This window comes from Cupriavidus sp. YAF13 (assembly GCF_052113425.1).
GTDB lineage: Bacteria > Pseudomonadota > Gammaproteobacteria > Burkholderiales > Burkholderiaceae > Cupriavidus.
The window spans coordinates 1-57012 of the sequence record NZ_JBFRDD010000052.1 but is presented as its reverse complement, the minus strand read 5'-3'; the positions used below and the strand labels follow the sequence as shown (position 1 = coordinate 57012).

Genomic DNA, 57012 nt, shown 5'->3' with positions numbered 1-57012 from the left:
GTCATGGGACCCTTAACGAAATGGGCGATCAGGTCTTCGGGAATGGCCGGCAGTTCACGGTCTGCGGCTTGGCTGGTCTTCGTCTTGCGTGGCATACATGCTCCTTGGCGACATGTTATGCCCTAAACACAAAATTTCTGACAGGCCCCTATCTGGGCCTCGGTGGTTGCGTCGTACGGCCCCGAGTGTTGGCTGGCGTGTCCAACCGGCCCGAAGGGCATCGCTACTACATGACCCAATGGTCACGTGGTGGTGCCCCTCATCGCTTTGCTCGGTGAGCGTTCGGGCATCTGCCGTTCGCGGTGCGCGGCGCCGCGATCCTGCCTGCCTTGGTGGTTTCGTGGTTTTGTCTCTGACGGTGGCCGCCCMGCCATTTGATGCCCTGCCGTACCGGCGCGAGCGGCASCTTGCTACCAACTCCCCTGGYTTCGTGGTGGGCACCGTGGCCCGGTTCGCGGGGCCGYGCTCGCACCWCACMGCGCTYGYCCTCCGAGACAAAACCACGAAACCAGCCACACCCGAAACGGCGCAGCCCCTCGCGCCGCGAACGGCAGATGTGGGAACGGTCACCGCATGCGAGGCCAGGGGCTGCACCACGTAACCATTGGGTCATGCAGWWGCRATGTCCTYTGGGTCGGTAGGATTCGCCAGCCAACACTCCGGGCCGTACGACGCAACCACCGAGGCCCAGATAGCCTTATTGCTCTGCCCCCGGCAGGGCGGCTTTCTTTTCGTTAGTTTTCTTTGCCGGTCAAAGAAAAGTGACCGGCAGCCCCCGCAGGGGGATGTCGTATGGCCCTTGGGTCCAAAAACCAACACCGAAAAAATCAAAGCCCAACCACAAAACAAGAGCCAACGGTTCTGCCCTTGGGTCCAAAAACCATCATCGATCCCAAAAGCCAAAAGCGCCCAACGCCTAAAAAGCCCCAGCCCGCCCCCCAAAAATCACCGAAAAAACCCACTCGGCGGCACCCCAAACTGCCTCCTAAACATAGTAGAAAACGCACTAGGACTCTCATATCCCAGATCCAACGCCACATCCACCACCTTAGCCCCGGCGGCCAGCCCCTCCAACGCCGACAGCAACCGAGCCTGCTGCCGCCACTGCCCAAACGTCATCCCGGTCTCCCGAGCAAAGCGCCGCTGAATGGTCTTGGGATCCACTCCCAGCCGCTCCCCCCATTGCGCCAAAGTCAGCGCTGTATCGGGCGCCCCCACAATCGCATCGCAGATCTCCCGCAATCCGGCATCGGCAGGACGCGGCAAGTGCAACGGCAAGGTCGGCACCAGCATGACTTCATCCAGCAATAACCGCATCAGCCGCCCGTCCCGGGACTCCTCCGCGTAGGGCGAAGGGATATCGATCGCGGCGAGGATCAGTTCGCGCAGCAGTGGCGTGATGCCCAGCACGGTGCAGCGGGTGGGCAGGTTGTCGGCGGCGTCCGGCCGGATGTAGGCGGTGCGCATGCGCACGTGCCCGACCATGCGGATCCAGTGCACCATGCCCCCAGGCATCCACATGCCGCGCGTCGGGGGCACGATCCATTGCCCTTCGGCGGTGGCGACCACCATCACGCCATGCACCGCGTGCACCAGTTGCGCATTGGGATGCTGGTGCGGCTTGGTAACGTGGCCGGGCACATAGTCGGCGGCCATGGCCGTGACCGGCATGGCGCTGCGGTCGTACTGCAGGTAGGCGGGCGACTTGGAGTAGCTGTCGGCGCGGTGGATGGCGGGCGGGGAGGAGCGTGTTGTGGGCGCGGTGTTTTCGGCGCTTCGCTGTGCGATCGGGCTGGGGAGGCGGGGCATGTCCTTTTCTCCAAGGTTCTGGCCCTATTCTCGCAGGACAGGCGGGATCGTGCCATTTAGGATGAGCGCCAGGATTCCCCCATTGCCTTTTCAGCCCCCGTTTCCATCATGAGCAGCCGTATCGAAACCGCGCCCGGCGGCGCGAATGCCTCGCCACAAGGCTTGGCCCAGACTCCCACGACCGCGCAGGCCACCGAGCGGACCGGCTTCCGGGTGCTGGGGGCGATCAGTTTTTCGCACTTCCTCAACGACATGATCCAGTCGCTGATCCTGGCCATCTATCCGATGCTCAAGGGCGGCTTCAACCTCAGCTTTACCCAGATCGGGCTGCTGACCCTGACGTACCAGATCACCGCTTCGCTGCTGCAGCCGGTGGTGGGCCTGTACACCGACAAGCATCCCAAGCCGCAGTCGCTGTCGATCGGCATGGGGTTCACGTTGTGCGGCTTGCTCATGCTGTCGGTGGCGCCTACCTATGGCGTGCTGCTGGTGGCCGCCGCGCTGGTGGGCACCGGATCGTCGATCTTCCATCCGGAGTCGTCGCGCGTGGCGCGCATGGCGTCGGGCGGGCAGCACGGGCTGGCGCAGTCGATCTTCCAGGTTGGCGGCAACGCGGGCAGCGCGACCGGGCCGTTGCTGGCGGCGTGGATCGTGCATCAGCAGAGCAGCGTGGCGTGGTTCTCGCTGGCGGCGCTGCTGGCGATTGCCGTGCTGTGGCAGATCGGCGGCTGGTATGGCCGTGAACTGGCGCACACCACGCGCAAGCGCAAGGCTGTCGCTGCCGCCGCGCCGCTGCCGCGCAGCACCGTGGTGCGGGCCATGGTGGTGCTGATGGCGCTGGTGTTCTCCAAGTATTTCTACATGGCGAGCTTGAACACGTATTACACCTTCTACCTGATGGAGCGCTTTGGCCTGTCGCGGGAGAGCTCACAGCTCTACCTGTTCGTGTTCCTGTTCGCGGTGGCGGCCGGCACCATCCTGGGTGGCCCGATCGGCGACCGCATCGGCCGCAAGCGCGTGATCTGGGCGTCGATCCTGGGCGTGGCGCCGTTCACGCTGATGCTGCCGCATGCCAACCTGTTCTGGACTGGCGTGCTGTCGTTCATCATCGGCTTTATCCTGGCCTCGGCGTTCTCGGCCATCCTGGTGTTCGCGCAGGAGCTGATTCCGGGCAAGGTGGGCATGGTGTCGGGCTTGTTCTTCGGCTTTGCGTTCGGCATGGGCGGCATCGGCGCCGCGGTGCTGGGCAAGCTGGCCGATGCGCACGGCATCCAATCGGTCTACCAGCTGTGCGCGTTCTTGCCGTTGCTGGGGCTGCTGGCTATTTTCCTGCCGGACCTGGGCGGGCGAAAAAAGCTGCCCTGAGCCTGCGCGCAGCGGCTCGCGACGATATCGGTGTTCAATGCCATGCACCGTCGCGGTGCTCACGCGCACATTGCAGCAACCCCACGCGGTGCCTGGCGTACCTGCGGGGCTGCCCTATCAGCGCCCGGTCTTGTCCTGCGACACGTCCATGATCATGCGTGTGAGCAGGTACAGGCGCGGCGTGACCGAGTTGAGGTCGACGTATTCCGCGTCGTTGGAGTGCGCGCCAAAGCCGCGCAGGCCGAAGCGCTCGATCACGGGCGCCTTGGTGGCGGCCGCGGCGAAGGCCGCATCGGTGCCGCCGCCTTCGGCTGTGTCGTACACGGCCAGCTTCTCGCCGATCTCCGCATACACGCCTTGCGCATGCGCGGCCAGCTTGCGCGCGGCGTCGGTGACTTCCAGCGGCGGCCGGCGACGTTCGAATTTGACCTCGACTTTGGTATCGGGAATCAGTTGCTTCTTCACGCGCTCTTGCAGCGTGCGCTCCAGGTTGTCGTAGTCGGCGGTGCGCAGCACGCGCACGTCGGCCTGGGCCGTGGCGGTGGCCGGGATCACGTTGCGGTTGGTGCCGGCCGAGGAGATCGTCCAGTTCACCTTGAGTCCGGTCTCGTGGTTGGACAGGTCGCGCATCTGCAGGATCTGGTGCGATAGTTCATACAGCGCGTTGCGGCCGTTCTCGGGCGAGCTGCCGGCGTGCGAGGCCTTGCCATGCACGGTCAGCGAGATGGCGCCGATGCCGCTGGTGGCTAGCGACAGGCGGTCGCCGGTCACGCGCGTGGCTTCGCAGGAGAACACCGCGTCTTGCTGGCTGCCCATCTTGGTCAGCATGGCGCGCGCGCCCGGCGAGCTGATTTCCTCATCGCCGTTGATCAGCACGGTCAGCGTGCCGTAGTCCTTGAAGCCCATCTTCTGCAGGATGGCCACCGTATGCAGGATCACCGCCACGCCGTTCTTGTCGTCGGCGATGCCCAGGCCGTAGGCGCGCTCGCCGTCGATGCGGAACGGCTGCTGCGCCAGCATGCCGCGCAGGTAGACCGTATCCATATGGCCGATCAGCATGATGTTGCGCTTGCCCGTGCCCTTGAACTGCGCCATCACCATCTTGCCCACTTGCTTGGGCGTGTCTTCCATGCGGTAGACCTCGGTGGGCTCGATCAGCTGCGCGTCGCCGCCCATCGCGGCCAGGCGGTCGCGGATCAGCGTGGCGATGCGGTCCAGCCCTTCGATGTCCTTGCTGCCGGACTCGATCGAGACCAGGTCCTTGAGGGTGGCGATCAGCGCCGGCTTTTCTTGCTGAGACAGCTGGTAGGCGGGCTCCACCGGCGCCGCTTGCGCGGCAGCGGCGCAGAGCAGGGCGACGAGCGCGGCCGCCGCCTTCAAGGACGCACGGCGGCGGTGGGCAAGCGCGCTGGCGCGCGGGCTAAGGTTCAAGCGCATGTGGGGGGCTCCGTGATGCAGTGAGGAAAAAGGCAGTGGGGGGGAAACAGATAAAAGGCAGGACGGATCGCAGGGTTCGTGCCAGGCGTGGCGCGTGCGTTGCTGCGATGCGCCTGTCTGCCGCGTCATTCGCCGGCGGCCTCGAAGCCCTGCAGCCAGCGCCGCAACAGGCTTGCCAGCTGCTTGCGCTCGGCGGCCGAGAGCCGCTCCAGCAAGCGATGCTCATTGGCCACGTGCACTTCCAGCGCGTGGTCGATGCGCACGCGGCCCGGCTGGGTCAGCTCGATCAGCAGCCCGCGCCGGTCATCCGGGTTGGGGCTGCGGCGCACCAGCCCGGCGCGCTCCAGATGGTCGATCCGGTTGGTCATGGTGCCCGAGGTGATCATCAGCGAATCGATCAGCGCGCCCGGCGACAGCGCATAAGGCGGGCCGGAGCGGCGCAGCGTGGCCAGCACGTCGAACTCCCAGGTATTCAGGCCGGTCGGCGCCAGCGCGGACTCCACCGCGCGATCGGTGTGGCGCGCCAGGCGCCAGACCCGGCCGATGATGCCCATCGGCGCGGCGTCCAGGTCCGGGCGTTCGCGCGCCCACTGGGCCAGGATATGGTCGACGCGATCGCCCCCGTCCCCGCCTTCGTGTGCCTCGTCGTTGCCGGCTTTCGGGGAGGGCGCCGTCGCGCTGCTTGCCTTGGGTTTGCCGCGGGTGGCCATGGTGGGCTGCTGTTGATCCTGGTTGACGAGAATCTTGACATCAAGGCTTTCAGTTCGTAAAGTGGATTTTTATATCTTGATATCAAGAATATTGGCTTGAAGAAAATGGAGCCATGACGACATGAAGCCCGATCCCCAGCCCGCCTCGCCAACGCTGCTCGCAGCGCGCCCATCCTCGCCGTCTTCCACGCCTGCCCCGCAGGTTCAGGTACGCACGGCGGATGTCCTGCTGACCGCTTCGGCACCCCTGATCTGGGGCAGCACCTACCTGGTCACCAGCCAGTGGCTGCCGCCGGGACAGCCGCTGCTGTCCGGCGTGATCCGCGCGCTGCCGGCCGGCCTGGCGATGCTGGCGTGGGGCCGGCAACTGCCGCGTGGCGGTTGGTGGTGGAAGGCGGCGGTGCTGGGCGTGCTCAATATTGGCCTGTTCCAGGCCATGCTGTTTATCGCCGCCTACCGGCTGCCAGGCGGCGTCGCGGCCACCGTGGGCGCAATCCAGCCGTTGCTGGTGGTGCTGCTGGCGTGGCTGCTGCTGGGCGCGCGGCCGCATCTGGCTACGTGGCTGGCCGGGCTGGGCGGCATCGGTGGCGTGGCCTTGCTGGTGCTGGGGCCCGCCGCGCGGCTGGACGCCGTGGGCGTGGCGGCCGCGGCGGCCGGCGCGGTGTCCATGGCGCTGGGCACGGTGCTCGCCAAACGCTGGCGAGCGCCAGTCTCGCCGCTGGTGCTCACCGCGTGGCAGCTCACCGCGGGCGCCTTGTTCCTGCTGCCCTTCGCGCTGGCCTTCGAGACGCTGCCGGCGCGGCTGACGCTGCCCAACGTGCTTGGCTACCTGTGGCTGTGCGTGGCCGGTGCCGGCGTGAGCTATGCGTTCTGGTTCCGTGGCATCGGCCGCTTGCCGACCGCGGCGGTGTCCGCGCTGGGCTTGCTCAGCCCCGTTAGCGCAACCGTGCTGGGCTTCCTGGTGCTCGGCCAGATCCTGAGCCCGGCGCAGATGGCCGGCGCACTGCTGGTGCTGGCCAGCGTGTGGCTCGGGCAGCGCGCGCCGAAGGCGGCGCAGGCCGCTGCCGGAGGCTCTGGGGCATCAGGTAAGGCGCATCCGCCGTTGGCGCCGCGGCAAGGGTGAACGCAAGGGTGAACGACCAGGGTGAATGGCGCGCCGTTTTTGCGGCATCATGGCGGGCATGACGTCCGCCGTACCTTCCCCCACCCCCACCCGGCCCGCTTGCGATCACTGTCTGGCGCTAGCGGCGGATTCCCGCCGGCGCGAGCCACATGAGCGGCTTGTGCTCAAGCACACCGCGCCGCTGGTCAGCCAGAGCGCTGCTGGCGTGCCGTTCAGCATGCTCACGTTCACGTGCCGCGAGTGCGGCACCGTATGGCGGCTCTATGACCGCGCCAACGAGCTCTTTGTCTCGTGGGTGCCGGACCGTGCGCTGGGCCGCGGCGCCGATCGGATAAAATAGCGCCTGTTTCCTGCCTGCGTGCTGTCGGTCCAGCGCCCGGTTCCGGGCCGCCCGGCGGCGCCAGCACGGCCAGTTTCGTTGTTCCGTTGTTCCGTCTTCCAACCGTTGTCCTCGTCGTCCCCCGCCATGTCCGCTTCCCACCGAATTCCCCTGCTGGCTGCTGCTTCCGTGTTTGCGGCCCTGACGTGCCCGCTCGCCAGCGCTGCTGACGCCGCTGGCACGGCTGGTGCGTATCCCGCGCGCCCGATCCGGCTGATCGTGGCCTATCCCACCGGCGGCATCAGCGATACCGTGGCGCGCGCGCTCGGCGAGCGCCTGTCGGCCCAGATGGGCGCCTCGGTGGTGGTGGAAAACAAGGCGGGCGCGGGTGGCAGCATCGGCATCGACGCCGTGGCCAAGGCCGCGCCGGACGGCTACACGCTGGGCTTTGCCTCGACCAGCCCGCTCACGCTCAACCCGCACGTAGGCCGCGTCAACTACGATCCGCAGCGCGACATCGCGCCGGTCATGAGCGTGATGTACTCGCCGGTGCTGGTGATCGCCACGTCGAGCTTCGGCGGCAAGTCGTTCCAGGATCTGCTGGCGCAAGCCAAGGCCAAGCCCGGTTCGGTACGCTGGGCCACGTCGGGCCTGGGCACGGTGGGCCATGTCATGCTGGAACAGGTCAAGTCGAAGGCCAAGGCCGACCTGACCCTGATCCCTTACAAGGGCGCGGGCCAGCAGATGAACGACGCCCTCGGCGGCCAGTTCGAGGTGATGAGCACCAACGCCAGCCCCATGCTGACCCAGCACATGCAAGCCGGCCGGCTGCGCGCGCTGGCGGTGGGCGCACCCAAGCGCATCGAGTCGCTGCCCAATGTGCCGACCTTTGCCGAGCTGGGCTACCCTAAGGCCAACCTCACTTCCACCTTCGGCATCTTCGCGCCCGCGCACACGCCCGTGGCCATCATCACCAGGCTGAATGCCGAACTGAACAAGGCCCTGCAAGAGCCCGAGGTGCGCGAGCGCCTGCTCAAGGGCGGCGAAGTCCCCACCGGCGGTACCGCCGCGCAATTCGCCAAGGCCATCCATGCGGAATACGACGACAACGCCCGCATCGTGAAGGAAGCGGGCATCAAGGCGGACTGACGGGGCAGGGCGGGCGACAGCACGGGTGATCGAGCAGCCGCATCACGGCTGCTCGATCAGGTCCAGCCGGCAGCCGGTGGCATACACCGACGACAGGCGCACGCCGTTGCGCGGCTCCAGCGCCAGCTTGGTGCGCACGCGCGACAGGTGGCTGTCCACCGTGCGCGATGCCGGCGGCATGCTGCGGCGCCAGACCGATTCCTCGATGGTCTGGCGCAGCAACAACTGGCCGGCATGGCGAAACAGCAAGACCGCCAGCTCGTACTCCTTGGGCGCTAGCTTGACCAGGCGGCCGTTGACGAAAGCGCGCCGCTCGGCCAGCACAAAGCGGTACGCACCCAGCTCGAGGTCGCCGCAGGCCTGCGCTACCGGCGCCATGCGCCGCAGCAGCGCGTCGACGCGCGCGGCCAGCTCGGCGTGGCGCACCGGCGGCGGCAGGAAGGCATCCGCGCCATGGGCGAAGCACCGGGCGATATGGTCGTCGTCGTTGTGCTGGCTCAGCAGCATCACCGGCAGCGCATCGCCTAGGGTACGGCGTATCCACAGCAAGACGTCGCGCGCCGGGATGCCGGGAACCTCCCAGGCCATCAGCAGCAGCGCGTATGGCTCGTTGCGCAGCGCCTGCATCAGCGCGCCCCCTTCGCGAAAGCGCACCGCCTCATGGCCGCTGAGCCTGAGCGTCTGCTCCAGCAGGACGGCTCGCGCCGGGTTGTCCTCCAGTACTGCGACTCGCATGAACTCTCTCCTCGTGCGCGGCATTGCCAGGGCATCTTAGCGTCGCGGCCTGCGTGGCGGATCGTTAATCGAGGCTGCCGCCGCAGATTGCGAAATTTCTCATACGAAAGATTTCTCTCGCGGCTTCTAATGACGGATAGCCCCGCATCGTCGGGTCACTCCCTGGCGCCGGCGGCGCCAATTACCGCGAGACCGGCAGGCGTCCAAGCCTTTCCGGCCAAATTGCATGGGTATGAAGATCGCATCACTGGAAGATGAACCCGCAGAGGCGGCCCTGATCCGGCAGATTCTCGGCGAGGCCGGGCATGCCTGCACCACCTTCACGCGCAGCCGCGACCTGCTGCGGCAACTGCGCGAGGAAAACTTCGACCTGCTGCTGCTCGACTGGCAGATGCCGGATCTTTCCGGCAAGGAGGTGCTGACCTGGGTGCGCGCCAACCTGGACCGGCGCGTGCCCGCGATGTTCCTGACCTGCCGCGTGGAAGAAGAAGACATCGTCGATGGCTTCGCCACCGGCGCCGACGACTACATGCTCAAGCCGGTGCGCCGCGGCGAACTGCTGGCGCGCATCCATTCGCTGCTGCGCCGCGCCTATCCGGACCCGGGCAGCGGCGGCGCGCAGGTGGCGCTGGCCGACTATGTCATCGACTGCGCCGCGCGCACGGTGGCGCATCGCGCCCAGCCGCTCAGGCTGACGCCCAAGGAGTTCGACCTGGCCGTGCTGCTGTTTCGCAACGAAGGCCGCATCGTGTCGCGCGACCATATCGTGGCGGCGGTCTGGGGGCGCGAGATCTCGCCGCTGTCGCGCACCATCGATACGCATATGTCGCGTGTGCGCAGCAAGCTTGCCCTGCACCCGGAACACGGGCTGCGCCTGCTGCCGGTCTACACGCATGGCTACCGTCTCGAACTCACCAGCACGGCGCCATGACGGCGTGGCTGCGTTGTGAAATCCTGCGCTGGGTGGCCGGCCTGCGCGCGGCCGCGCGGCACCTGGAGCGTCTCGCTCACAGGATGGGGGCAGGCACGGAGGAGGGCGCGCGCGACAAGCCCGTTGGCATGGCCGCCATCCGCGCCATGCTGCCTGCCGGCGGCGCCATCGATGCGGCGGCCTGCGACAGCGCGGCGCTGGCATCCTGGCAAACCGCCATGCGGGCGTTGTCGCACGATTTGCGCTCGCCGCAGAGTGCCATCCTGGCGCTGGTGCAATTGCACCAGGACGTGCCGTCCGCACGCGCGCACGCGGCATTTGTGGCGCAGACGGCGGGCTATGCGCAGGTGTCGCTGCGGCTCACCGACGACATCGCGCGGCTGTTGCGCGAGCTCGCCCACGGTTACCGCATGGAGATACTGGACCTGACAGCGCTGCTGCGCGAGTCCGCCGACACGCTCTGCCTGCATGCCGCGCCCGCGCCCGAACTCGAGCTGGCTGGCCACAAGGCCTGGATACGGGGCGATACCGCCATGCTGCCCGAAGCCCTGCGCGTGCTGATGGCGCTGGCCATGATGTCCGCCGCCGGGGGCAAGCCGCCGCGGGTGTGCCAGCGGCTCGACGGCCGCCTCTGCCGGATTTCGATCGCCTTCGTGCCTGATGCCGATGCCGATGCCGATGTTGATGCGTGGCAGGACGCGCGTGCCGGGACGCCGGCGATGCAGTTTTGCCGCCGCGTGCTGTTGCGCCATGGCGGCGCGCTCGATGCGGATCGCGCCGCGGATGCCAAAGCCAGGACTGAAGACGGAACTGAAGACGGAACTGAAGACGGAACTGAAGCCGATGGCAGGGTCACCTGGCATCTGCACCTGCCCATGTCGCTCTGAAAAATGCTCTGAACAACAAAAAAGCACCCGAAGGTGCTTTCTTGCAATCAGGCGTTACCCCGCGCGAGCGCGGGGCATGCCGACAAGGGCAATCAGAAAATGTGGCGAATACCGAGTGCCGCACCAGTCTGGTTGTTCTTGCCCGGCAGTTCGGTCTTCGTGCCACCGGTCACCTTGTTGTAGTCCACGGTGCCGTAGACCTGGGTACGCTTGGACAGCGAGTACTCAGCCAGCAGCACGCCGGTGTAACGGTTGCCTTGGTTGTTAGAAACGCCGTTCGCGTTCTTGACGTGATCGCCGTAGAACACGCCAGTCAGAGCCAGTGCCGGGGTTGCCTGGTAGGTCACGCCCAGGTAACCGATGGTGTCCTTGCGCGGGTTCGACGTGAAGTTGCCCGCCGGTACTGCGTTGGCGGTGCCAGCGGCCAGCGCGTCACCATTCAGGCTGGCATCAACGTTACCGGTGCGGTCCTTGCCACCCACGTAACCCAGGAAGATCTTGGCCGGGCCGATGCTGTACTTACCGGCCGCGCCCCACATTTGCTGCTTGTTGCCGTTGGCGTCGCGGACCTCTTGGTACACGCCACCAAAGCCGAACGGGCCAACGGTGTACGCAGCGCGGGTGCCCCAGTATTGCGACGAGGTGATGGAACCAGCCTTCTCGCCAAAGCCGTAGCTGGCGCCTACGTCCAGGCCGCCGAACTTGCCGCCGTAGCTGACTACGTTGTCATTACGGAAGTTCGTCAGGAAGAACGGCCAGGCGTTCGCGGTGTAGTTGCCGATGGTCAGCGGATCGTAGTCGCCGAAGAAGTTAAAGCCTTCGGTGTACTGGCGGCCCAGCTTGATGGTGCCGAAGTCGCCGGCCAGGCCCACATAAGCCTGACGGCCGAAGAGACGGCCGCCCGGATTGGCTGCGCTAGCTTGGTTGGCCCTGCCGGTATCCGGATCGAAGCCGTTTTCCAGCTGGAAGATTGCCTTCAGGTTGTTGCCCAAGGCTTCGCTGCCCTTGATGCCCCAGCGGCTGTTGGTGATGGCGCCGTTGGTCAGCTGATACAGGCTATCGTTGTTGCCATTCGAGTTATTGCTGTAGCGAATGCTCTGATCAACGATACCGTACAGGGTCACGGACGTTTGTGCGTAGGCGCTGCCGGCCAGCAGCGTACCAAGTGCGAGGGTCAGGGCTGATTTCTTCATGTGGCTCCTTTTCTATTCTGTAGTGTCAGCGGTCGGATCGCGATGGCTGACGAGTTTACGTTTCGTGTAAACGCCCGCGAAAATTTAACAAAACAGAAAAGATTTAGACACTAATGCACGCCGTTGGCCGCCTCTAAGCTGGCAATTGGTGCAAAAACGTTGCGACGCCGCGACAAATTTACACAATGGTGCATCGCGAGATGAATCCAGCGTGACTCGCGCACCCCACGGTGTGGGGGATGGTGCCGGCAGCGCGAGCGCGCTCCGGCCACCGAGGCAGGCTAGGCGGGCGTTTCACGGTGAAGCGCCGCCGCTTGAGTGCGGGCCGGAGCGTGCTGGCCCGGCTCAGGGTTATCCCTGTGGGATCTCGATCTTGACCTCGAGCACCTCGAGATTGTCCTGGCGTTCCAGGCTCACGCGCAGATCCTGGTCGCTGATCTTTACGTATTTGGAAATCACCGCGACCAGCTCGCGCTGCAAGGCAGGAAGGTAATCGGCCGGCGCGGAATGGCCGGTGCGTTCATGGGCGAGGATGATCTGCAGCCGCTCCTTGGCAACCGAGGCGGACTTCTTCTTCTCGCCGAGCAGGAAGGACAGAATCGACATGATGGTAGACCCCCCTTACTTATTGCCGAAGATGCGCGAAAGCAGCCCCGGCTTCTGGTAGTCGGTGAAACGCATCGGCTTGTCCTTGCCGAGGAAGCGGTCCACCAGGTCGCCATAGGCGTCGGCCACGTCGGAGCCTTCCAGGTGGATGGCCGGCGTGCCCTGGTTGGACGCATGCAGCACGGCTTCGGATTCCGGCACCACGCCGATCAGCTTGATGCGCAGGATTTCCTGGATGTCGGTGAGCGACAGCATTTCGCCGCCGTGCACGCGCTTCGGGTTGTAGCGCGTGATCAGCAGGTGTTCCTTGATCGGGTCGCCGCCTTCGGCCGCGCGCTTGGTCTTGGACGACAGGATGCCCAGGATGCGGTCCGAGTCGCGCACCGAGGACACCTCGGGGTTGGTCACGACCAGGGCCTCGTCGGCGAAGTACATGGCCAGCAGGGCGCCGGACTCGATGCCCGCGGGCGAGTCGCAGACGATGTACTCGAAGCCCATGTCGACCAGGCCATTGATGACCTTCTCCACGCCTTCCTTGGTGAGCGCGTCTTTATCGCGCGTTTGCGAGGCCGGCAGGATGAACAGGTTTTCGCACTTCTTGTCCTTGATCAGCGCCTGGTTCAGGTTGGCTTCGCCCTGTACCACGTTGACCAGGTCGTACACCACGCGGCGCTCGCAACCCATGATCAGGTCGAGGTTGCGCAGGCCGACGTCGAAGTCGATCACGGCAGTCTTATGGCCACGCAGGGCCAGGCCGGCGGAAAAGCTGGCGCTGGTGGTGGTCTTGCCTACGCCTCCCTTGCCGGAGGTCACAACGATGATTTTTGCCATGGCTCTTGGATCCAGTAATGGTTGAAGCTTGCGCTGCTGTGGTTTGGGCTCTGCGGCGGGTGTTACTTCATCCGGAGCGGTTCGAGAATCAGTTTCTCCCCCGACAGCCGCACCTGGGCCGATTTGCCCAGCACATCGGCGGGCAGCGGCAGTTCGGCGGTGCGGTAGATGCCGGCGATGGAGAGCAGTTCGGGTTCCAGGCAGGTGCAGAAGATGCGCGCCTGCGCGTAGCCCTTGACCCCCGCCAGCGCGCGGCCGCGCAGCGGGGCATAAATATGGATGTTGCCTTCGGCGATGACCTCGGCGCCGTAGCTGACCAGGTCGAGGATCACCACGTCGCCGGCGGCGTAGATCTGCTGGCCGGAGCGCAGCGGCTTGTCGATCAGCATGGTGGGCACGCTGCGCGACGCGGCTTCGGCAATGGCGGCCGCGGCGGCGGCTTCCACTTCGGCGGCCGCAGCCTTTGCCTCGGCCTGGGCCGCAGCCTGGGCGTCGGCCAGGGCTTCGGCCGGGGAGGGGCCTGCCGGCTCGGCCGGCGGGGTTTCGTCCCGGCCGCCGCGCCGGCTCTGGCTGTCGAGCAGCGGCAGGCCAAACGACTCGGCCCAGCCCCGCTGCGCCTCGCGGGCCACCACGCCGATAGCGCGGGCCTTGAGCAGGGCCAGGGTCTCGATCACCGTGTCCAGGGCTACCTGGTCGTCGCCTTCCAGCCGGCGCAGGTCCAGGGCCACCACATCATTGGAGAAGAAATCGGGAGTCGATTCGAAGCGGGACAGGAGATCGTCACGCAGCGCCGCGATGTCGGTGGTCTTGAGAGCGAGGAGGAGGGCGTCGACATTGCCACTGCGCAGCTCGAAGCGTGGCGATTTCTTCTGGGACATAGTCGGTGACCGTGGAAATGGGACATTCTAACTTCGTCTGGGTGCAGAACTGTAACAAATGCCGGATGACCCGAGGCCAGTGCCGGATGCGGCGCGTTGACGGCGCCCTTGTTACGATTGCGCCATCTGAACAATGGAGCAGCCATGGGCGCGATCGTCAATAGTGTGGCCTACCGCAGCGGCAAGCGCGTGGGTGATGTCGCCCTGGACCAGATCAGCGAGGCAATCTCGGTCCCGGGCACCTTTGTCTGGCTGGGCTTGCACGAACCGGACCTGCCGCTGCTGCGCAAGGTGCAGCAGGAGTTTGGCCTGCACGACCTGGCGGTGGAGGATGCCCTTGATGCCCACCAGCGCCCCAAGCTGGAGACCTACGGCGACTCCATCTTCATCGTGCTGAACACCGCACAACTGGTGGACGAGGAAGTGGTGGTGGGCGAGACCCACCTGTTCGTCGGCCCCAACTATGTGGTGTCGGTCCGTCACGGCGTGAGCAGCAGCTACGCGCCGGTGCGCGAGCGCTGCGAGAGCGACGCGCGCGCGCTGGCCAACGGCCCGGGCTACGTGCTCTACGCGCTGATGGATTTCGTGGTGGACCACTACATGCCCATCGTCACCCGGCTCGAGGACGGCTTCGAGCAGCTCGAGCAAGGCATCTTCCGCGACGAGTTCGACCGCGCCGCGATCGAGCACCTGTACCACATCAAGCGCCAGGTGCTGCGCCTGCGCAATGCGGTCTACCCGATCGAGGAGATCTGCGGACAACTGATCCGGTTGCACGAGGACCTGGTCCCCAAGGAGCTGCGCGCGTACTTCCGCGACATCGAGGACCATGCCAGCCGCCTGGTGCGCAGCCTGGACGTGGTGCGCGAGATGCTGACCACCGCGGTGCAGGTGAACCTGGCGCTGGTCACGGTGGGCCAGAACGAAGTGGTCAAGCGCCTGGCCGGCTGGGGCGCCATCCTGGCGATTCCCACCGTGGTGTTCAGCTTGTACGGCATGAACTTCAACTTCATGCCGGAGCTGAAATTCCACTATGCGTATCCGACCGTGATCGGGGTGACCGCGTTGGCCTGCGGCGGGCTCTGGCGCAAGCTGCATAAGTCCGGCTGGATCTGACCTGCGCGGCGCCGCAACCCGGTTGCCACGCCTGCCGCCCCCACGAAGCCCCCGTTAATCCCCACCGATCCTCCCTGCGCAGTCCGGGGCGGGGCGCCATGCCATGTTTATGGGATTCCCACCTGCTGGCCGGCTGCTTAGTCTTGCCCGTGCCGGGGGCCGCAAGACCGCTGCCATCGGCCGGCTAACGAATTACAGGGTCCTGCCGTAAATCATGTTGCCGGCACGGCGCTGGCAAAAAAAGCAGAAGAAACACCGGAATCCATTCTCAGGGGGGAAATCCAATGAAGCTCCAACTTCAGACATTCGGGGTCGCGCTGAGCGGCGCGGCACTGCTGGCGCTGGCCGCCTGCGGTGGCGGCGGCAGCGATAGCACAAGCAGCGGCTCCACCGGCGACAAGCCGGTCCTGGCCGCGGCCGCAGTGACCGGCACGGCCGCCACCGGCGCGGCGCTGGCCAATGCCAATGTGGCCATTACCGACAGCGCGGGCGCGTCCCCCTGCCAGGAAGCCGCGATCACCACCAGCGCGCTGGGCACCTACACCTGTACCCTGAAGACGGGCGAGGTGGCGCCGTTCTTCGTGGTCGTCACCGACCCCACGGGCAACACCGCGCCGCTGGTCAGCGTGAGCACCGTCACGCCGGCTGCCGGCGCCAAGCTCACCATCAACGCCACGCCGCTGACCACGGCCATCGTGGCGCAACTCGCTGCCGACGGCAATCCGCTGACGTTCGTCAGTGGCAAGACGGTGGACACCGCTGCCTTGCAAAAGGTCACCGCCAATGTGGTCGCGCAGCTCGCCAGCGTGCTCGCCGCCATCGGCGCGCCCGCCAGCTACGATCCGTTCTCGACCGCCATCACCGCCGCCACGTCCGCCGGCGTGGGCAATACCGCCGACCAGGTGCTCGATATCGTCAAGGTGGTCACGGATCCGGCCACCGGCAAGCTGGCGCTGGCCACCGTCGACAACCCGACGCCCGTGGCTATCGCCACCGCCACCAGCACGGGCGGCACGCTCAAAGCGCCGCCCGCCGGCGTCGCGGCCCTGCCGCAGGCAGCGCAAGCGGTCGCCAAGGGGCTCTCAGCCTGCTTCGCACTGCCCGTCGCGCAGCGCGTGACGTCCTCCAATGCCAGCCTGAGCGCGTCGCAAGGCGGCCCGGAGGTCAATGGGGTGGCGTCCGCATGCCAGAACATCGCTGCCGACGTCAGCAATGCGGCCGGTGTCGATTTCCTGCACAACGGCTACTACTTCGGGCAATTGCTCTACGGCATCCTGACCAGCGATACCATGACGGGCGCGCAGTTCAGCGTGCCGGAAATCATGGCGTTCTATCCCGCCGCATCGACGGCCTCGGGGCGTGACGAAGCCATCTTCAACATCCGGTACCTTGACGCCAGCGGCAACCCCGGCAACATCATCACCACGGCCCGCGATATCGGGGGCGGCGCGTCCAGCGCGCATCCGTCGACCTGGTGGCTGGTCGGCAACCAGCAGCCGGTCGACGTCACGCTCAAGCTCCAGATCCGGCGCGTCGAGCAGATGAACCCGGGCTTCAACAAGAGCAACAACAACTACAGCCACTTCCAGAGCGGCATCCAGTTCCTGATCAACGCCAAGGGCCCGGGCAGCGTCGTCAACAACGCCCCCCTGAGCTATGCGCGCGTGACCGGGCCCGGCTTGCCGAGCAATGGCATCGTCTATATCGCGCCGGTCCCGGCCGAGGTGGGCCAGACTTACATGGACGTGAGCAACAAGACCGGCACGGTGCCCGTCACCGCCCAGTGCGGCAACGAGTTCAGTCCGCCCTCGCCGTCGTACAACTGCCCGAACTTCTGGTTCTCGCGGACCGCGGGCCTCAGCGGTAGCGCGGCCAGCACCCTGGCGGGCAATCCTGTCAGCCTGGTGTGGGCGCAGGCGGCGGACAACGCCGATGCCTCCAAGGTGGTCAAGGGCGCGAAGTACCGCATCGAGCTGTTCCATGGCACCAACACCACGCCGACCTACAGCTACAACAAGACCCTGTTGAGCGACCTTGTGCCGGCCACCCAAGGGGTGAACCTGCCGTGGAACACGCTGGGCAGCAAGTCGCTGGCCGCGCTGGACCCGTCCAACGCCAGCCTGGCCGGTGCGCAGACGTCGCTGACGGCGGACTGGGTGCAGAACGTCTCCGCCCAGCAGATCGGCAGCGTTGCCGCCACGGTCGACAACAACGGCACCTGGAGTACATCCACGCCGGCGCCCAGGGGCGCGACCTCGATCGTGGTCAACGCGGCGGTGCCGGCCTTCACGGCCACCACCAACCGCGGGCTGCTGTTCGGGTACCGCATGTTGGACAACAGCAACAAGTCGGCGGTCTTTACTTACAACTGACCCTATCACTGGCCATATCACTGATCGTACTAATGACCACATAACCGATGCAACGGATCAGGCGCTCCTGACGCGGCCGGCGCCACAGCCGGCTTCGGCGACCTGCATAGCCCCGCAAGGCCAACAGCCTGCGGGGCTTTTTTTTTAAAAGCTGGCGCCGATGCCTGGCGGCCGCCACGCGCTTTCGCACCGTTTTTACGCGATTTTTATATCTTCTTTACACCCCCGCCTTCCCTCTCTACCCCGTTTTTACCGCTCGATCCCTAATCTGCCATCTGTGAATCACTCACGGTGTGTTGCCATGGACGGGATCTATTTCATTGGTTTGTTGCTGTTTGGTGCGCTGACTGGCGCACTGCTGCTCTTGTGCGCCGCGCTTGCAGGCAAACCGCTGGGCGCGGCCGAGGGGCCAGGCGGAGAAGCCGCCGACGCGCGCCGCAAGGACAGCGCCACCGACAGGAGGCTGTGATGGACTGGGCTGACCTGCTGGGCGGCGTGCTCGCCGTTGCTGTCTTTATCTACCTCCTGATCGCCCTGTTCCGGCCGGAGAAATTCTGATGTCCACCGAATTCCTGGGACTACTGGTCCTCTACCTAGCCATCCTGCTGGCGCTCGCGCCCTTCGTGGGGCGTTATATCCGCCGCGCGATGGAAGACGACCGCTACCTCGCCACGGCCTGGGGCCGCCCGCTTGAGCGCGTTTTGTACCGCGTGGCGGGCGTGCGCGCCAATGCCGAGATGGGCTGGAAGCAATATGCCATCGCGGTCATCGCCTTCAACATGCTGGGCGTGGTGGTGGTTTATGCGCTGCAGCGCATGCAGGCCTGGCTGCCGCTTAACCCGCAAGGCTTCGGCGCGGTGTCGCCGGACTCGGCCTTCAACACCGCCGTGAGCTTCGTCGCCAATACCAACTGGCAGGGCTATGCGGGCGAATCCACCATGAGCTATCTCACGCAGATGCTAGCGCTCACGGTGCAGAACTTCTTCTCGGCGGCCACCGGCATCGCCGTGGTGTTCGCGCTGATCCGCGGTTTTGCGCGCCAGAGCGCGGCCACCATCGGCAACTTCTGGGTCGACATGACGCGCTGCACGCTCTACGTGCTGGTGCCGATCTCCGCCGCGATCGCGCTGGCGCTGGTCAGCCAGGGCGTGATCCAGAACTTCGACAGCTACAAGGAAGTCAGCCTGGTCACGCCGGTCGAGTACAGCCAGCCCAAGGTGGACGCAGCCGGCCAGCCCGTGCTCGACGCCAAGGGCGCGCCGGTGATGGAGGCCATGAAGACCGACAAGCAGACGCTGGCAATGGGCCCGGTGGCTTCGCAGGAAGCCATCAAGATGCTTGGCACCAACGGCGGCGGCTTCTTCAACGCCAACTCGGCGCATCCGTTCGAGAACCCGACCGAGCTTGCCAACCTGATCGAGATGCTGGCCATCTTCCTGATCCCGGCGGCGCTGTGCTTCACCTTCGGCGAGATGGTCAAGGACCGCCGCCAGGGCGTGGCGATCCTGGCGTCGATGGCGGTGATCTTCATCGTGATGGCATGCGTCGCGGCGGCCTCCGAGCAGCAGGCCAACGCCGCGCTGGCGGGTTTGCCGATCGACCATGCGGCCAGCGCGCTGCAGGCCGGCGGCAATATGGAAGGCAAGGAAACGCGCTTCGGCATCGCCGCCACCGCGCTGTTCGCCACCATCACCACGGCGGCGTCGTGCGGCGCGGTCAATGCCATGCACGATTCCTTCACCGCCATCGGCGGGCTGGTGCCGATGCTGCTGATGCAGCTTGGCGAAGTGGTGTTCGGCGGCGTGGGCTCGGGCCTGTACGGCATGCTCGTGTACGCGGTGCTCGCCGTGTTCATCGCGGGCCTGATGATCGGCCGCACGCCGGAGTACCTGGGCAAGAAGATCGAGACCTTTGAGATGAAGATGACCGCGGTGGCGATCCTCGTCACGCCGCTGCTGGTGCTCCTGGGCACGGCGGTGGCGGTGATGGTGGAGCCGGGCCGCGCCGGTGTGTTCAACCCTGGCACGCACGGCTTTTCGGAAATCCTCTATGCGTTCTCGTCGGCTGCCAACAACAACGGCAGCGCCTTCGGCGGCTTGTCCGCCAACACGCCCTTCTACAACGTGGCGCTGGCGGCAGCGATGTGGTTCGGCCGCTTCTGGATCATCGTGCCGATCCTGGCCATGGCGGGCTCGCTGGCGGCCAAGCGCAGGCTGCCGGTGACGGGGGGCACCATGCCCACGCACGGCCCGCTGTTCGTGGTGCTGCTGGTTGGCTCGGTGCTGATGGTGGGCGCGCTCACCTATATCCCGGCGCTGGCGCTGGGCCCGGTGGCGGAGCAGCTGCAGGCGCCGGCGGTCTCGGCGGCTAGCAAGTAATGGAGAAACGCATGCAACAAGAATCCATGGTGACGCGCAGCAAGAACGCCGGCGTGGCACCGGCAAACACTACCCCGGCCACCAGCGTGGTCACGCCGGTCCTGGCCACGCCAAAGAGCGGCGGCCATCATCGCCCGCGCGGCGGCATGTTCGCCCCCGAGCTCGTCAAGCCGGCCCTGCTCGATTCGGTGAAGAAGCTCTCGCCGCGCGACCAGTTGCGCAACCCGGTGATGTTCGTGGTCTATGCGGGCAGCATCCTGACCACGATCGTGTTCTTCCGCGCGCTGTTCTCGCCCGCCACGGCGGGTGGCGAGAGCGCCGGGTTTATCCTGGCCGTGTCGGTGTGGCTGTGGTTCACCGTGCTGTTCGCGAATTTTGCCGAAGCGCTGGCCGAGGGCCGCAGCAAGCAGCAAGCCGAAGCGCTGCGCGGACTCAAGACCACCGTCACCGCCAAGCTGGTCAAGGAAGGCCGGCGCGACTACCGCGCCGCCGGCGCCACCGAGGCGCGCGGCGCTGCCGCGCTGCGCCGCGGCGACGTGGTGCTGGTCGAGGCGGGCGACATGGTGCCCGGCGACGGGGACGTGATCGAAGGCGTGGCCTCGGTGGACGAGAGCGCCATCACCGGCGAATCGGCTCCCGTGATCCGCGAATCCGGTGGCGACTTCTCTTCGGTCACCGGCGGCACGCGCGTGCTGTCCGACTGGATCGTGGTGCGCATCACCACCAATCCGGGCGAGAGCTTCATCGACCGCATGATCACCATGGTGGAAGGCGCCAAGCGCCAGAAGACGCCGAACGAACTGGCGCTGACCATCCTGCTGGTGGGCCTGACCATCGTGCTGCTGCTGGCCACCGCCACGCTGCAGCCGTTCTCGGTGTACAGCGTGTTCGTCGCCAAGGCCGGCATGCCCGTCACCATCACCGTGCTGATCGCGCTGCTGGTGTGCCTGATCCCGACCACCATCGGCGGCTTGCTGTCGGCCATCGGCGTGGCCGGCATGAGCCGCATGATGGAAGCCAACGTGATCGCCACCTCGGGCCGCGCGGTGGAGGCCGCCGGCGACGTGGACGTGCTGCTGCTCGACAAGACCGGCACCATCACGCACGGCAACCGCCAGGCTTCACGCTTTATCGCCGCGCCCGGCGTGTCGGCGCAGCAACTGGCCGAAGCCGCCTGGCTGTCGTCGCTGGCCGATGAAACGCCGGAAGGCCGCAGCATCGTCACGCTGGCGCGCCAGCAGGCCGGTGCCGCCACGCCCGATATCAGCGCGCTGCGCCCGATCTTCGTGCCGTTCACCGCGCAGACCCGCATGAGCGGCGTGGACGCCGGCGGGCGCAGCGTGCGCAAGGGCGCCGCCGATGCCGTGCGCAAGTACGTGACCGAGCGCGCCGGCAAGTTCCCCGATGCCGTGATGCAGGCTGTGGACGACGTGGCCCGCGCCGGCAGCACGCCGCTGGTGGTGGCGGAGTCCAGCACCGATGGCGAGCACGTACGCGTGCTTGGCGTGGTGGAGCTCAAGGACATCGTCAAGGCCGGCATTCGCGAGCGCTTTGGCGAGCTGCGCAAGATGGGCATCAAGACGGTGATGATCACCGGCGACAACCGCCTCACCGCCGCGTCGATCGCAGCGGAAGCCGGCGTCGATGACTTCCTTGCCGAAGCCACCCCCGAAGCCAAGCTCAAGCTGATCCGCGACTACCAGGCCGAAGGCCGCCTGGTGGCGATGACCGGCGACGGCACCAACGACGCACCGGCGCTGGCGCAGGCCGACGTGGCGGTGGCGATGAACAGCGGCACGCAGGCGGCGAAGGAAGCCGGCAACATGGTCGACCTCGACAGCAATCCGACCAAGCTGATCGAGATCGTCGAGATCGGCAAGCAGATGCTGATGACGCGCGGCTCGCTCACCACCTTCAGCGTGGCCAATGATGTGGCGAAGTACTTCGCCATCATCCCGGCAGCGTTCGCCACCACGTACCCGCAGCTCAACCAGCTCAACGTGATGGGCTTGTCGACGCCGGCCTCGGCCATCTTGTCGGCGGTGATCTTCAACGCGCTGATCATCGTGGTGCTGATCCCGCTGGCGCTGCGCGGCGTGGTGTACCGGCCGCTCGGCGCGGCCATCTTGCTGAGGCGCAACCTGCTGGTGTACGGCCTCGGCGGCATCCTGGTGCCCTTTGCCGGCATCAAGGTGATCGACATGATCCTGACCCTGTTCGGCTGGGTCTGAGCGCAGCATCGCACGCATTGCACGCATCGAACGCGCTGAACATAAACGGAGCCATCCATGAATACGCAAGTCCAACCCGCCCAGCCCGCCACGCCCATCCAGGGTGGCCTGCTGCGCCCCATGCTGACGATCTTCGTCGTGCTGTCGGCCGTCACCGGCCTGCTGTACCCCGGCGTGATCACCGGCATCTCGCGCGCCGTGTTCCCGCATGAAGCGGCCGGCTCGCTGATCGTCAAGGATGGCCGTGTCGTCGGCTCGGAACTGATCGGCCAGCCGTTCTCGGATCCCAAGTACTTCTGGGGCCGCTTGTCGGCCACCGCGCCCATGCCGTACAACGCGGCGGCTTCCGGCGGCTCCAATCTCGGCCCGAGCAACCCGGCCCTGACCGATGCCGCGCGCGCCCGTATCGACGCGCTGCACGAGGCGGACCCCGGCAACAAGGCACCCGTGCCGGTGGATCTGGTCACGGCTTCCGGCAGTGGCCTCGATCCGCAGATCAGCCCGGCTGCGGCGCAGTACCAGGCGGCACGCGTGGCCCGGCTGCGTGGCTTGCCGCTGGAGCGCGTAGAGGCGCTGGTGGCGGCCAACACAGAAAAGCCGCTGCTCGCGGTGATGGGGGATCCGGTGGTGAATGTGCTCCAGTTGAACCTGGCGCTGGATGGCGGGAAGCGGTGAAGGGGCTCTCACTCTACCGCGCAGCGCAGCAGGGAGATGCGGCCTTCGCTACGGCTAAGCGTGGCACAATCGTTTTCATCCATCCTCCTCCCGGGCAATGACCCCCACCATGCCTGACACCGCCCAGCGCGACGCCCCCGGCCGGCCCGATCCCGACGCCTTGCTGCAACGCATGCAGCAGGAGGGGGAGCGCGCCGCGCGCGGCAAGCTGCGGGTGTATTTCGGCGCGTCCGCGGGCGTGGGCAAGACCTTCGCCATGCTGACCGCCGCCCGGGCGCTGCGCGAGCAAGGCAGCGATGTCGTGATCGGCGTGGTGGAGACCCATGGCCGCGCCGAGACCGAGGTGCTGATCGCGGGACTGGAGCGGCTGCCGATGAAGGCCATGCCGCATCACAAGCTGGACGACCGCGTGCTGCAGGAGTTCGACCTGGACGGCGCGCTGGCCCGGCGCCCGGCGCTGGTCCTGGTCGACGAACTGGCGCACTCCAACGCGTCCGGCAGCCGCCACCCCAAGCGCTGGCAGGACATCGAGGAACTGCTCTCGGCCGGCATCGATGTGTGGACCACTGTCAATGTCCAGCACCTGGACAGCCTCAACGAGGCGGTGGGCGGCATCACCGGCATCCGTGTGTGGGAGACGGTACCCGACACGGTCTTCGATGATGCCGACGAAGTCATCCTGGTGGACCTGCCCGCCGACGAATTGCTGCGGCGCCTGCGCGACGGCAAGGTCTACCTGCCGGAGCAGGCGCGCACCGCGGCCACCAATTTTTTCCGCAAGGGCAACCTGATCGCGTTGCGCGAGCTCGCGCTGCGCCGCACCGCCGACCGCGTCGACGACGACGTGCGCGCATACCGCCATGCCGAATCCATCCGCCCGGTGTGGCGCACGCGCGAGGCGGTGCTGGCGTGCATTGGCACTGGCGACGATGCCGCGCAGGTGGTCAAGAGCGCGCGCCGGCTGGCCGGGCAGCTCGATTGCGACTGGCACGTGGTCACGGTGGCCACGCCGCGCCTGGCGCCGCTTGCCGAGCACGAGCGCGCCAATATCGAGGAGGCGATGCGCCTGGCCGAAGAGCTGGGCGCGCGCACCGAGACGCTGGCCGGCAGCGATATCGTGCAGGCGGTGGCGGGTTATGTGCGGCGCCACAACCTCACCAAGGTGGTGGTCGGGCGGGCCCCCGGCAACTGGCGCCGCAGCGGCGGCAGCCTCCTGGCGCGCGGCCGGGCGCTGCTGGCACTCGGCCTGTCGCCGTTCCTGGGTGCGCGCGCCTGGCTGTTCGGGCGCCATAGCTTTGCCGATTCGCTGGCGCTCGGCTGCCCGGAGATCGACGTGATCCGCGTGGCCGCCGATGCCATGGGCGCCGATACGCGCGGCCGCGCGCAACCGGCGCTCGGGCGCGCCGACGTGCGCGAGGATGCGGCGCGCATCGACGACAGCAGCGTGGTGGCGCACCGCATCGACTACCTGTGGGCGGTGGCATGGTGCGGGGGCGCCAGCTTGATGTCGGCGCTGACGCGGCCGTGGTTCGACCTGGTCAATATCGCGATGTTGTTCCTCGCGGCCGTGGTCGGCGTGGCGCTGCGCCACGGCCGCGGCCCCGCCGCGCTGGCCTCGGTGCTGTCGGTGGCGGCCTTCGACTTTTTCTTCGTGCCGCCGCGCATGTCCTTCGCGGTGAGCGACGTGCAGTACCTCGTCACGTTCGCGGTGTTGCTGACGGTGGGCCTGGTGATCGGCCAGCTTACCGCCGGGCTGCGCGAGCAGGCCCAGGTGTCGGTGGAGCGCGAGACCGATGCGCGCACCTTGTACGAGCTGGCGCGCGAGTTGTCCGCTGCCTTGATGCCCGAGCAGATCATCGACATCAGCAGCCGCTTCCTGCAAGCCGCGCTTGGCGCGCGCTCGGCGTTCTTCCTCGTTTCGCCCAAGGGGCGGCTGATGCCGCCGGTGATCGACCCCACGCAGCGCGGCAATGACGCGATCGATCCGGTGCTGGCGCAATGGGTGTTCGATCACGGCCAGCCCGCCGGCACCGGCACCCACACGCTGCCGGGCAGCACGGTGCTTTACCTGCCGCTCAAGGCGCCGATGCAGACGCGCGGCGTGCTGGCGGTGGAGCCGCAGGAGTGGCGCGCCTTCGCGCGGCCCGAGCGGCGCCGGCAGATCGACGTGTTCGCCACGCTGATCGCCATCGCCATCGAGCGGCTGCACTATGTGGAGGTGGCGCAGCAGGCGCTGGTGTCGATGGAGTCGGAGCGGCTGCGCAGCTCGCTGCTGGCCGCCGTCTCGCATGATCTGCGCACGCCGCTGACCAGCCTGATCGGCATGGCCGAGACTATGCAGCGCACCGAGCCGCCGCTGCCGCCGTCGCTGTCGGAGACCGTCGGTGCCATGCGCGAGCAAGCCCTGCGCATGCGCACCATGGTGGTCAACCTGCTCGATATGGCGCGGCTGCAAAGCCGCGATGTGCGCATGCAAAAAGAGTGGCAGTCGCTCGAAGAGCTGGTGGGCGCGGCGCTGGCCGGCATGCGCGATGCGCTGTCGCGGCACCGCGTGTCGGTCGCGGATCTATCGGCGCTGCCGCTGGTGGAGTGCGATGCGGTGCTGATGGAGCGGGTGCTGTGCAACCTGCTGGAGAATGCTGCCAAGTACACGCCGCCGGGCACCGGCATCCGCATCTGCGGCGAAGTGGTCGAAGCGGAGGTGCGGCTTGCGGTGGCGGACGATGGCCCCGGCGTGCCGCGCGGGCAAGAGCTCTCGATTTTCCAGAAATTCACGCGCGGCGAGCGCGAGTCCGCGACCGCGGGCGTTGGCCTCGGCCTGGCCGTGTGCGAGGCCATCGTGCAGGTGCACGGCGGGCGCATCTGGGTGGAGAGCGTGAACGCGGACCACACTGGCGCACGCTTTGTCGTGGCGCTGCCGCGCGGCAATCCGCCTGCGATCGAGCCCGAGCCGCCCGAGGCACTTGAGCCGGCGCTACTCGCCACGCCGGGCAACGGCGCAGGGCTGGCCGCGCGCGATGCGGCAAACAAGGAGTCCAACTGAAATGGCATTTGAATTTTCGCCGACTGTCTTGCTGGTCGAAGACGAGCCGCATATCCGGCGCTTCGTGCGCGAGGCGCTGCAGGCAGAAGGCTGCGCCGTGCATGAGGCCGAGACGCTCAAGCGCGGCCTGATCGATGCCGGCACGCGCCAGCCCGACGTGGTGATCCTCGACCTGGGCCTGCCCGATGGCGACGGCATGACGTTGATCCGCGAGATGCGCACCTGGACCGAAGTGCCGGTGCTGGTGCTATCGGCGCGCTCCGGCGAGGACGACAAGATCGCCGCGCTGGACGCCGGCGCGGACGATTACCTGACCAAGCCCTTCGGTGTGGGCGAGCTGATCGCGCGCGTGCGCGTGCTGCTGCGCCGCCACGCCAAGACCAATCCGCAAGGCACGCCGCAGATCGGCTTTGGCGAGGTGCAGATCGACCTGGCCAACCGCGTGGTCACCCGCGCCGGGCAGGATGTGCACCTGACGCCGATCGAGTATCGCCTGCTTGCCGTACTGATCGCGCATCGCGGCAAGGTCATGACGCACCGCGAACTGCTGCGCGAGGTCTGGGGGCCGGCGCACTCGGAGAGCAGCCACTACCTGCGGGTGTACATGGGGCACCTGCGGCACAAGCTGGAAGCCGATCCGGCGCAGCCCTCGCACCTGATGACGGAGGTGGGGGTGGGATATCGGTTCGTGGGGTAACGCGTTCTGCCGGCAACAGGATGGCGGCCGATGGGTAGTCAGGCGGCCGGCTCAAGCGACACCGGTGCCCTGTAGCGCGGATTCCCCAGCACGGGCAGATTGCGCAGGAAGCGGAACATGCCGTTGTGGTCGATCCACCTGGCGTAAGCCACATAGTCCGGATCCTGGGACAAATGCCGCTCTTCCGTCATGGCCCGCATCGCATAGATGCCATTCAAGGCCAGCAGGAGCAGGCAGTGGCGCAGCGTTTCATCCGCCGGGCCCTGGGCCATGAAGGGGATGGAGATCATCCACCAGGACAGGTTCTTGGCCACCTAGGCGGGGTGCTTGGTCCACCGGTAAGGCCCGTTGGTGATGATGCCCCGGTGGGTCAGGTTCGAGAACCGCGCGCCGAAGCTCACCGTCGCCCAGACGTAGATCGCCGTCAGCACCAGGATCGCACTGCCCCAGATGCCATAGAGCAGCGGCGTGTTCCAAAGCCACGCGCCCCACTGCAGGCCGGTCTCGTAATGCAGGTATTGCCGCCCGACCAGCGACCAGAACGGCTGGTAACATACCAGCGCCACCGCCCAGCCCAGCATGGACGGCTCGGCCGAGCGCACGTGCGTGTCGGTGATGCGCAGCGCCATCAGGTAACCCATCACCACCAGGCCGACATCGATGAAGTACACGAAGCCGTAGAGCAGGTCGAACCAGGCCTTGAAGCTCGCCAGCAGCGCAAAGTCGGCGGCGATGAAACGCGCCAGGTCATTGCACATATAGGTGAACATCAGGGGCAGGAAGAAGCCCTTGATCAACCAGGCTAGCAGATGCTGCCCCGCCACCTTGCCATCCACCTTGCCCCACTGCAACGTGACCAGCTTGCCCATGTGCCAGTAGCCGTCCAGGGGCCGGGCCATCTTGCGGTCGACGAAGAAGAAATAGGGCAGCGCCAGCGCGGCCCAGCCCGGCAGCACGATTGCCAGCATGGAGAGGTAACGCGCGTAGAAGGCCGCATGGTATTCGGGGAACAGCCAGTACAGCAGGCCGACAAAGCCCATGCTGCCAAGCAGGCCCGCCAATTTGGTCAGGCTGCGGTGCCACGACGGATTGTCCCGGGAGAAATCCAGGCCGGTGGCGGCGCGCAAGTGCACCTTCTGCCAGATCAGGTCGAGCAGGAAGATGGCCGCTGCCGTCACCCCGACGATGAACAGGGCCGAATGCACCATGTTATCGCCGAAGGGCCGGTCGGTCCGCACGATGGTCGCGGCCAGCAGGAACGCGGCCAGGCCCACGGCGGCGACGGCGCCGTGGGTGGCGGAGCGGGGCCGCGGCGCTTTGTCTTGCGGTGTCGTCACTGACATCGTTACGGACTGCTTCCCATCGGTGACGCCATGTTGGATATCGCAGTGAGTGCGAAGGGCTGGATTACGCATGGCGATTAGGAGTCGAGTGCTTTGATCAGCGCCGATCCTATCCAGTGGAACAACCGCAAAACTGACAAATCCTGACATTGCCAAGGAAAGCGAAAAGGCCCGATCCTTGCTGGGATATAGTCGTGGCCTTTTCCGCGAAACGCGACTTGAAGGGACAATGCTTCGGCTATTCTGGATCGTTCTCTTGTGCTGGCTCTGCCACTCCGCGGCGTGGGCAGACATGCGTCTGCCGCAGGCGGGAGAGGTTTCTCTGGGCGAGCATTGGGAGCTGCTGCGCGATCCGCAGGATGTGCTGACCATCGAGCAGCTATCGCGGCCGGAGTTCGCGGCGGCCTTCCAGCCGCAGTATTCCCCTCCCGCCCTTGGCTACGTGAAGGGGGCCGTCTGGCTGCGCATCACCCTGACGCGCCCCGAGCAAGCCGCGCCGGTATGGTTGCTGGAGCTGCGCTCGGCGCTGCTGGACGACGTCACGCTGTTCGAGCCACTAGCGGCGGGTGGATACGCGCAGCGGGTGTCCGGCGACAGGCGGCCGGTGGCGGGGCGCGACGTGGATTACCGCAATCCGGTGTTTCAGCTCGACTTGCCGGTGGACAAGCCGGTCACGCTGTATCTGCGCGTGCGCAGTACCAGCACGATGAGCTTTCCCCTGGTGGCGTGGTCGCCAGAAGCGTTCATTTCCTTTATCGGCACCGAGCTGCTTCTGTTTGGCTTGTTCTACGCAGCGCACCTGGTCTTGCTGATTACCAGCGTCTGGTTTTATTGGGTAACGCGCAATCTTTCCTTTGGCCTGTTCAGCCTGACTGTGCTGGCCAATCTGTTCACCTCGCTGTCCGCCGAGGGCTTCACGTATCAGTACCTCCTGCCTGGATGGCCGCTGACGAGCGATGCCGTCTACGTGGTGAGCTGGTTTTTCGCGACGCCGCTTGGCACCTTGTTCACGGCGCACTACCTGGGCCTGTACGAGTCGCCGTGGCGGCGTTGGGCGATCGGCTTTTCGCTGCTGGCCTGGGGCGTGGCGCTGGTCATGACCCCCTGTTTGCTGCTGGGTAACGTCTGGTGGATACGCCCACTGGCGCTGCTCTGGGGCCTCGTCACCATGGGCATACTGCTGATCGCTTCCGCGGCGATGACCTGGCGCGGCCAAAAGGCCGCGCGTGTGCTTTTGTTCGTCCTGGTTCTGCTTTTTGGCGGCACCGTGCTGCGCCTGGCGCGTAATGTCGGCGCGATCGATCCCGGCGCGTTCGTCGATAACGCCAACTACCTGGGCATGATGGCGTTCCTGCTTATCATGAATTCGGCCATCAGCTGGCGCTACACCGACATGCGTGCCGAAAAGGAGGCCGCCCAGGCCGAAGCCTTGCGCGTGGCCCGTCAGGCCGAGCGCGACCTGGAGGTCAAGGTCGCCTTGCGCACCCAGGCGCTCAGGGATGCCATGGCGCAGGTGGAAGCGTCGCTGTCGCTGGAGCGGCGCGCGCAGGAGGAGCAGCGGCAGTTCCTGTCCACGGTCTCGCATGAACTGCGCACGCCGCTGGCGGTGATCGATGCCACGGCGCAGAACCTGGACCTGGACGATGCCCATGATGACCCGCAGACCTCGGCCCGGTACCAGAAGATCCTGCGCGCCACGCAACGCCTGACCATGCTGCTCAATGACTCCCTGCATGAAGATGGCTTCGAATTGCTGCGCCATGGTTCCCGGCCGTCGCCCACCAGCCTGTCGGATTTGCTGGCGGATGCCGCGGCGGCGGCGCAACTGCTTTCGGAGGGGCACCGGCTGGAGGTGGATGGAGAGCGCTTGCCAGAAGCCTTCCTGTGCGACGCCAGCCTGCTGCGGCTGGCATTGCGCACGCTGGCCGACAACGCGGTGAAGTACACGCCCGCGGGCTGCCGGGTGGTCTTGAGGGGCCGGGAAGTGGCCGAAGGCGTGGTGCTGGAAGTGCAGGACAATGGCCCCGGCATCGAGGCGGCGGACCTGCCGCGCGTATTCGAGCGCTTTTATCGCGGCCAGAATGCGGGCCAGAAGCCGGGGACCGGGCTTGGCTTGTCGCTGGCCCGGCGCATGGTGGAAATGCAGGGCGGCACCTTGACCCTGGACAGCGCGCCCGGGCAGGGCTGCCGCGCCACGATCTTTTTGCCGTCGGCGCTGCCGGGCCTGCAGGCTCAGGCCAGCGCGATGGGCGCGGCGAACGTATAACCTTTGCGGTGGGCGGTCTTGAGGGGCAATTCGCTGCCCGATTCGCTGCGCCAGCGTTGCCGCAGCCGGCTGACCATGGTCTCCAGCCGGCGCTCGTCGTAGCTCAGCCAGTCAAAGCCGAAGCCTTCGGCGATCTGGCGGCGATCGACCGGCTGGGTGGGATGGCGCGCCAGCATTTCGAGCAGCTTGCTCTCGTTGGACGACACGGCCATGCGGGCTCCCGCCGGCGCCACCAGCGTGCTGGCCTGCCGGTCGAGCCACCAGTTGGAGACGACGCGGCGGCTCAAGGCGCGCAGGATGGCGTCGAATTCGAGCAGCTTGATCGGCTTGACCAGATAGTGGTCCGCCCCGCCGTTCAGGCCGTGCAGCTTGTCCTGCGTTTCGCCGCGGGCCGTGAGCATGACGATGCCGCAGCCGGGGCGCTCGCGGCGCAGGCGGCTGGCCGCATCGAAACCCGTGCCGTCGGGGAGCATGACGTCGATGACGGCGATGTCCGCCTGCACGGCCAGGGGCAGGAATTGCGCCAGGCTGCCGGCCTGGCTGACCGTCCAGCCTCGCTTTTGCAGGAAAGCCGCTATTTCCTCGCGCAGCTCGACCTCATCCTCGAGCAGGACTACATTGCCCATTTCAAAACCTTGCAGCGGTTGCGTTCGATGATCGTGGCGAGGAATCTCCGTGCTTGCCTGACAAGGTTCGACGGCGTCAGCCCAGGCTCCCCCCTCCTGGCCGTTGCCCTGGCACTGGCGCCCAGGGTGGCCTAAGCGGTATTACGGCCAGACCGGCGGGAATCTTTACCCCTCCCCGGCGGTATCCCGGCACGTCGCGCCACGATCCAAGCCACCTCACCAAACTAAACCACCTCACCAAACGCCAAAAAACACGCCCGCCTGCTTATACACATTGGTCTTGGCCGCCACCTCGTCGTTACTCACCGTGGTGCGCGGCTTGAGGGTGCAGAACCATTCCAGCAGGTGCAGCCGCATTGCCGAGCGGATGGCCTCGTGGCCGGCATCCTCGCCCAGGTCGAAGAACTCGTCCGGGTCGCGTTCCAGGTCGAACAGCTGCGGGCGAAATCCCTGCCAGTGCACATACTTCCAGCGCGCATTGCGCACCATCCACGCCCGGCACTCGCCCGGCGGCCGGCCCAGCGCGATCCGCGCGCCGCGATACGCGTAGTCCAGCTCCGACACCACGAAATCCCGCCACTGGCCATTGCCGCGCTCGCGCGTGAGATCCAGCAGCGAGCGGCCTTCCACGCGATGGTCGGCCGGCGGCAGGCCCAGCGCGTCCAGCACGGTCGGCACCACGTCCACGGCCGAGACCATGCGCGCATCCGCGCTGCCGCGGGTGGCGTCGGCTTCGGCCGAGGGATCGTAGACAATCAGCGGGATGTTCTGCACGGTGTCGTAGAACTGCTCCTTCTCGCCGAGCCAGTGGTCGCCCAGGAAGTCGCCGTGGTCTGCCGTGAACACGATCAGCGTGTCTTCCCAGCGGCCCAGACGCTCCAGTTGTTCCCACAACTCGCCCAGGCGATCGTCGATCTGCTGCACCAGGCCTTGATAGGCGGGACGCACCGTGTCCGAGACTTCGCTGCGCATGAAGTTGGCGCATTCTTCCTGCGTGCGGTACGCGTCGAGCACCGGATGCGGGTTGTCCAGCTCCGCCTCGTGGCGCTTGAGCGGCAGGCAGTCGTCCAGCGAATAAGCCGCGTGGTAGGGCGCGGGCGCCATGTAGGGCCAGTGCGGCTTGACCAGCGACAGGTGCAGCACCCAGGGGTCGTCGCCGCGCGCGGCGATGTACTGCATCGCCTGGCCCACCGTATAAGCCGTCTCCGAATGCGCTTGCGCCACGCGTGCCGGCAGGCCGGCATTGCGCATCTGCCAGCCCGACACGATCTCGCCTTGCGCGTTCTCGGCGCTGATCACGTAGTCCGTCCACGGGTCGGCGCTGTCGTAGCCTTGCTTGCGCAGCCACTCGGCATAAGCGCTGTGCGGCTCGGCGTGGTGGCCGTCATGGCGGTCGACTTCCACAAAGTGCCCGCTGCGCAGCAGCGTTTCCAGCTCGCTGCCGCCGTCGAGATGCAGGCGCTTCATGTTGGCGTTGTCGGGCATCACGTGCGTCTTGCCGGCCAGCGCCAGCGCACGGTGGCTGTCCTTCAGGTATTCGCCCAGCGTGACTTCGCCAACGGACAGCGGCACGCGGTTCCAGGTGGCGCCGTGGCTGCTCGGGTAGCGCCCGGTGTAGAAGCTCATGCGGCTCGGGCCGCAAACGCCGGAGGTGACGAACGCCTTGGTGAAGCGCACGCCGCGCGCGGCCAGGGCATCGATATGCTTTGTGCGCAGGGTGGGGTGGCCGTAGCACGCCAGGTGGTCCTGGCGCAGCTGGTCGCACATGATGAAGAGGGTGTTTCGGGTGGCCATGGCTTTGTGGATGCCGGTCGGGCCGCTGACCCTGACCTGATCGGCATCAATTCAATAAATAACGTAATGTAAATTTGAGTCTATTCAATCCATGTAGAAAATAACATTCATGAAATGAATAAATATGGTGGAATATGATGTGGTGTTTTCAATCCCCGGTATAGCCAGAGGCCTTGACCACCGGCCCCCACCGTCCGGCATCCGCCGCCAGCACCTTGCCGAACTGCTCCGCGCTCCCGGTTTGCGGCTCCAGCCCCAGCTTCAGGAACCGCTCCTTCAGATCCGCCGACTGCACCGCATGCACGATCGCCGCATTCAGCCGGTCGATCGTTGCCTTCGGCACGCCGGCCGGCGCCAGGAACCCGTACCGGCCAAGCCCCTCGATGTCCTTGTAGCCCAGCTCGGTAAACGTGGGCACATCCGGCAATGCCACCGAGCGATGCGTCCCTGAGCTCGCCAGGACGCGGATCTTGCCCGCACGATGCATCTCGGTGAGATCGGCGAGCGTATCGACCGAGGCCGGCACCTGCCCGCCCACCAGCGCATTCATCAGCGGCGCCGAGCCGTTGAATGGCACGTGCAACATCTCCACGCCCACCTGCTTGCCGATCAGCAAGCCAAAGAAGTGCGGAATGCTGCCTAGCGCCGGCGAGGCGTAGGAATTGTTCTTGGCCGGGCTGGCCTTGAGCCACTCGATGTACTCCTTCAGCGTCTTGGCCGGCGCGCCGGGGCCGGTGGCCAGGGCCAGCTGGAAGTTAGCGGTTTGCGCCACCGGCACGAAATCGCGCTGGATGTCGTAGTTCAGCTTGCGGTAGGTCAGCGGGGCGATGGTCATCACCGCGGAGTTGGCGACCACCAGCGTGTTGCCGTCGGCGGGCAGGGTGCGCGCATAGTCCATGACCAGGCGGCCGCCAGCGCCTGGCTTGTTCTCGATGACCACGGTTTGCTTGAGTTCCTCGCGCAGCTTGTCGCCAATGAGGCGGGCGGCCAGGTCGGCGGTGCCGCCGGCGGGGTAGCCCACCAGGATGCGCAGCGGGCGGTCGTTCTGGGCGCTGGCCGGCGCGCTGGCCAGGCACAGGGTGGCCAGTGCGGTCATGGTGGCGAGGGTGGGGACTAGCGCGCGCAGCAGTTTGGCGGGTTTCACGGGTTCTCCTGTTGGTTCGGCATCGGCGGGAAGCCGGCCAATTTATCGATATGGCCCGCAGGCGCCAAAGAAGGATTTCGCGCAACGATGTGCGCGTTTCGTTCCTGGACCCATGCCTGCCCGGCCATACCCCGGCGGATGCGCTTAGCGCGCGGCCCGCCAGTTCTTATGCAGCGGCACAGACGCTAACACCCAGCCATATAATTGACAAAATCAACTAAATTTGCGGGTGCGGCATGAACGGCAGCCAGGCGGGCGAGCAGGCACAGGCACAGGCACAGGCACAGGCACAGGCACAGGAGCGCAGGGAGCGGGACGCCGGCGAAACGCTGCAGCATCCCGCCCGTCTGGCGGACTTCCTCAATTACCGCCTCTATCACCTGACCCGCGTTGCCCTGCAAGCCAGCGGGCATCACCTGCGCGCCGCGGCCGGGGTGAGCCGGCGCGAGTGGCGCATGCTGGCCTTTCTCGGCGAGCAGCCGGGCACGCGCCTGACGGAGCTGGCGCAAAGCGCCGGGCTGGACAAGGTGCTGGCCAGCCGCGCCGTGCACGCCCTGATGGCGCGCGGCCTGGTGCAGCGCGCCACGCGCGGCCAGGACAAGCGGGCGGCGGCGTTTGCACTGAGCGAGCAGGGCGAGGCGGTCTACCAACTTGCCTTTGCGCAGGCCCAGGCCTTCAACGCCCGCCTGGCCGCCTGCCTGGATCCGGAGGAGGCGCGGGTGCTGGCGCGTTGCCTGTCCAGGCTGCACACGGAGGCCGAGGCCTTGCTGGCGCAGGCGCAAGCACTGCCCAGCAGCGTACCCGCGCCTGCGGAACCGGCGCAGAACTGGTGGCGCCAACCGTAAGGTCTGGCCGGCCGCTTCCGACTGCACCTGGCGACTTCGGAGTCCTACACTTGTAGACTTGGAGTCAGCGCGTGCCCTGCCTGGAGCCTGCCATGCCGCTTGTCCGTCGCTTTCCTGTTCGCTTCACTGCGCGCCTTACTGCTCGCTTCACTGCCCACTTTCCTGGCCGCTTTCCTTCGCGATTGCGCGCCGCCGCCATTGCCGCGCTGCTTCCCCTCTGCCTGTTTGCCTTCCAGCACGCCCAAGCCGCGCGCCAGCCCCCGGCGCCGGCGCAGGAACTGACGCGCCAGGCGGTGACCGCCTACGACGCCGGCGCCTTCGATTCGGCCCTGCGGGATTTCGCCAAGGCGGCCCAGCAAGGCAACCGGCTCGCGCAGTACAACTACGCCATGATGCTGCTGCGCGGCGAGGGCACGCCGGTGCGCCAGGAGGAGGCGCTGATCTGGCTGCACCGCGCGGCCGAGAACGACATGACGCAGGCCCAGTTCACCTTTGGCGAGATGTACGAGCACGGCGAGCTGGTGCCGCGCTCGCTGGAGTCCGCCAACCAGTGGTACCGCCGCGCGGCCGAAGGCGGCCATGTGCAGGCCCAGGTGGAACTGGCGACCAATTACTTCACCGGACGGGGCCTGGCGCGGGACTACGGCAAGGCCTTCGAGTGGTACACGCGCGCCGCCACGGCGGGCGACGGCGGTGCCCAGTACATTGTCGCCAGCTATTACGAGCGTGGCGAGCCCGGCGTGGTCGAGAAGGACATCGAGCAGGCCAAGATCTGGTACGCCCGCGCTGCCGCGCACGGCGACCCCGGGGCGCTGGCCAAGCTGCGCTCGCTGATCGAGCAGGGACTGAAGGCAAAACAGGCTGGCGCGATGTAATGCTGCGGTAGTCTGGGCATGTTGCCATGCACGGGCGGCCGCCGAGGGCTGCAATCCGAGGTGCGCCGCCGGGGGCGGTACAACTCTTGCTTGAGACAACAACACGAAACCTGCGCCAATGGGAGGCACTAGTGGCAACACACGTCGCACTGAACCATGTCACCCACTACCGGTACGACCGGCCCGTGAAGCTTTCGCCGCAGGTGGTCAGGCTCCGTCCTGCCCCGCACTGCCGCACGCCGATCCTTTCGTATTCGCTGCGCATCGAGCCCGAGCAGCATTTCGTGAACTGGCAGCAGGACCCGTTCGCCAACTACCTCGCCCGGCTGGTGATCCCCGAGCCGACCACCGAGTTCAAGATCACCGTCGACCTGGTGGTCGAGATGGCGGTCTACAACCCGTTTGACTTCTTCCTCGAGCCCTACGCCGAGAATTTTCCTTTCACCTATGAGCCTGGCCTGGCTTACGAGCTGGCGCCCTATATGGTCAAGGGCGAACTGACGCCGCGCTTTGCCGCCTTCGTGGAGAGCATTCCGCGCAACAAGCAGACCACGAGCGATTTCCTGGTGGCCCTGAACCAGCGCCTGCAAGAGGACATCCGCTACCTGATTCGCATGGAGCCCGGCGTGCAGACGCCGGAGCAGACGCTGGAGACCGGCTCGGGGTCGTGCCGGGATTCCGGCTGGCTGCTGGTGCAGACGCTGCGCCACCTGGGGCTGGCCGCGCGCTTCGTGTCCGGCTACCTGCTGCAGCTGGCGCCCGACGTGAAATCCATCGACGGCCCCAGCGGCACCGACGTGGACTTCACCGACCTGCACGCATGGTGCGAGGTCTACCTGCCGGGCGCGGGCTGGATCGGGCTCGACCCCACCTCCGGCCTGCTCGCCGGCGAGGGCCATATCCCGGTGGCATGCACGCCCGAGCCGGGCAGCGCGGCGCCGGTCAGCGGCGCGGTCGACGAGAGCGAGGTGACCTTCCACCACGAGATGTCGATCACCCGCATCTATGAATCGCCGCGCGTGACCAAGCCCTATACCGAGGCGCAGTGGCAGGCGGTGGCGGCCGTGGGCGCCGAGGTCGATATCCAGCTCAACGCGCAAGATGTGCGCCTGACCATGGGCGGCGAGCCGACCTTTGTCGCGGTCAAGGATCGCGATGGCGCGGAATGGAACACCGATGCGCTCGGCACCACCAAGCGCGCCTATGCCACCGAACTGGTGCATAAACTGCGCGCGCGCTATGGCAGGGGCGGCTTCCTGCACTTCGGCCAGGGCAAGTGGTACCCGGGCGAGCAATTGCCGCGCTGGGCCTTGTCGATCTGCTGGCGCGCCGACGGCCAGCCCTGCTGGCAGGACCCGTCGCTGTTCGCCGATGAGCGCGAGCCGGCCGACTATACCGAGGCCGACGCGCGCCGCTTCCTCGATAGCCTGGCCACCCGCCTCGGGATCGACCCCGGTTTTGTGCAGCCCGGCTATGAGGACACCTGGTACTACCTCTGGCGCGAGCGCCGCCTGCCGGTCAACGTCGACCCGCTGGAGGCGCGGCTCGACGATGAGATGGAGCGCATGCGCCTGCGCCGCGTGTTCGATGGCGGCCTGGCGCGGCCCACCGGCTATGTGCTGCCGCTGCGCCGCACCGGCCTGGAAGATGGCCCGGCGCTGGCCGCCCACCGCTGGATCAGCGGGCCGTGGTTCTTCCGCGACGACCGCATGTACCTGCTGCCCGGCGATTCGCCGATGGGCTACCGCCTGCCGCTGGATGCCCTGCCCTGGGTCAGCGAGGCCGACTACCCGTGGCAGTTCGACCAGGACCCGTTCGCGGCGCGCTCGCCGCTGCCCTCCGGGGCGCAGCTGCGCGCGCAGTTGCCGGGGCTTGCCGGCCAAGGCGCCGAGCCTGGCCAGGCTGCGGCGTTCCGCGCCAGCACCGCGGCCTACCCCGCACCCGGCTCGGTAGCGGCAACGCGTGCCGGGGCCAGGCCAGGGGCGGGCATGATCGGCGGCACGGCCGCGCCCGCTGCCCTGGCGGCGGACCTGGCGCGCGTGCCCGAGCGCGGCGAATCCGCGGGCTGGATCACCCGCACGGCGCTGTGCGTGGAAGTGCGCCATCCCAGCCGCGCCGCCGGCCCCAAGGCCGAAAAAGCGGCCGCGGGCGACAAGCGCGGCATGCTCTACGTCTTCATGCCGCCGCTGACCGTGCTGGAGGACTACCTGGAGCTGCTGGCGGCGGTGGAAGCCACCGCCGCCGGGCTGGGCGTGAAGATCGTGCTCGAAGGCTACCCGCCGCCGCGCGACGTGCGCCTCAAGCTCCTGCAGGTCACGCCAGACCCCGGCGTGATCGAGGTCAACATCMATCCGGCCGCCAACTGGGACGAACTGGTCGACCATACGGAATTCCTCTACCAGGCTGCCCACGAGACCTACCTCAGCACCGAGAAGTTCATGCTCGACGGGCGGCACACCGGCACCGGCGGCGGCAATCACTTCGTGCTGGGCGGYGCCACGCCGGCCGACAGCCCCTTCCTGCGGCGCCCCGATGTGCTGTCCAGCCTGATTGCGTACTGGCACAACCATCCCTCGCTGTCCTACCTATTCTCGGGCATGTTCATCGGCCCGACCAGCCAGGCGCCGCGCGTGGACGAGGCGCGCAACGACCAGCTCTACGAGCTCGAGATCGCCTTTGCCGAACTGCAGCACCAGCTCGACCGGCTCTCGGGCGCCGAGGGCGGGGTCGGCGCGCACATGCCGCCGTGGCTGGTCGACCGTGCGCTGCGCAATATCCTGATCGACGTCACCGGCAACACCCACCGCAGCGAGTTCTGCATCGACAAGCTCTACTCGCCCGACGGCCCCACCGGCCGCCTCGGCCTGCTGGAGCTGCGCGCGTTCGAGATGCCGCCGCATGCGCGCATGAGCCTGGTGCAGCAGTTGCTGCTGCGCGCGCTGGTGGCCCGCTTCTGGCGCGAGCCCTATCGCGGGCGGCTCACGCGCTGGGGCACGGAGCTGCACGACCGTTTCCTGCTCGGCACCTTCGTGCAGATGGATTTCGAGGACGTGCTCACCGAGATGCGCGAAGCCGGCTTCGCATTCGACAACGCCTGGTTCGCGCCGCACTTCGAGTTCCGCTTCCCGCGCGTGGGCGAGCTCGCGGCCGGCGGCCTGTCGCTGACGCTGCGCACCGCGCTCGAACCCTGGCATGTGATGGGCGAGGAGGGCAGTGCCGGCGGCACCGTGCGCTACGTGGATTCGTCGCTCGAGCGCATCGAGGTGCGCGTGCTGGGCATGAACGACAGCCGCCATGTGGTCACCGTCAATGGCCGCGCGGTACCGCTGCAGCCCACCGGGCGCGTCGGCGAGTTCGTGGCCGGGGTGCGCTACCGCGCCTGGGCGCCGCCGTCTGCGCTTCACCCCACCATCGCCTCGCATGCGCCGCTGACTTTCGACGTTGTCGACACCTGGATGGGGCGCAGCATCGGTGGATGCCAGTATCATGTTTCGCATCCGGGCGGGCGTAGCTATGAGACCTTCCCGGTCAATGCGTACGAGGCTGAGAGCCGGCGCCTGACACGCTTCTTCACGCTTGGCCACACGCCGGGCGTGATGCGCGTGGAACCGCCCCGGCGCAGCCTCGAGTTTCCGTTCACGCTGGATTTGCGACAACGCTGATCCGGCAGCCCCCAAAGCCGCGCCCCGTGTCTCTTCAGCCGTCCCTGCCTTTTGATGAAACCGCCCCTGCCGTCGACGCGGTGATGCACCGCGCGCGGCCGGTGCCGCCCGGGCACCTCGATGAACTGGGGGCATGCGGGGACGGGCTGCGCGAGCCCTGGGCACGCTTTTTCCAGATACTGGGCGAGGAGGGCATCGACGGCCTCGACCAGCAGGCCGCCGCCATGGCGCGCCAGATCCGCGACAACGGCGTGACCTACAACGTCTACGCCGACTACACGGACAAGGCAGGCGCGCGCGCCTGGGCGCTGGACCTGCTGCCCTTCCTGGTGACCGAGGAGGACTGGCAGCGGATCGAGCGCGGCGTGGCGCAGCGCGCTGAGCTGGCCAATGCCATGGTGGCCGACATCTACGGGCCGCAGTCTTTGCTGTCCAAGGGGTTGCTGCCGGCCGGCCTGGTCTTTGGCCATCCCGGCTACCTGCGCCCGCTCAAGGGTTACCAGCCGCCGGGCGGCAACTTCCTGCATATCGTCGCGGTGGACCTCGCGCATACCTTGGAGGGTGGCTGGACGGTGATGGCCCACCGCACGGAGACGCCTTCCGGCATGGGCTACGCGCTGGAGAACCGCCTCATCATCTCCAGCCTGTTCGCCGATGCCTTTCGCGAGCTGCGGGTGCGGCGCCTGCCCGCCGCGTTCTCGCAACTGGTGGCCACGCTGGCGCAGCAGCCCGCGGCGCAGCCACCCGCGCCGGAATCCGCGGGCAACGCCGCCGCCTCGGTCAGCAAGCACATCGTGCTGCTCACCCCGGGGCCCTACAACGAAACCTATTTCGAGCACACCTTCCTGGCCCGCTACCTCGGCATCACGCTGGTCGAGGGCAAGGACCTGACGGTGCGCAACGACGTGGTCTACCTGAAGACGCTGGCCGGGCTGGAGCGCGTCGACGTGGTGCTGCGCCGCCTGGACGACGCCTTTTGCGATCCGGTCGAGCTGCGCCAGGATTCCACGCTCGGCGTGCCCGGGCTGCTGCAGGCGATGCGCGCGGGCAACGTGCTGGTGTCCAATGCGCCCGGCTCGGGCTTCCTGGAGACGCCGGCCATCCACGGCTTCCTGCCGGCCATTTCCCGCGCGCTGCTGGGTGAGGAACTGCTGCTGCCGGGTGTGCCCAGCTGGTGGTGTGGCGAGGCCACGGCGCGCGAGGAGGCGCTCGGGGAATTCACCGAAGCCTTCCTGATGCCAACCTACCCGCGCGGCATGGCGCAGCCGTGGGAAGGCCCGCGCCTGGGCATGGAGCGCGGCCTGCAGCGCCTGGCGGACTGGCGCGAGCGCATCGAGCAGGTGCCGGATCTGTTCACCATCCAGGCCGACCTGCCGCTGTCGCACGCGCCGCGCTGGGAAGGGCCGCATATCGGCTCGCGCGCCGCCATGCTGCGGGTCTACGCCATTGCCGACGGACGGGGTGGCTGGCAGGTGATGCCGGGCGGTTTCACCCGGCTCGCGGGCGAGGGGCAGCCGGCGGTATCGATGCAGCTCGGCGGCTCCAGCGTCGACACCTGGGTGCTGTCGAGCCAGCCGGCGCAGCCGGGCGGCACGCCGCTGCAGTTCCCCATGGCCGGCGCGGCGCCCGGGCCGGCGGCCAAGCCGCTGGCGGTATCCAGCCGCGCCGCCGAGAACCTGTTCTGGGCCGGCCGCTATGCCGAGCGCGCGGAAAACAACGTACGCCTGTGCCGGCTGGTGCTGGGCTCGATCGAAAGCAGCGACGACCGCGACGACAGCGCGCTCGACGTGATCGGCGAACTGGTGCTCGCCTGCGGCCTGCTGCCGACCGGCGCGCCGCAGCCGCGCGCCTCGCTGCGCGTGTTCGAGCGCAGCCTGGTGTCCGCGCTGGCGGAAAGCGCCGGCTGGACCAGCGTGGGCCAGAACCTGGCCAGCCACGTGCACGCCGCCACCGAAATCCGCAACCGGCTGTCCAACGATCACTGGCGCACCATCCTGGCCGCGCGCAACGATTTTGGCGATGCCATGGAGGCGGCGTCCGTTGGGAGCCCCAGCAGCTCCGGTATCCCCGGTGGCGACACGGGCAACTATGACCGCCCGCGCGTGCTGGCGGCGCTGGATCGCCTGTCCATGCAGCTAGCCGCCATCAGCGGCGCGCAGGGCGACCGCATGACCCGCGACGAAGCCTGGCGCCTGCTGTTTATCGGCCGCCATATCGAGCGCGTGGCCACGCTCTCGACCTTCCTGCGGGTGTTTGCGCACAACGGCGCGCTGCTGCACCGGACCTGCTTCGATCTGCTGCTGCATCTGTTCGACAGCACGCTGACCTTCCGCGCGCTGTACCCGGGCCGCTCCGATGTGCCCGCGCTGGTCGACCAGCTGGTGATCGAGCCGACCAACCCGCGCGGGCTCTACGGCTTGCTGGCGCGGCTGCGCGTCAAGCTCGGCCAGATCTCGCCGCCGGCCAGCCCGGCCGGCACCGGGCGCGTGCCACTGCCGCAATGGCTGCCCACCGTGGAGACGCTGCCCGGCTGGGAAGCACTATGCCAGCGCGGCCCCGACGGGAAATACACCAATCTGGTGCAACTATGCGAGCAACTGACTGACATGATGGTGCGTCTCTCAGACGAAATCAGTGCGCGCTACTTCAGCCATGCTGGCATGGCCGGCACCCGCGTCGGGGCGTAACCATGAGCGCAACCATGAATGCGACGATGAGCCAGGCGCAAGACGTGGCCGAGCCCGCGCCAGGACGCGTGGCCTCCGTGCTGACGATTCATCACAAAACCATCTACGATTACTCCGCGCCGGTGGAGAACGCCCAGCAGCGCGCCGTGGTGTTTCCGGTGACCTGCCCGTGGCAGGCGGTGCACGCGCACAGCACGCAGATCGAGCCGCCGCCGTCGCACGAGCATGCGGACATCGACGCCTTCGGCAACAACGTGCTGTACTTCACCATCGACGTGCCGCACGACTATATGCAGCTCGCCTGCGAGAGCACGGTCAGCCTCACGCCGCGCTGGACGTCGCTCGACCCCGCCGCCAGCATGCCGTGGGAGACGGCGGCCGCCGCGCTACGCTTTCGCGCCGGGCAGCCCTTCCTGCCGGAAAGCGAGTTCTGCTTCGCCTCGCCCAACGTGGCGCTGCATCCTGATCTCAAGGCCTACGCGCTCGCCAGCTTCGCGCCCGGCGTGCCCGTGGTGGCCGGCGCCATCGACCTGATGCATCGCGTGCACGCCGACTTCGAATACCAGACCACCGCCACCGAGGTCGATACCCCGGCGCTGCAAGCCTTCGGCCTGCGCAGCGGCGTGTGCCAGGATTTCGCCCAAGTCATGATCGGCTGCCTGCGCTCGCTCGGCCTCGCGGCGCGCTACGTCAGCGGCTACCTGTGCACCGAGCCGCCACCCGGCCAGCCCAGGCTGATCGGCGCCGACGCCTCCCATGCCTGGCTGTCGGTGTACTGCCCGCTGGCCGGCTGGGTCGATCTCGATCCCACCAACGACGTGCTGGCCGACACCAGCCACGTCACGCTGGCGTTCGGGCGCGACTATAGCGACGTCTCGCTGCTGCGCGGCGTCATCGTGGGCGGCGGCGCGCACGATGTGGAAGTGGAGGTCAGCGTGCTGCCGGTCGAGTAGGCACCGCGCCGCGGTCAGCGGCTGGCAAGCCAATTGCTTGTCAGTAGCCTGGGTTTGCCGAGAAATGGGGGAATCATCATGCTAAGCCGCACCGCCGACCACCTGTTCTGGATGGCCCGCTACACCGAGCGCGCGGAAAACACCGCCCGCATGCTCGACGTCAACTACCAGGCCTCGATGCTGCCGCAATCGCCCGAGGTGGCGCAGCAAGGCTGGCTGGCAATGCTCGACGTGACGGAGCTCACGCCGGTATTCGCCGAGCACCACGGCGCGGTCGTGCACGAGGAAGTGATCGACTTCATGGTGCGCGACCTGAGCCACCCGGCGTCGATCATGTCCTGCCTGCGCGCCGCCCGCGAAAATGCCCGCGCCGTGCGCGGCGCACTCACCACGCCGCTGTGGGAGACCATCAACACCACCTGGCTCGATGTCCAGCAGATGGTTGCCGACGGCATCCTGCGCCACGATCCGGCGCAGTTCTTCGAGTGGGTCAAGTTCCGCTCTCATCTCACGCGTGGTGTGGAAGCCGGCACCATGCTCAAGGACGAAGCCTACTGCTTCATGCGGCTGGGCACTTTCCTGGAGCGCGCCGACAACACCGCCCGCATTCTTGACGTCAAGTTCCAGGCCACCGACCTCGGGCTGCAGCAGGACGACTTCTACCAGTGGGCTGCGGTATTGCGCTCGGTGTCGGGRCTGGAGATGTATCGCAAGGTCTATCGCTCGGTGGTCACGCCGGAGCGCGTGGCCGAGTTGCTGATCGTGCATCCGGATATGCCGCGGTCGCTGGCGGCCAGTTTGCGGGAGGTGGTTTCGTTGCTGGCGCAGGTGCGCAATGCGCAGTCAGTGGAGACGGAGCGGCGGGCGGGGAAACTGCATGCCGAGCTTAAATTCACTCGGATCGAGGATATTTTTTCTGTTGGGATTCATGGGTGGCTTAGCGATTTTCTTCGCAGGATCCATGAGCTTGGGGGTGGGGTTAGTCGGGATTTTTTGATGAAGGGGGTAGGGGGATAGGGGGTAGGGCTTTTGGGGGGCTTTTGCTGTTTCTTTGATCGGCGATGGCCCTTGGGTGCAAAAAGCCACCGCCGCCCAAAGAAACAGCGACCAACCCCTTAGGGCCGCTATCCCTACCCCACCAACTCCTGATGCAACGCCAAATACTCCAACGCCAACTTATGCCTAGGATCCAGATGAATCATCGGCATCGCATGCTGATGCGACTCCCGGATCTTCACGGACGACGACAACCGTGAATTCAACACCGGCAACCCTTCGCTGACCAGTTCCTCCACCAGTTGCAACGGCAAGGTGGCGCGCGGCTGGAACTGGTTGATCACGATCCCTTCGACTTGCAGGTCCGCGTTGTGGTCGTGCTGGATCTCTTTCACGTTGTCGAGCAGCGTGTAGAGTGCGCGGCGGGAAAAGTCGTCGCAGTCGAATGGAATCAGGCAGCGCTGGACGGCAATCAGCGCGGAGCGGGTGTAGAAGTTCAGCGCGGGCGGGGTGTCGATGTAGATGGCGTCGTACGCCTCTTCCAGCTCGATCAGCGCGTCGCGCAGCTTGTAGATCTTGTAGCGGGATTCGAGCTTGCCGTGCAGCATATCGAGCTCGGGATGGGCGGGCATCACATCGAGGTTTTCGAACGGCGTGGCGTGGATGAACGCGGTGACATCCAGCGGCTTGAAGCTGTATGTGAGCGCGGTCTCGAAGAAGTTGGCCACCGTCGGGGTGGCCTCGGCGGCGTGCGCGCCGAGCAGGTACTGGCTGGAGTTGCCTTGCGCATCGAGGTCGATGACCAGGGTGCGCAGGCCTTCGCTGGCACTGATGGCCGCCAGGTTGCAGACGATGGTCGACTTACCGACTCCGCCTTTCTGATTGAATACGACGCGCCGCATTTGAGCCCTTGGAGGTGAACGTTCCAAAGGAGAGAGGATACCTCAGCAAGGTGTCATTTCAGCGGCCATGTCGTACGCCAGGCTATGTTTGTATCAGCCGCTTTTGCCGCGAGATACTCATCAGGATCCCGATGCCCATGCCTAGCGTCACCAGCGCCGTTCCCCCGTAGCTCAGCAGCGGCAACGGCACGCCCACCACGGGCAGGATGCCGCTCACCATGCCCATGTTCACAAAGGCGTAGGTGAAGAAGATCAGCGTGATCGACCCCGCCAGCAGCCGCGAGAACAGCGTCGGCGCGTTGGCCGCGATGTACAGCCCGCGGAAGATCAGCAGCAGGTAGAGCACCAGCAGCACGGCGTTGCCGATCAGTCCGAACTCTTCGGAGAACACCGCGAAGATGAAGTCGGTGTGCTTCTCGGGGATGAACTCGAGGTGCGTCTGCGTGCCCTTGAGCCAGCCTTTGCCGAACACGCCGCCGGAGCCGATGGCGATGATGGACTGGATGGTGTGGAAGCCCTTGCCGAGCGGGTCGGTGGTGGGGTCCAGCAGCGTGCAGATGCGGTGTTGCTGGTAGTCGTGCAGGATCGGCCAGTTCACGCCGGGAGCGCAGATATCGTGCTCGAAGCTGACCAGCGCGGTGATGGCGACCACCACGATGGCAAGCAGCGGCAGGATGATTTTCCACGACAGGCCGGCGAAATAGATCACGTAGAGGCCGGCTGCCATCACCAGCAGGCCGGTGCCTAGGTCGGGCTGCTTGGCGATCAGGCCCACGGGCACGCCGAGCAGCACCAGCGCCAGCACAAAGTCGAACCACCTGATCGAGCCCTCCCGCTTCTGGAAGTACCACGCCAGCATCAGCGGCATGGCGATCTTCATGATCTCGGAGGGCTGGATCACCATGCCGACGTAGAGCCAGCGCCGCGCGCCCTTGCGGATCAGGCCGAACATGGCCACCGCCACCAGCAGGGCCACGCCGACCGTATAGAGCGGCACTGCCACCCGCATCAGCGTCTGGGTTGGCAGGTAAGCGATGACCCACATCACCAGGTAGGACAGCAGGATGTTGCGCAACTGGTCCTCGACCCGGCCGGGCATGTCGATGGCGGCGGAGTAGAGCGCCACGATGCCGGTGGCGAACAGCAGGAAGACGATGAGCGCGAGTGGCTTGTCGAAGCCGGTCAGGGCCGTCTTGATGAACGATAGGACGCGGCGGCGATCCATGGCGCGTCTCCTTCAGCGTGAAGCGTTGCCGCCGGCCGCGGCGGGCGCGGTTGCCGGTTTGGCGCGGGGTTTCGAACTGGCGGGCGCCATGACGGGCGACGTGGCCGGAGCGGGGGGCGGTGCCGGGCGGCTGTGGCCGAGGGCCTGCGCCATGCGCTGGTCCAGCGTCTGCACTGCCGAGGCGGGCGGGATGGCGGCGGGGTCGATCACCGGCGCCACCACGGCAGAGGCGCCCGTGGCGGAAGCGCCGGCGCGGGCTGCCACCCGCGCTGCCGGCACGCTGGCGCCTTCGCTGGTGGCGGCGGCTTCGCTCGCGCCCATGACGGTGGCGCTGGCGATGCTGGCGGTGTGGCCGGTGGTAAACACGCTGGGCGTATCCACGGGCGGCTTGCCGCCGGCGCGTTCGGACGCGGGCGGGGCGATGTTCGCCAGTTCTTCCGGCCACTTGCCCGTCAAATAGTAATCCATCACCTTGCGTGCGATCGGCGCGGCCACGGCGCCGCCGAAGCCGGCGTTTTCCACGATCATCGCCAGCGCGATCTTCGGGTTGTCGGCGGGAGCGAACGCGGTATAGAGCGCGTGGTCGCGCTTGCGCTCGTCCAGCGCGTGGTGGTTGTACTTCTCGTTCTTGCCCATGGTGAAGGTCTGCGCCGTCCCGGTCTTGCCGGCGGACTCATAGGCGGCGCCGGCAAACGCGCGGGCGGCGGTGCCCGAGTGCGTCACGCCGACCATGGCGCGCTTGATCACGTCGATATCCGACTGCTTGAGCGGCAGGCGGTAGCTTTCCTTGGGCACGGTGAGCTCGCGCTCGCGGCTGACCGAATCCTCCACCGCTTTGACCAGGTGGGGCTTCATGGCGATGCCGTTGTTGACCAGGATGGAGGTGGCGTTGGCCAGCTGCAGGATGGTGAAGCTGTTGTAGCCCTGGCCGATCCCCAGCGAGATGGTCTCGCCGTCATACCATTTCTGCTGCTCGGGCTTGCGGTAGGCGCGGCGCTTCCAGTCGGTGGAGGGCAGGATCCCGCGGCTCTCGCCTTCGATGTCGATGCCGGTGATCTGGCCAAAGCCCAGCGGCTTCATGAAGTCGTGGATGCCGTTGACGCCCATGTCGCGCGCCAGCATGTAGTAATAGGTGTCGCACGACTGCACGATGGAGGCGTTCATGTCCACCCAGCCGTGGCCGCCTGGCTTGTCGTCGCGGAAGGTATGGTTGCCCAGCGTGAACGAGCCCGGATCGTGGAAGCCCCAGGCCGCCGTGCGCTTGCCGGTGGTGAGTGCCGCCAGCGCCATGAACGGCTTGTAGGTGGAGCCGGGCGGGTAGGTGCCGCGCAGCGGGCGGTTCAGCAGCGGCTTGTCGGGCGAGCCGTTGAGCTCATTCCAGGTATTGGTGTCGATGCCTTCGACGAACAGGTTGGGGTCGTAGGTCGGCTTGGAGACAAAGGCCAAGATGTCGCCCGTGGCCGGCTCGATCGCCACCAGCGCGCCGCGCTTGTCGCCAAAAAGCGCCTCGGCCAGTTGCTGCAGGCGGATGTCGAGCGACAGGATCAGGTTGTTGCCGGGCGTGGCGGGGGAGGTGGACAGCGTGCGGATGGGGCGTCCGCCCGCGCTTACTTCCACTTCCTCGAAACCGGTCAGGCCGTGCAGCTCGGTCTCGTAGCTTTGCTCGATGCCGATCTTGCCGATGTAGTTGGAGCCCTTGTAGTTGTCGGCGTCCTTGCGCGGATCGTATTTGGCGCCCTCGGCGCTGTTGGCCTCGTCCATGGCCTCGATGCGTTCCTGGTCGCGCTGCGAGATGCGGCCCAGGTAGCCGATCACGTGCGAGGCGGACTCGCCCATCGGGTACTGGCGGAACAGCCGGGCGCGCACGTCGACGCCAGGAAAGCGGAAGCGCTGGGCGGAGAAGCGCGCCACTTCCTCGTCGGTGAGCTGGCTGCGGATCGGCAGGCTTTCGAAGCTGCGCGACTCTTCCATCAGGCGCTTGAAGCGGCGGCGGTCGCGCGGCTGGATGTCGATCAGCTGGGCCAGTTCCTCGATGGTGTTGTCGAGCGTGTCGGACAGCTTGGACGGGGTGATTTCCAGCGTGTAGGCGGAGTAGTTGCGCGCCAGCACCACGCCGTTGCGGTCCATGATGATGCCGCGGTTGGGCTCGATCGGCGCCACCGAGATGCGGTTGTCCTCGGCCTTGGCCGAGTACTGGTCATGCTTGTACCACTGCAGCCACAGGAAACGGCTGAACAGCAGGCCGAAGCAGATCACGGCAAACAGGCCCGCCGCCGCTACGCGGATGCGGAAGCGGCCGAGCTCCTGTTCGACATTGCGTATTTCGGTCATGGTACTGCGTCAGCCTTGCGGTTTGCCGCGCCCCCCAGGGGGCGCGGCGGGACTTCGGTTGGGGTAAAGCGTCAGATTGGCCGGGTTTCGTCCACGTCGGCACTGCGGCGCTGCGGCGCGAGCAGCATGCCGGTGGCCAGCGGCCACAACAACGCTTCGATGCCGGGCGCCAGCAGCAATTGCCAGCCGGGCAGCGGCGCGCCCATGGCCAGGCGGATCAGCACCGGCACCGCGTGGGCGATAAACAGGAGCGGCAGCACGTGCAGCGCCTGGGTATAGACCGTGAACCACAGCACGCGGCGATGGATGGTGATGGCGAAGTACGCCAGCAGCGAGTAGGCCATGGCGTGCTCGCCCAGCAGGCGCGCGTCATGCACGTCCATCAGCAGGCCGAGCGCGAAGGCCACACCCATGCCGACCTTGCGCGGCTGGTGGATGTTCCAGAACACCAGCACCAGCGCCACCATGTCGGGCACCCACAGCGTGGTGCCCCAGGGCATCAGGTTGAACAGGAAGGCCAGCACGAAACTCAGCGCGATAAACACGGGGTTGACCGGGCGCAGCAGGTATTGGGGATTGGTCAACGCTTGGGCTCCTTGGCAGGGGCGGGCTTGTCGGCGGGCTTTTCCGCCGGCTTGTCAGCAGGCTTTGCGGCAGGTTTGTCGGCGGGCTTCTCGGCCGACCGCTCTCCTGAGCGTTCGGCATCCCGGACACCCGGGCGGTTCGCCCTGACGCTTCGCGCTTCCTTGGCGTCGCGTGGGCCGTCGATGGACTCGCGCGACGGCAACTGCGCTTCGTAGCGGATCACCAGCAACTGGCGGTGCGAACGCACGCCGGCCACCGGTTCGCAGTACACGCGCGAAAAGGCGGTATCGGCCTTGCGCTCGATCTGGACGATCTTGGCCACGGGCAGGCCTGGCGGGTAGGTGCCGTCCAGGCCGGAGGTCACCAGCAGGTCGCCCTGCTGCAGGTCGGCCGAGGCGGCCATGAAGCGCAGGTCGAGCAGGCCGGCGCGGGCGCCGCCAAAGGCCACGCTGCGCAAGCCGTTGCGCACTACCTGCACGGGAATGGCCTGCTCCTTGTCGGTCAGCAGCGTGACTTCCGACTGGAACGGCGAAACCCGCGTGATCTGGCCGATCACGCCGCGTTCGTCGATCACGGGGTAGCCCGCGCGCAGGCCATGCTGGCTGCCGCGGTCGATCACGATGCGCTGGCTGTAGGGGTCGCGGGCGTCGTACAGGATCTCGGCCGCCGTCACCGGCGTGGCCGACTGCTGCACCAGGCCAAGCAGCTTGCGCAGCTGGTTGTTCTCGGCTTCGAGCTGGGACTGGCGCACCGAACCCTCGGCCTCGGTCACCATGCGGCGCTTGAGGTCGCGGTTCTCGCTGGCGAGGGTGGCGGATGACTGGGCGTAGTCGAAGGTGGCGCGCAGCGCGTCGCGCGGCACCAGCACCGTGCGTTCCACCGGCATCAGCACGGTGGCGGCAACCTGGCGGACCACGCGCAGGGCGTCAAAGCGCGCATCAACGATGAGCAGCGCCAGCGCGATCGTCACATAGAAGACGAGGCGCGCAACGGCGGAAGTGCCCTGCTTGAAGAGCGGCGGCGGAGTGTAATCCATTTACCCGTGCGCTGGCAGAAAGGTCCCCCGGTGCCACAGGCACGACCGCGCCGCGGCACGCCAGCCGGAGTGGCTGGGGCGTCGCGGCGCGGTGTGGTGCACGGGGACTGGCGGGGTCGGGAGGGTAGCGCGGCAAGGCGCTGCCCCGACCAGGTAGTCCGGCAGGCCGCGTCGCGCCACGTGCGAATCCTCTGCTTACGCTTTATTCGTAAGAAAAGATGCTGCCGAGCTTGTCCATGCGCTCGAGCGCCATGCCGGAGCCGCGCACCACGCAGGTCAGCGGGTCTTCGGCGACCAGCACCGGCAGGCCGGTTTCCTCGGCCAGCAGGCGATCCAGGTCGCGCAGCAGCGCGCCGCCGCCGGTCAGCATCATGCCGCGCTCGGCGATGTCCGCGCCGAGCTCCGGCGGGGTCTGTTCCAGCGCGATCTTGACGGCCGACACGATCTGGTTGAGCGGATCGGTCAGGGCTTCCAGGATTTCGTTGGACGACACCGTGAAGGCACGCGGAATGCCTTCAGACAGGTTGCGGCCCTTGACTTCCATTTCGCGGACTTCGGAGCCGGGGAAAGCCGAACCGATGGCCTTCTTGATGGCTTCGGCGGTCTGCTCGCCGATCAGCATGCCGTAGTTGCGGCGGATGTAGTTGACGATGGCTTCGTCGAACTTGTCGCCGCCCACGCGCACCGAGCCCTTGTAGACCATGCCGCCCAGCGAGATGATGCCCACCTCGGTGGTGCCGCCGCCGATATCCACCACCATCGAGCCCGACGGCTCCGACACGGGCAGGCCGGCGCCGATCGCGGCCGACATCGGCTCCTCGATCAGGTACACCTGGCTGGCGCCGGCGCCCAGCGCCGATTCGCGGATGGCGCGGCGCTCGACCTGGGTCGAGCCGCAGGGCACGCAGATGATGATGCGCGGCGAGGGGCGCAGCAGCTTGGTGTCGTGCACCATCTTGATGAACTGCTTGAGCATCTGCTCGGTGACCGTGAAGTCGGCGATCACGCCGTCTTTCATCGGGCGGATCGCTTCGATGTTGCCCGGCACCTTGCCCAGCATCTGCTTGGCTTCCTTGCCCACCGCCTGGATCGTCTTCTTGGCGTTGGGTCCGCCTTCCTGGCGGATGGCGACCACGGACGGCTCGTCAAGGACGATGCCCTTGTCACGCATATAGATCAGGGTGTTGGCGGTGCCGAGGTCGATCGCGAGATCGTTGGAGAAGTAGCTGCGGAGAAATCCGAACATCAGGAATCCTGTTTTCTGGTGGTTCGCGAGTATGCGAAGTGGCCGGCGCCGCTGCGGGGCCAGCCACGATATTCATAGCGACGGGTAGTATTAAGGCCCCCGGCCGTCCGGTGGGGCCGGCGCCGTTGCCAGTCCGCGTTGTCATCCGCTGCGAACTGCCAGGGCCAGGGCCGCCAGCCAAGGCCGCTTTGCCAGGTGGCGAAAGCAGCCTCTACGGGAACCTTTGATTAGACCACGCGCGAAAGTTCGGTGGAACGGCGCCGCAATTACAAATTAATTGCTGGCGGGGGCGGCCTAATCGGAGGAACCTGTCTGTCATCCCTTGGGGGCCTTCAAGCCTGCGCCGGCGCGGGCCACGCGGCCAGTGCAGGCTGGCCCGGGTGCCGGAGTACGCCGCCGGGCGTCCCGCCGGTGTGTCCCGCCGGTGTGTACCGCCGGTGTGTACCGAAATGCTCCGGAGGAGGCGGTTTTGCACCAATGTGACGAAGGCGCGGCCAAAGGATGGCAACGCGCAATGATACCTTATAATTCCCCCTGTTTCGGGGGCTTCTTCCTCGAAAAAACCTGTAACTTTGACGATTCCCGGGCGCTCCCGGCAGCACTTGCCCGGCCCGCCCCGGCCGCGCCCGCATCGCCTTTCGCACCGACCCCAAGCCATGGCTCTCGACCTATCCGACGTCAAGCGCATCGCCCACCTTGCCCGCATCGAAATCAACGATGCCGAGGCTGGGCAGACGCTTGTGCAGCTTAATCAATTCTTCTCCCTGGTCGAACAGATGCAGGCGGTCGACACCACCGGCATCGTGCCGCTGGCCCACCCGCTGTCCGCGGTGCGCGAGATGTCGCAGCGGCTGCGCGACGACGTGGTCACCGAGCCCAGCCGCCGCGAGGACTACCAGCGTCCCGCCCCGGCCACCGAAGGCGGCCTCTACCTGGTGCCCAAGGTCATCGAATAAAGGTCAGACGCACCCCGGCCCTCGACCCAGCGGCTGCGCCGCGCCGCCTCCAGGCCGCGCCGGCAGCCATCACCTGCCAAGCCAAACCGACCGACATGCCCTTTTCCGCAACTTCCGTGACCTCCCTGCGCGAGCTTTCCGACGCGCTGGCGGCACGCTCCGTCTCCGCCGAAGAACTGGCGCGTGATTACCTGGCCCGCATCGAGCAGGCCGGCGCGCTCAACGCCTTTGTCGACGTCAACCCCGAACTCACCCTGGCGCAGGCCCGCGCCGCCGACGCGCGCCGCGCGCGCGGCGAAGCCGGCCCGCTGACCGGCGTGCCGATCGCCCACAAGGACGTATTCGTCACCCGTGGCTGGCGCGCCACGGCGGGCTCGCGCATGCTGGCCAACTACGAAAGCCCGTTCGACGCGGCCGTGGTCGAGCGCCTCGCCGCCGCCGGCATGGTCACGCTGGGCAAGACCAATATGGACGAGTTTGCGATGGGCTCGTCCAACGAGAACTCGCACTTCGGCCCGGTCAGGAACCCCTGGGACGCCAGCCGCGTGCCGGGCGGCTCCTCGGGCGGCTCGGCCGCCGCCGTGGCCGCCGGCCTGGCGCCTGCCGCCACCGGCACCGACACCGGCGGCTCGATCCGCCAGCCGGCCTCGTTCTCCGGCATCACCGGCATCAAGCCTACCTATGGCCGCGTGTCGCGCTACGGCATGATCGCCTTCGCCTCCTCGCTCGACCAGGGCGGCCCGATGGCGCACACCGCCGAGGATTGCGCCATGCTGCTGGGCGGCATGGCCGGCTTCGACGAGCGCGACTCCACCAGCGTCGCGCCCGCCCTGGGCGGCGTCGACGAGGACTACACCCGCCTGCTGGGCCAGGCGCGGGTCGGCGCCAGCGCCAGCAAGCCGCTGTCAGGGCTGCGCATCGGCCTGCCCAAGGAGTATTTCGGCAAGGGCCTGGCAGCGGACGTGGAGCAAGCCGTGCGCGCGGCGCTTGCCGAGTACGAAAAGCTGGGCGCCACGCTGGTCGAGGTGTCGCTGCCCAAGACCGAGCTGTCGATCCCCGTGTACTACGTGATCGCGCCGGCCGAGGCATCGTCCAACCTGTCGCGCTTTGACGGCGTGCGCTTTGGCCATCGCGCCGCCGAATACCGCGACCTGATGGACATGTACAAGAAGACCCGCGCCGAAGGCTTCGGCCCCGAGGTCAAGCGCCGCATCATGGTGGGCGCCTATGTGCTGTCGCACGGCTACTACGACGCCTATTACCTGCAGGCACAAAAGATCCGCCGCATCATCGCTGACGATTTCCAGCGCGCCTTCACCCAATGCGACGTGATCATGGGCCCGGTGGCGCCCACGGTGGCGTGGAAGCTCGGCGAGAAGAGCGCGGACCCGGTGCAGATGTACCTGGCCGACATCTTCACGCTGTCGACCAGCCTGGCCGGCCTGCCCGGCATGAGTGTGCCCTGCGGGCTGGGCGAGGGCGGCATGCCGGTTGGCCTGCAGCTGATCGGCAACTACTTTGGCGAGGCCGAGCTGCTGCAAACGGCGCACGCCTTCCAGCAGGCAACGGACTGGCATCTGCGCCGGCCCGCGCAGGCATGAACGCAGCGCGCTGGCTGTCCCGCATCGTGCTCGGCATCGGGCTGGCCGCCGCACTGGCGGCCTGCATCCCGCTGCCGCGCTTTGGCGGCAAGCCCCCGCCGATTGCCAGCCGCGACATCGACCTCGCCGGCGATTGCCGCCGCACCGAGGAAGACGGCTTTCGCGAGGATGCGCAAGTGCGCGTGGCGGCCAACACCGTGCAGCAGCTGTCATGGAAGCTGTGGGTGGGCAAGCGCGGCTCGTGCAGCTTCAACCTGGCCGAATTCCGCCAGACCCAGAAGAAGCCGCATATCGAGCTGCGCGCCAACGACGGCAGCGCCTGCAAGCTGATGATCTGGCAGGATCCGCGCCGGGTCACGCTCGCGCACGCCAATTGCGAAGCGCGTTGCTCGCCGGGCATCTATGAAGAAGCCTGGCCGGTGATGTTCGAGCCTGGCGGTGGCGGCTGCGCGCAGACCCGATGAACCCGCTCGACGCCATGTCCCAAGCCGCCCACGGTTGCATCGCCGCTCGCCTGAAGGCCTTCAGCCTGGGCGCGTGCGCCTTGCTGCTGGCAAGCCACGCCGTGCTGGCGCAGGCTTCCACGCCGGCGGCCGGAGAGCGCGCCATGCCGGCGGCGCAGACGGTGCGTTTCCCGGGCGCCGACGGCGGCCAGCCGCTCAGCGGCTACTGGTTCGTGCCGCAGCGCAGCGCCGCGGCCTCGGTTCCGGCCGTACGCGTGGTGATTGCGCTGCACGGCTGCGGCGGCCTGCACCGCAGTGGCGGCGCGGATGCGGCAGCGCTCCAGAGCCGTTACCGCGAATACGTGCAGTGGCTGACCGCGCGCGGCTACGCGGTGCTGCTGCCCGACAGTTTCGGCCCGCGCGGCAAACCGGACGGCATCTGCACCGAACGCCTGGACAGCCGCGACATCGACGACGCCACGCGGCGCGGCGATGTGCTGGCGGCGCTGCAGTGGCTCGCGCGGCAGCCCGGCGTGGACACCGAGCATATCGTGCTGCTGGGCTGGTCTAATGGCGCGCAGGCAGTGCTCAGCGCCATCGACGCCAGCCGCGACTGGCCGGCGGGCGCACCGGCGATCGAGCGCGCCGTGGCTTTTTACCCGGGCTGCAAGAGCGCGGTGCAGCGGCATGAGTACCGCCTGCGCACGCCCCTGCTGCTGCTGACCGGCGGCGCCGACGACTGGACCCCCGCCACCCGCTGCGCCATGCTGCGCGAGGCGGTCGCGGCGCGCCAGCCGGATGCGCGTTTTCGCCTGGAGATCTACCCCGGCGCGTATCACGGCTTTGACGGCACCGAGCCRCTGCGGGTGCGGCGCGATGTGCCTAATGGCTCGCGTTACGGCCAGGGCGTGACCGTGGGCGGCGACCCGATCTCGCGCGATGCGGCGCTGGCGCAACTGGATTCATGGCTGGCCAGCCCGAATCCATGAAAGAACACGTAGCCATCCATCGCTATCTATAGCCACACGTAGCAAACAAGTAGCAACATATACAGCACACGAACAGGAATACCGCCATGCAATGGGAAGTGGTGATCGGCCTCGAGACGCACACGCAGTTGTCGACGGCCTCCAAGATTTTTTCCGGTACCTCCACCGCCTTCGGCGCGGCGCCGAACACGCAAGCCTCGCCGGTTGATCTGGCGCTGCCCGGCGTGTTGCCGGTGCTTAACCGCGGCGCGGTCGAGTGCGCCATCCAGTTCGGCCTGGCGATCGGCGCCACCATCGCGCCGCGCAGCATCTTCGCGCGCAAGAATTACTTCTACCCCGACCTGCCCAAGGGTTACCAGATCAGCCAGTACGAGCTGCCGGTGGTGCAGGGCGGCAGCATCAGCATCCAGGTCGAAGGCAAGAAGGGCGAAACCTACGAAAAGACCGTGCAACTCACGCGCGCCCACCTCGAGGAAGACGCCGGCAAGTCGCTGCACGAAGATTTCGCGGGCATGACCGGCATCGACCTGAACCGCGCCGGCACGCCGCTGCTGGAGATCGTCACCGAGCCCGACATGCGCAGCTCGGCCGAGGCCGTGGCCTACGCCAAGGCCCTGCACGCGCTGGTGATGTGGCTGGGCATTTGCGATGGCAACATGCAGGAAGGCAGCTTCCGCTGCGACGCCAACGTGTCGGTGCGCCCCTACGGCAGCCCCAAGCTGGGCACGCGCCGCGAGATCAAGAACCTGAACTCGTTCCGCTTCCTGCAACAGGCCATCGATTACGAAGTGCAATGGCAGATCGCCGAGATCGAGGACGGCCGCGAAATCCAGCAGGCCACCGTGCTGTTCGACCCGGACACCGGCGAGACGCGCGCCATGCGCACCAAGGAAGACGCGCACGATTACCGCTACTTCCCCGACCCCGACCTGCTGCCGCTGGAGATCGACGCCGCCTGGATCGCGCGCGTGAAGTCCCAGCTGCCGGAGCTGCCGGTGGCCATGCAAGCGCGCCTGGTGTCGCAATACGGCTTGTCCGCCTACGACGCCAGCGTGCTGACCGCCTCCAAGTCGCTCGCGAACTATTTCGAGGCGGTGGTCGCTGAAGCTGGCGCGGCCAATGCCAAGCCGGCTGCCAACTGGCTGATGGGCGACGTGTCGTCGCTGCTCAACCGCGAAGGCATCGCGCTGGAAGCCGCCCCGGTCAAGCCGGCCCAGCTGGCCARGCTGCTGGYGCGCATYGCCGACGGCACGGTGTCCAACAACACCGCCAAGAAGGATGTCTTCCCAGCCATGTGGGCGGGCGAGGAAGGTGCCGACGCCGACGCCATCATCGCGGCCAAGGGCCTCAAGCAGATGTCCGACTCGGGCGAGCTGGAAAAGATCATCGACGACGTGCTGGCTGCCAATGCGAAGTCGGTGGAGGAATTCCGCGCCGGCAAGGAGAAGGCGTTCAATGCGCTGGTGGGGCAGGCGATGAAGGCCACCAAGGGTAAGGGGAATCCTGCTCAGGTGAATGAGTTGTTGAAGAGGAAGTTGGGGGCGTAAGGGGGCGGAGGGGGTAGGGCTTTTGGGGGGCTTTTGCTGTTTCTTTAGGCGGCGTTGGTTTTTGTACCCAAGGGCCTTACGACATCGCTCTGGGGGGTTGGTCGGTGTTTATTTCATCGGCGTTGGCCTTTGGACCCAAGTGCCATACGACATCCCCCTGCGGGGGCTGCCGGTCACTTTTCTTTGACCGGCAAAGAAAACTAACGAAAAGAAAGCCGCCCTGCCGGGAGCMGAGCAATCAGGCTGTTTGGGCCTCGGTGGTTGCGTCGTACGGCCCGGAGTRTTGGCTGGCGKATYCTACCGGCCCGAAGGACATCGAAACCGCAGGGCCTGTCAGAAATTTTGTGTTTAGGGCATAACATGTCGCCAAGGAGCATGTATGCCACGCAAGACGAAGACCAGCCAAGCCGCAGACCGTGAACTGCCGGCCATTCCCGAAGACCTGATCGCCCATTTCGTTAAGGGTCCCATGACC

At 66.9% G+C, this 57012-nt stretch carries 46 protein-coding genes; 27 read left to right on the top strand and 19 right to left on the bottom strand.

What is annotated here, in order from left to right; translation table 11 throughout:
• Window positions 1-945 precede the first annotated feature (945 nt).
• Window positions 946-1809 (bottom strand): AraC family transcriptional regulator, encoded by an 864-nt coding sequence (locus tag AB4061_RS31805; protein WP_441640190.1) that lies wholly within the window; start codon window positions 1807-1809, stop codon window positions 946-948.
• Between the two features lie 108 nt (window positions 1810-1917).
• Between AB4061_RS31805 and AB4061_RS31800 the strand changes: the two genes are divergently transcribed.
• Window positions 1918-3174 (top strand): MFS transporter, encoded by a 1257-nt coding sequence (locus tag AB4061_RS31800; protein ID WP_441640189.1) that lies wholly within the window; start codon window positions 1918-1920, stop codon window positions 3172-3174.
• A gap of 117 nt (window positions 3175-3291) precedes the next feature.
• On the opposite strand, the gene AB4061_RS31795 is transcribed toward AB4061_RS31800, so the two are convergent.
• Window positions 3292-4611, bottom strand: a complete 1320-nt coding sequence (locus AB4061_RS31795) for a M20/M25/M40 family metallo-hydrolase (protein WP_441640188.1) — start codon at window positions 4609-4611, stop codon at window positions 3292-3294.
• Window positions 4612-4736: 125 nt separating this feature from the next.
• A complete protein-coding gene (locus AB4061_RS31790) occupies window positions 4737-5321 on the bottom strand; it encodes a MarR family winged helix-turn-helix transcriptional regulator (RefSeq protein ID WP_441640187.1) in 585 nt (194 codons plus the stop codon).
• 121 nt (window positions 5322-5442) lie between these two features.
• Between AB4061_RS31790 and AB4061_RS31785 the strand changes: the two genes are divergently transcribed.
• From AB4061_RS31785 to AB4061_RS31775, 3 genes are all read left to right on the top strand, one after another.
• Entirely contained in the window at window positions 5443-6444 is a 1002-nt protein-coding gene (locus AB4061_RS31785) for an EamA family transporter (RefSeq protein WP_441640186.1), read from the top strand.
• Between the two features lie 49 nt (window positions 6445-6493).
• The gene (locus AB4061_RS31780; RefSeq protein WP_441640193.1) at window positions 6494-6784 is read left to right on the top strand and encodes a hypothetical protein; all 291 of its coding nucleotides are present in this window, start codon (window positions 6494-6496) and stop codon (window positions 6782-6784) included.
• Between the two features lie 126 nt (window positions 6785-6910).
• Entirely contained in the window at window positions 6911-7912 is a 1002-nt protein-coding gene (locus AB4061_RS31775) for a Bug family tripartite tricarboxylate transporter substrate binding protein (RefSeq protein ID WP_441640185.1), read from the top strand.
• Between the two features lie 42 nt (window positions 7913-7954).
• On the opposite strand, the gene AB4061_RS31770 is transcribed toward AB4061_RS31775, so the two are convergent.
• Complete coding sequence (locus AB4061_RS31770) at window positions 7955-8647, bottom strand: response regulator transcription factor (protein ID WP_441640184.1); 693 nt, start codon at window positions 8645-8647, stop codon at window positions 7955-7957.
• A 232-nt stretch (window positions 8648-8879) separates the two neighbouring features.
• Here AB4061_RS31770 and AB4061_RS31765 point away from each other — a divergent pair, with 232 nt between their 5' ends.
• Together AB4061_RS31765 and AB4061_RS31760 are read left to right on the top strand one after the other, a co-directional pair.
• The gene (locus AB4061_RS31765; protein ID WP_441640183.1) at window positions 8880-9578 is read left to right on the top strand and encodes a response regulator transcription factor; all 699 of its coding nucleotides are present in this window, start codon (window positions 8880-8882) and stop codon (window positions 9576-9578) included.
• On the top strand, window positions 9575-10465 hold the full coding sequence (locus AB4061_RS31760) for a hypothetical protein (RefSeq protein ID WP_441640182.1): 891 nt from the start codon (window positions 9575-9577) through the stop codon (window positions 10463-10465). The genes AB4061_RS31765 and AB4061_RS31760 overlap by 4 nt, the downstream gene beginning before the upstream one ends.
• 92 nt (window positions 10466-10557) lie before the next feature.
• Here the strand turns inward: AB4061_RS31760 and AB4061_RS31755 are convergent, their stop codons facing one another.
• The 4 genes from AB4061_RS31755 to minC form a co-directional block, all read right to left on the bottom strand.
• Window positions 10558-11658: a porin gene (locus AB4061_RS31755; protein ID WP_441640181.1), complete on the bottom strand. Its 1101-nt coding sequence runs from the start codon at window positions 11656-11658 to the stop codon at window positions 10558-10560.
• Window positions 11659-12009: 351 nt separating this feature from the next.
• Window positions 12010-12264, bottom strand: a complete 255-nt coding sequence (gene minE / locus AB4061_RS31750; protein WP_006164360.1) for a cell division topological specificity factor MinE — start codon at window positions 12262-12264, stop codon at window positions 12010-12012.
• A 15-nt stretch (window positions 12265-12279) separates the two neighbouring features.
• Complete coding sequence (minD, locus tag AB4061_RS31745; RefSeq protein WP_043342744.1) at window positions 12280-13095, bottom strand: septum site-determining protein MinD; 816 nt, start codon at window positions 13093-13095, stop codon at window positions 12280-12282.
• Between the two features lie 62 nt (window positions 13096-13157).
• Window positions 13158-13973, bottom strand: a complete 816-nt coding sequence (minC, locus tag AB4061_RS31740) for a septum site-determining protein MinC (RefSeq protein WP_441640180.1) — start codon at window positions 13971-13973, stop codon at window positions 13158-13160.
• 144 nt (window positions 13974-14117) lie between these two features.
• On the opposite strand from minC, the gene AB4061_RS31735 reads away from it, so the two are divergent.
• The 9 genes from AB4061_RS31735 to kdpE all read left to right on the top strand — a co-directional run bounded on the left by AB4061_RS31735 (window position 14118) and on the right by kdpE (window position 26485).
• A complete protein-coding gene (locus AB4061_RS31735) occupies window positions 14118-15089 on the top strand; it encodes a magnesium and cobalt transport protein CorA (protein WP_441640179.1) in 972 nt (323 codons plus the stop codon).
• A gap of 284 nt (window positions 15090-15373) precedes the next feature.
• Window positions 15374-17461, top strand: a complete 2088-nt coding sequence (locus AB4061_RS31730; RefSeq protein WP_441640178.1) for a hypothetical protein — start codon at window positions 15374-15376, stop codon at window positions 17459-17461.
• 301 nt (window positions 17462-17762) lie between these two features.
• The gene (locus tag AB4061_RS31725) at window positions 17763-17930 is read left to right on the top strand and encodes a hypothetical protein (RefSeq protein WP_441640177.1); all 168 of its coding nucleotides are present in this window, start codon (window positions 17763-17765) and stop codon (window positions 17928-17930) included.
• The gene (kdpF, locus tag AB4061_RS31720) at window positions 17930-18019 is read left to right on the top strand and encodes a K(+)-transporting ATPase subunit F (RefSeq protein ID WP_006164365.1); all 90 of its coding nucleotides are present in this window, start codon (window positions 17930-17932) and stop codon (window positions 18017-18019) included. The genes AB4061_RS31725 and kdpF overlap by 1 nt, the downstream gene beginning before the upstream one ends.
• Window positions 18019-19839, top strand: coding sequence for a potassium-transporting ATPase subunit KdpA (kdpA, locus tag AB4061_RS31715; protein ID WP_441640176.1), 1821 nt, complete (start codon window positions 18019-18021; stop codon window positions 19837-19839). Before kdpF ends, kdpA begins: the two co-directional genes overlap by 1 nt.
• An 11-nt stretch (window positions 19840-19850) precedes the next feature.
• Window positions 19851-22070, top strand: a complete 2220-nt coding sequence (gene kdpB, locus AB4061_RS31710; RefSeq protein ID WP_441640175.1) for a potassium-transporting ATPase subunit KdpB — start codon at window positions 19851-19853, stop codon at window positions 22068-22070.
• Window positions 22071-22127: 57 nt separating this feature from the next.
• Entirely contained in the window at window positions 22128-22745 is a 618-nt protein-coding gene (gene kdpC / locus AB4061_RS31705) for a potassium-transporting ATPase subunit KdpC (protein ID WP_441640174.1), read from the top strand.
• 109 nt (window positions 22746-22854) lie between these two features.
• Window positions 22855-25788: a DUF4118 domain-containing protein gene (locus AB4061_RS31700; RefSeq protein WP_441640173.1), complete on the top strand. Its 2934-nt coding sequence runs from the start codon at window positions 22855-22857 to the stop codon at window positions 25786-25788.
• 1 nt (window position 25789) lies between these two features.
• Window positions 25790-26485: a two-component system response regulator KdpE gene (gene kdpE / locus AB4061_RS31695; RefSeq protein WP_253932621.1), complete on the top strand. Its 696-nt coding sequence runs from the start codon at window positions 25790-25792 to the stop codon at window positions 26483-26485.
• A gap of 38 nt (window positions 26486-26523) precedes the next feature.
• Here the strand turns inward: kdpE and AB4061_RS31690 are convergent, their stop codons facing one another.
• Together AB4061_RS31690 and AB4061_RS31685 are read right to left on the bottom strand one after the other, a co-directional pair.
• Window positions 26524-26799, bottom strand: coding sequence for a hypothetical protein (locus AB4061_RS31690; RefSeq protein ID WP_441640172.1), 276 nt, complete (start codon window positions 26797-26799; stop codon window positions 26524-26526).
• Window positions 26800-27828, bottom strand: a complete 1029-nt coding sequence (locus AB4061_RS31685; protein WP_441640171.1) for a hypothetical protein — start codon at window positions 27826-27828, stop codon at window positions 26800-26802.
• A 292-nt stretch (window positions 27829-28120) separates the two neighbouring features.
• Between AB4061_RS31685 and AB4061_RS31680 the strand changes: the two genes are divergently transcribed.
• Entirely contained in the window at window positions 28121-30094 is a 1974-nt protein-coding gene (locus AB4061_RS31680; protein ID WP_441640170.1) for a sensor histidine kinase, read from the top strand.
• Here the strand turns inward: AB4061_RS31680 and AB4061_RS31675 are convergent.
• The 3 genes from AB4061_RS31675 to AB4061_RS31665 all read right to left on the bottom strand — a co-directional run bounded on the left by AB4061_RS31675 (window position 30061) and on the right by AB4061_RS31665 (window position 33610).
• A complete protein-coding gene (locus AB4061_RS31675) occupies window positions 30061-30720 on the bottom strand; it encodes a response regulator transcription factor (protein WP_441640169.1) in 660 nt (219 codons plus the stop codon). The genes AB4061_RS31680 and AB4061_RS31675 overlap by 34 nt on opposite strands.
• Before the next feature lie 234 nt (window positions 30721-30954).
• A complete protein-coding gene (locus AB4061_RS31670) occupies window positions 30955-32514 on the bottom strand; it encodes a sulfatase-like hydrolase/transferase (protein WP_441640168.1) in 1560 nt (519 codons plus the stop codon).
• Between the two features lie 148 nt (window positions 32515-32662).
• On the bottom strand, window positions 32663-33610 hold the full coding sequence (locus tag AB4061_RS31665) for a Bug family tripartite tricarboxylate transporter substrate binding protein (protein ID WP_441640192.1): 948 nt from the start codon (window positions 33608-33610) through the stop codon (window positions 32663-32665).
• A gap of 284 nt (window positions 33611-33894) precedes the next feature.
• On the opposite strand from AB4061_RS31665, the gene AB4061_RS31660 reads away from it, so the two are divergent.
• The 6 genes from AB4061_RS31660 to AB4061_RS31635 all read left to right on the top strand — a co-directional run bounded on the left by AB4061_RS31660 (window position 33895) and on the right by AB4061_RS31635 (window position 43697).
• Window positions 33895-34503: a MarR family winged helix-turn-helix transcriptional regulator gene (locus AB4061_RS31660; protein ID WP_441640167.1), complete on the top strand. Its 609-nt coding sequence runs from the start codon at window positions 33895-33897 to the stop codon at window positions 34501-34503.
• Window positions 34504-34595: 92 nt separating this feature from the next.
• Window positions 34596-35378, top strand: a complete 783-nt coding sequence (locus AB4061_RS31655) for a tetratricopeptide repeat protein (RefSeq protein WP_441640166.1) — start codon at window positions 34596-34598, stop codon at window positions 35376-35378.
• Window positions 35379-35509: 131 nt separating this feature from the next.
• On the top strand, window positions 35510-39040 hold the full coding sequence (locus tag AB4061_RS31650; protein ID WP_441640165.1) for a transglutaminase family protein: 3531 nt from the start codon (window positions 35510-35512) through the stop codon (window positions 39038-39040).
• A 26-nt stretch (window positions 39041-39066) separates the two neighbouring features.
• Window positions 39067-41727: a circularly permuted type 2 ATP-grasp protein gene (locus tag AB4061_RS31645; protein WP_441640164.1), complete on the top strand. Its 2661-nt coding sequence runs from the start codon at window positions 39067-39069 to the stop codon at window positions 41725-41727.
• A 26-nt stretch (window positions 41728-41753) separates the two neighbouring features.
• Window positions 41754-42680 carry a transglutaminase family protein gene (locus AB4061_RS31640; protein ID WP_441640191.1) on the top strand — a complete coding sequence of 309 codons (927 nt, stop codon included), beginning with the start codon at window positions 41754-41756 and terminating at the stop codon, window positions 42678-42680.
• Between the two features lie 78 nt (window positions 42681-42758).
• On the top strand, window positions 42759-43697 hold the full coding sequence (locus tag AB4061_RS31635; protein WP_441640163.1) for an alpha-E domain-containing protein: 939 nt from the start codon (window positions 42759-42761) through the stop codon (window positions 43695-43697).
• A gap of 113 nt (window positions 43698-43810) precedes the next feature.
• Here the strand turns inward: AB4061_RS31635 and AB4061_RS31630 are convergent, their stop codons facing one another.
• From AB4061_RS31630 to AB4061_RS31605, 6 genes are all read right to left on the bottom strand, one after another.
• On the bottom strand, window positions 43811-44578 hold the full coding sequence (locus AB4061_RS31630) for a ParA family protein (RefSeq protein ID WP_441640162.1): 768 nt from the start codon (window positions 44576-44578) through the stop codon (window positions 43811-43813).
• A gap of 82 nt (window positions 44579-44660) precedes the next feature.
• Complete coding sequence (gene rodA, locus AB4061_RS31625) at window positions 44661-45803, bottom strand: rod shape-determining protein RodA (protein ID WP_441640161.1); 1143 nt, start codon at window positions 45801-45803, stop codon at window positions 44661-44663.
• A 12-nt stretch (window positions 45804-45815) separates the two neighbouring features.
• On the bottom strand, window positions 45816-48134 hold the full coding sequence (gene mrdA / locus AB4061_RS31620; RefSeq protein ID WP_441640160.1) for a penicillin-binding protein 2: 2319 nt from the start codon (window positions 48132-48134) through the stop codon (window positions 45816-45818).
• Between the two features lie 71 nt (window positions 48135-48205).
• Window positions 48206-48718, bottom strand: coding sequence for a rod shape-determining protein MreD (gene mreD / locus AB4061_RS31615; RefSeq protein WP_441640159.1), 513 nt, complete (start codon window positions 48716-48718; stop codon window positions 48206-48208).
• Window positions 48715-49755 carry a rod shape-determining protein MreC gene (mreC, locus tag AB4061_RS31610; RefSeq protein ID WP_441640158.1) on the bottom strand — a complete coding sequence of 347 codons (1041 nt, stop codon included), beginning with the start codon at window positions 49753-49755 and terminating at the stop codon, window positions 48715-48717. Before mreC ends, mreD begins: the two co-directional genes overlap by 4 nt.
• Window positions 49756-49957: 202 nt before the next feature.
• Window positions 49958-51001 carry a rod shape-determining protein gene (locus tag AB4061_RS31605; RefSeq protein WP_035859663.1) on the bottom strand — a complete coding sequence of 348 codons (1044 nt, stop codon included), beginning with the start codon at window positions 50999-51001 and terminating at the stop codon, window positions 49958-49960.
• Window positions 51002-51657: 656 nt separating this feature from the next.
• Between AB4061_RS31605 and gatC the strand changes: the two genes are divergently transcribed.
• The 5 genes from gatC (at window position 51658) to gatB (ending at window position 56537) form a co-directional block, all read left to right on the top strand.
• Window positions 51658-51957, top strand: coding sequence for an Asp-tRNA(Asn)/Glu-tRNA(Gln) amidotransferase subunit GatC (gene gatC / locus AB4061_RS31600; protein ID WP_441640157.1), 300 nt, complete (start codon window positions 51658-51660; stop codon window positions 51955-51957).
• Window positions 51958-52052: 95 nt separating this feature from the next.
• Window positions 52053-53558, top strand: a complete 1506-nt coding sequence (gene gatA / locus AB4061_RS31595; RefSeq protein WP_441640156.1) for an Asp-tRNA(Asn)/Glu-tRNA(Gln) amidotransferase subunit GatA — start codon at window positions 52053-52055, stop codon at window positions 53556-53558.
• The gene (locus AB4061_RS31590) at window positions 53555-54022 is read left to right on the top strand and encodes a hypothetical protein (RefSeq protein WP_441640155.1); all 468 of its coding nucleotides are present in this window, start codon (window positions 53555-53557) and stop codon (window positions 54020-54022) included. Before gatA ends, AB4061_RS31590 begins: the two co-directional genes overlap by 4 nt.
• On the top strand, window positions 54019-54990 hold the full coding sequence (locus AB4061_RS31585) for a dienelactone hydrolase family protein (RefSeq protein ID WP_441640154.1): 972 nt from the start codon (window positions 54019-54021) through the stop codon (window positions 54988-54990). Before AB4061_RS31590 ends, AB4061_RS31585 begins: the two co-directional genes overlap by 4 nt.
• Window positions 54991-55076: 86 nt before the next feature.
• Window positions 55077-56537, top strand: coding sequence for an Asp-tRNA(Asn)/Glu-tRNA(Gln) amidotransferase subunit GatB (gene gatB / locus AB4061_RS31580; protein WP_441640153.1), 1461 nt, complete (start codon window positions 55077-55079; stop codon window positions 56535-56537).
• Window positions 56538-57012 lie beyond the last annotated feature (475 nt).

Excerpts from the sequence above, each read along its gene's own strand:
- AB4061_RS31730 (WP_441640178.1), top strand. The coding sequence starts at position 15,374 with ATGAAGCTCCAACTTCAGACATTCGGGGTCGCGCTGAGCGGCGCGGCA.
- minD (WP_043342744.1), bottom strand. The coding sequence starts at position 13,095 with ATGGCAAAAATCATCGTTGTGACCTCCGGCAAGGGAGGCGTAGGCAAG.
- AB4061_RS31670 (WP_441640168.1), bottom strand. The coding sequence starts at position 32,514 with ATGGCCACCCGAAACACCCTCTTCATCATGTGCGACCAGCTGCGCCAG.
- AB4061_RS31765 (WP_441640183.1), top strand. The coding sequence starts at position 8,880 with ATGAAGATCGCATCACTGGAAGATGAACCCGCAGAGGCGGCCCTGATC.
- AB4061_RS31685 (WP_441640171.1), bottom strand. The coding sequence starts at position 27,828 with ATGTCAGTGACGACACCGCAAGACAAAGCGCCGCGGCCCCGCTCCGCC.
- AB4061_RS31605 (WP_035859663.1), bottom strand. The coding sequence starts at position 51,001 with ATGTTCGGATTTCTCCGCAGCTACTTCTCCAACGATCTCGCGATCGAC.
- AB4061_RS31805 (WP_441640190.1), bottom strand. The coding sequence starts at position 1,809 with ATGCCCCGCCTCCCCAGCCCGATCGCACAGCGAAGCGCCGAAAACACC.
- kdpA (WP_441640176.1), top strand. The coding sequence starts at position 18,019 with ATGTCCACCGAATTCCTGGGACTACTGGTCCTCTACCTAGCCATCCTG.
- AB4061_RS31675 (WP_441640169.1), bottom strand. The coding sequence starts at position 30,720 with ATGGGCAATGTAGTCCTGCTCGAGGATGAGGTCGAGCTGCGCGAGGAA.
- AB4061_RS31630 (WP_441640162.1), bottom strand. The coding sequence starts at position 44,578 with ATGCGGCGCGTCGTATTCAATCAGAAAGGCGGAGTCGGTAAGTCGACC.
- AB4061_RS31735 (WP_441640179.1), top strand. The coding sequence starts at position 14,118 with ATGGGCGCGATCGTCAATAGTGTGGCCTACCGCAGCGGCAAGCGCGTG.
- AB4061_RS31760 (WP_441640182.1), top strand. The coding sequence starts at position 9,575 with ATGACGGCGTGGCTGCGTTGTGAAATCCTGCGCTGGGTGGCCGGCCTG.
- AB4061_RS31725 (WP_441640177.1), top strand. The coding sequence starts at position 17,763 with ATGGACGGGATCTATTTCATTGGTTTGTTGCTGTTTGGTGCGCTGACT.
- AB4061_RS31640 (WP_441640191.1), top strand. The coding sequence starts at position 41,754 with ATGAGCCAGGCGCAAGACGTGGCCGAGCCCGCGCCAGGACGCGTGGCC.
- AB4061_RS31665 (WP_441640192.1), bottom strand. The coding sequence starts at position 33,610 with ATGACCGCACTGGCCACCCTGTGCCTGGCCAGCGCGCCGGCCAGCGCC.
- AB4061_RS31700 (WP_441640173.1), top strand. The coding sequence starts at position 22,855 with ATGCCTGACACCGCCCAGCGCGACGCCCCCGGCCGGCCCGATCCCGAC.
- AB4061_RS31590 (WP_441640155.1), top strand. The coding sequence starts at position 53,555 with ATGAACGCAGCGCGCTGGCTGTCCCGCATCGTGCTCGGCATCGGGCTG.
- minC (WP_441640180.1), bottom strand. The coding sequence starts at position 13,973 with ATGTCCCAGAAGAAATCGCCACGCTTCGAGCTGCGCAGTGGCAATGTC.
- mreC (WP_441640158.1), bottom strand. The coding sequence starts at position 49,755 with ATGGATTACACTCCGCCGCCGCTCTTCAAGCAGGGCACTTCCGCCGTT.
- AB4061_RS31800 (WP_441640189.1), top strand. The coding sequence starts at position 1,918 with ATGAGCAGCCGTATCGAAACCGCGCCCGGCGGCGCGAATGCCTCGCCA.
- AB4061_RS31795 (WP_441640188.1), bottom strand. The coding sequence starts at position 4,611 with ATGCGCTTGAACCTTAGCCCGCGCGCCAGCGCGCTTGCCCACCGCCGC.
- rodA (WP_441640161.1), bottom strand. The coding sequence starts at position 45,803 with ATGGATCGCCGCCGCGTCCTATCGTTCATCAAGACGGCCCTGACCGGC.
- mrdA (WP_441640160.1), bottom strand. The coding sequence starts at position 48,134 with ATGACCGAAATACGCAATGTCGAACAGGAGCTCGGCCGCTTCCGCATC.
- AB4061_RS31775 (WP_441640185.1), top strand. The coding sequence starts at position 6,911 with ATGTCCGCTTCCCACCGAATTCCCCTGCTGGCTGCTGCTTCCGTGTTT.
- AB4061_RS31755 (WP_441640181.1), bottom strand. The coding sequence starts at position 11,658 with ATGAAGAAATCAGCCCTGACCCTCGCACTTGGTACGCTGCTGGCCGGC.
- AB4061_RS31655 (WP_441640166.1), top strand. The coding sequence starts at position 34,596 with ATGCCGCTTGTCCGTCGCTTTCCTGTTCGCTTCACTGCGCGCCTTACT.
- AB4061_RS31785 (WP_441640186.1), top strand. The coding sequence starts at position 5,443 with ATGAAGCCCGATCCCCAGCCCGCCTCGCCAACGCTGCTCGCAGCGCGC.
- kdpB (WP_441640175.1), top strand. The coding sequence starts at position 19,851 with ATGCAACAAGAATCCATGGTGACGCGCAGCAAGAACGCCGGCGTGGCA.
- AB4061_RS31790 (WP_441640187.1), bottom strand. The coding sequence starts at position 5,321 with ATGGCCACCCGCGGCAAACCCAAGGCAAGCAGCGCGACGGCGCCCTCC.
- kdpF (WP_006164365.1), top strand. The coding sequence starts at position 17,930 with ATGGACTGGGCTGACCTGCTGGGCGGCGTGCTCGCCGTTGCTGTCTTT.
- AB4061_RS31780 (WP_441640193.1), top strand. The coding sequence starts at position 6,494 with ATGGCGGGCATGACGTCCGCCGTACCTTCCCCCACCCCCACCCGGCCC.
- gatA (WP_441640156.1), top strand. The coding sequence starts at position 52,053 with ATGCCCTTTTCCGCAACTTCCGTGACCTCCCTGCGCGAGCTTTCCGAC.
- gatC (WP_441640157.1), top strand. The coding sequence starts at position 51,658 with ATGGCTCTCGACCTATCCGACGTCAAGCGCATCGCCCACCTTGCCCGC.
- AB4061_RS31660 (WP_441640167.1), top strand. The coding sequence starts at position 33,895 with ATGAACGGCAGCCAGGCGGGCGAGCAGGCACAGGCACAGGCACAGGCA.
- AB4061_RS31680 (WP_441640170.1), top strand. The coding sequence starts at position 28,121 with ATGCGTCTGCCGCAGGCGGGAGAGGTTTCTCTGGGCGAGCATTGGGAG.
- minE (WP_006164360.1), bottom strand. The coding sequence starts at position 12,264 with ATGTCGATTCTGTCCTTCCTGCTCGGCGAGAAGAAGAAGTCCGCCTCG.
- kdpC (WP_441640174.1), top strand. The coding sequence starts at position 22,128 with ATGAATACGCAAGTCCAACCCGCCCAGCCCGCCACGCCCATCCAGGGT.
- kdpE (WP_253932621.1), top strand. The coding sequence starts at position 25,790 with ATGGCATTTGAATTTTCGCCGACTGTCTTGCTGGTCGAAGACGAGCCG.
- AB4061_RS31770 (WP_441640184.1), bottom strand. The coding sequence starts at position 8,647 with ATGCGAGTCGCAGTACTGGAGGACAACCCGGCGCGAGCCGTCCTGCTG.